A 57064-nucleotide genomic window follows, 5' to 3' on the forward strand; every position below is an offset into this window, starting at 1 on the left:
GTTACGCATGCACCTCATTCCGTTCTTCGGCGACTTGCCGCTCAACAAGGTGACGCCCGGCAAGGTCCAGGAATATCGCGTTCACCGGATGACCTCATATAATCTGCCGAACCCGTTATCGAAAAGTCAGCATAAGCCAAGAACCAAGCCGCCGGCACGCAGCACGCTACACGACGAGGTCGTAACGCTGCGCATGGTGCTCAAGACCGCCATTCGGCATGGCTGGCTGGAGCACCTGCCAAACCTATCGCCGCCCTATAAATCGCAAGGCAAAATTGTTCATAGGCCCTGGTTCAGCCCGGAAGAATATAAGCAGCTTTACGAGGCCGCGCGTGAATACGCGAAGGAGCCGTTCAACTCGCACTTTAAATGGAATGCCGAACAGGTTTATGACTTCGTGTTGTTTATGGCGAACACTGGCCTGCGACCGGACGAAGCCTTCAATCTTCAGCACCGTGATGTGACGATTGCCCGTGACGATGGCTCCCGCGAAGAAATCCTGGAAATCGAAGTCCGTGGCAAACGTGGCGTCGGCCATTGCAAAAGTATGCCGGGGGCCGTGCGCGTCTATAAGCGTTTGCTTGAACGCGCCAAGCCGGTTCATGGCGAGTCCCGCCGCGAACGGCAGCTTCGCCGCAAGGCAGGCGGCGAGGTGCCGCCACCGCCGGTGAAGGCATATCCGCAACTGACTGACCATGTGTTCCCAGGCAGTCACATCAAGCTGTTCAATAGTCTCTTGGCGCGGACGAACTTGAAATTCGACCGCGACGGTAAACCTAGAACGGCCTACAGCCTGCGCCATACCTACATCTGTATCCGCCCCATCTTTCGGCGACCTTGCCGACTACGAAACAGCACTGATTCTATCGAAAAAGATCGTCGGCAAGGAGGACGTTGATATAGCGGCCCTCATCCGGCGAATTGGAAACAGCGATTGAGGATTATGCGGGTCCAGCGCCGATTTTGCGCCGGCCTCGATTTTTACCGCCGGGCGAATATACGCATCCCCACCTGATAGGGCCGGATACTGGACCAACAGGCTCTGACCGTCTGTGTCGCCGTCATCCAGCGTCACGAGAAGTTGGCCTCCGGCAATCGGCAAACCGGCTGCCAGTTCTTCAAACTGTGTTTTGAGCGGCCCGCTGATGAAAGCCTGACACGCTGATCGAATATCGTTAAGCCGCCTCTCGCGCTGAGTGCGGCTTAATTTTTCCAGGTCTTCGAGGGAGGCTTCGGCGTCAATGTCCGCACGAAAGACCGTAATATCAATATCCTCGGAGAAGCGTTCGATCAGCCCATAGCCTTTGGACAGGGAGGTGCCTCCCTTGAATAGCAGGCGCGGTCCTCCTGGTTGCAGCCCGTTGAACAGCGCATCCGGCGTCCAGCAAACCCAGAAATCCTTCTCTATATTCTGTACCGTTGTTCCAAGCCGTGTAGCCGTGGCGAGGAAGAGGCCAAGGCGATCCTCGGCCGAAAAGGCGAGCAAGCGATTGAAGTCCTGGTTCATGCATTCACCTCGTGGCTTTTTGGCTTACGCTGCCGCGTGCGAGGGGGCACGACGGTAGCATTGTTGTCGTCTGCAAGCAGTCGCCGCAGCACGTCCTGCATCCATGCAGGTAAGGTTGGCAGCCCTGTTGCCAGATCAGCCGCGATAGCGTGCCCCTGATCTTTGTCGGTAAGAATGGCACGCAGCCGCCGCAGGATTCGCCGGTAGTCATCTGGGTCGGTCAGAGCATCCCGCAGCCAGTGCAGTGCCTGAAGTCGGTCGGAAGACGATGACCTGTTTCCCGAGCTTGATGGGGCGCAGGCGGGCATCCGTATGCACCACGATCTGGCCTGGCACAGCGTCGCTAAGGCCAAGATCGTTTGCGGCCGTCATGCCATCGACCAGCATCCGGGTTTGATCGCGCCGCGCTATGGCTTGGATCACGCGCCGATAATCAGGGACAGACATCTGCCCCGTGAGCTGGCTAGGGCGCGGCTTGTCGTAGAGACCGCGATCGAGGCGCCGGATTTGCGCAGCAAGCGCGAGGCGTTGCAGCGCTTTATCGACGGCTTCGCGTGAGCCAAGGTCAAGAAAATCAACCGGCGTCCAAACATCGTCCGGTGCGGACTGGATGCGGCCGGAAATTTGCATTTTGAGATCAGAGGTATGGTCGCTCATAGGGCGCTCCTGTCCGATAAATGTACACAAAGTTCGGACAATGTCGGAAAAATGTCTGTAAATTTCGGACGAGAAAGTAGCTGAAAACGGCGTTTTTCCGCGGTCGGGAGCCCGCGGCATACTCATTGCAGGATGGCTTGGCCCACACAGAGGAAAGGGGGGAGGGTAGGCTTCTTATAAAGTCGTTGCTGCCACCTGCGTCACAACTTTACATAGAATCGATTTGGTAATCTATTCCATCTGTGGTTATTAATCACAATATGAGGGCAACGTGATCTTCTCCAGAGATAACGCCTCGCCTCCATTGGCTTCACCAAATGTCAAATGGCATTTCGATCAGTAGGGGTGTGCGCGTGAGAAATCTTCCGATCATTGGAAAAGTTCTATCGGTCTTGGCCGTATTTGGAATTTTTGCGCTTGGGGCGGCCTTCTACTCTGCGGGGCAGATGCGATTTATCGATAAGAATTATAATGGCCTGATAAGCGACAAGGTCAGGACCGCTCTTATGCTGACGCGAGCCAACCGAGCCCTTGAGGGGGCAAGGGGAGACCTCGCTCTGCTCGTTTTCACTCCTACGAGTGCCAGCCGCCCGCAAATGCTATCCCGCCTTTCCTATGATCAGACGGCTTTTGCGACGGCCATTGACGCCGCCGCTGCCGCGGACGACGCGAGCGCGGCGGATATAGATATTCTCAAATCCAGGGGACTGGAGGTTATTCACGATGGCGGCAGCGACGTGAGCGTGACTGGCGCCGCCACCGCGCCCGCCGCCGTGCTCCAGGCACAAAGCGATTTCACCAATACCGTGTCGCCGAAACTCGACGGTGTGACCCAGGATATCCTTGCCGAATCCCATCACTTTGATGCGGATGCCAGCTCCAGTCAAAAATCTCTGACGGCGACGACGAATTCCACGATTCTGATGTCGTTTCTTCTGATGCTTGGCGGCCTCGTGTTGGTCATGCTGGGCGGCTTCTTCGCGATCCGTACCTGGATCGTGGCGCCGGTGCAGGCCTTGCAGGGGGTGATGGGTCGGCTGTCGAGTGGTGATCTGAAAGCCCAGGTCACTGGCACGGAGCGCAAGGACGAGATCGGCGGCATGGCGCGCGCGGTGCAGGTATTCAAGGATGCCGGCATTGAGAAGCAGCACCTGGAGGCCGAAGCCGCGGCACAGCGAGCGGCCGCGGAGCAGGAGCGTCAGCGCGTGGAAGCCGAGCGCGAAGTAGCGGCGAAGCAGCAGGAGTTCGTTGTGCATTCGGTTGCCACGGGGCTGGAAAAACTCTCTTCCGGCGATCTGCTCTTCCGTCTGACCACCGCCTTCGGCGGTGATTACGAAAAACTGCGCGGCGATTTCAACGCGGCGATGGAGAAGCTGCAGGTAACGATGCAGTCGATCGCGACCAACACGCAGGGTGTGCGCGGCGGCGCGGAGGAGATCACCCAGGCGTCGGATGATTTATCCCGCCGGACCGAGCAGCAGGCGGCGAGCCTGGAAGAGACGGCAGCGGCGCTGGATCAGATCACCGCGACGGTGCGGCGCACCGCGGAAGTGGCGAACGAGGCGCGGGACCTGGTCTCGACCTCGAAGACCGATGCCGAGCGTTCGGGTGCGGTGGTTCGCGACACGGTGCAGGCGATGAGCGGGATCGAATCCTCGTCCAAGCAGATCGGCAACATCATCGGCGTGATCGACGAGATCGCCTTCCAGACCAATCTTCTGGCGCTGAATGCCGGGGTGGAAGCGGCGCGCGCCGGTGATGCCGGGCGCGGTTTCGCGGTGGTGGCGACCGAGGTGCGGGCGCTGGCGCAGCGCTCGGCCGATGCGGCGAAGGAAATCAAGGCGCTGATCTCCGCGTCCGGCACGCAGGTCGCGGCCGGGGTGAAACTGGTGAGCGAAACCGGCCAAGCGCTGGGCCGGATCGTCACCCAGGTGGCGCAGTTGAACGGGTTGGTGGTGGAGCTGGCGGCTTCGGCGAAGGAGCAGGCGACCGGGCTCGGCGAGGTCAATTCCGCGGTCAACCAGATGGACCAGGTGACGCAGCAAAACGCGGCGATGGTCGAGGAAGCGACAGCGGCGAGCCACAGCCTGGCCAGTGAGGCCGAGGAGCTGGCGCGTCTGGTCGGACAGTTCCGCATCGGCCAGGAGCTGAGCGGGCCGACGGCGTCTGCAAAGGTGGCGTCTGCAAAGGTCAGGGCGCTGCCGCGCCCGACCGCTGCGCGGGTTGCTGTGGGCGCGGGAGCTGCTGCCCAAGACAGCTGGGATGAGTTTTGACGGCCGATGATGCGATAGCGCCATGATTTGTATTTCGCGTTTGCGGCAGACATCATAATAGCGTTTCACCGAAACCGCCGATCTGAGTGAGGGCATCGATGCCGACTATTCTTATTATTGATGATTCTGCGACCATGGTGATGAGCCTGGGGCAGATTCTACAGACGGCGAACTACGAAATTGCGACCGCCAATAACGGCAAGGAAGGTCTGGATAAGCTTGCCGGTGGACTCAAACCCACCGTTATCCTGACCGATCTGAACATGCCGGAAATGGATGGGATCGACTTCATCAAGGCGGCCCGCAAATTGCCCGAGACGAAATTCACCCCGATCATCGTGTTGAGCGGTGAGGCTGATGGGCGGAAACGAGACGAGGCGAAAGCCGTCGGGGCTTCCGGCTGGCTGACCAAACCCCCCAAACCGCCTCAGCTTCTCTATGTGGTGAAGCAATTGCTGCCCATGGGTTGAACGCGTAAGCGTTCGTTATCACGATGAACAGGTGTGCAAATGTTTGATGCAACGCAGGATGTGGAAGCGCTGGATCTGTTGGAGGCGGCTCGCACGCCCCAGGCGCGTTCGCAGCTGATGGAAAGCCTCTGCGAGCTCATCATGCGCAAGGTGAGCTTTCTGATGTTCCAGAAAGTACGCTGCAAGACGACGATTTTGAGCTGCGTGAACGCGGTGGTGAGCCATGATGCCGCCTTGTCGTCCTTTCCCGACATCATGCTGGCGGGCATTGTCGATCTCAAACCGCTGCACGGGCGCGCTATCGTCGCCGTGGAGGGGGATCTGATCGGCGCGGTGGTCGATGAGCTTTGCGGCGCCACCAGCACCGACATGTATGTGCGCGAAGAGCTCTCGGTGCTGGAGACGCGTTTCGGCAAGCAGATGATCGACATCACGATCGCCGCGATCTCCGAGGTGTTCGCCAATCTGGTCAAGCTGGACGGCACCGTCGCCCAATACGAGACGTCGCGCGGCATGCTGTCGATCGACGAAGCGCAAGCCTGGATGATTTCCGCGACCGGCATTTTTGAATCGACGCTCGGTTTCGGCTCGATCAAGCTGATCATTCCCTATGCCACTTTCGAGACGCTCGAAACGAGGATCAACTCGCGCGGCGCGCTGATTGCCGCGAGCGAGGTCGACCACAAATGGACGAACACCCTCGATCATCTGGTCGATGAAACGCCGCTTGAGGTGCAGGTGGAAATCGCCCGGGCGCGGGTCTCGATCGGTGTGCTCGATTCGCTCAAGGAAGGAGACAAGCTGCCATTCGCCTTGTTTCCGGAGGCGATCGGCGTGCTCGGCGGGATCGATATGTTTGTTGCCGAATATGGGCAGAGTGACGGATTTGTCTGCTGCAAGCTGAAATCCTCGCGCGGCGAGGACGGCGACGCCGGGGCCACGCCGGCGCTGGAAAATCGCGGGCGAGTGCAGACGCTGACGCGCCAGAAAAGCATCATGCAGCGCATTACCGTGGCGCTGACGGTGGAACTGGGACGCGTGCAGTTGACCTTGGCAAATCTGCGTCAGCTGCGCGAGGGGCAGGTGCTCGTCCTTGATCAGCCGGTCGATGAGCCGCTCAGCATTTACGCCAATGGCCGCCGCTTCGCCTATGGGGAGGTTGCCGCCATCGGTAACGAGCAATACGGCATCAGGTTCCTGTCTCTGGCGGAAGATTTCAATCCCGTGGAGGCGATGGCGGCGTGATGCGAACTGACCTTCTGGAGCGAGGTGGCTTGAAATCGAATCGCGCCGCAGTTCGGATCGTCTCAAGTAAAGTTGTTTAATCTAACGTCTTCATTACGAAAGCCATGCTTCATGGACGCTAACGACATCGCGGATGTATTCGTATTGCCCGCCAGCCTGGATCTGGCGGCGGCGGCGCCGCTCAAAGAGACGTTGCTGACCCGGCGCGGACAGAAAATCTGCGTTGACGGCACGAACGTCGCGCGCGCGGGCGTGCCGTGTCTGCAGGTGCTATTGGCAGCACGCCAGACATGGGTTGATGATCAAATCGAGTGGGTGAGCCGGAGTTTCTCCGTTGAACTTGTCACAGCGCTGCAAGAGCTGGGCATTGGCCTGGGAAGACTCGGTCTGGATAAGGAATCAGCCAAATGACGACGACGGTGTTAACGGTCGATGATTCACGCTCCATGCGCGACATGCTGAGGCATTCGCTCAGCGAGGCGGGATACCGCGTGGTGCAGGCGGAAGATGGGGTTCACGGGCTGGAAGTGCTCGAAAACGAAACCCCTGACGTCATCGTGACGGATATCAATATGCCGCGCCTGGATGGCTTCGGGTTCATCGAGGCGGTCCGGCGGGATGCGAAACGCCGCGGAACGCCGGTGCTGGTTTTGACCACCGAGGTTGATGCGGAAAAGAAACTGCGCGCGAAAGACGCGGGTGCGACCGGATGGATTGTGAAACCATTTGATCCGGTGAAGCTTGTGGCGGCGATCCGCCGCGTAACGGCCTGAACACAGGAGCGACGACCTTGGACCCTATGGCCGCCATTCGGCAGACTTTCTTTCAGGAATGCGAGGAGCAGCTTGCGGAGCTGGAATCCGGCCTCACGAATATGGATGGCGGTGCGGCTGATGCCGAGACCGTCAACGCGGTATTCAGGGCGGTCCATTCGATCAAGGGAAGTGCGGGCATCTTTGCGCTCGATGAGCTGGTCAAGTTCGCCCATGTGTTTGAGACCACGCTCGATGCGGTGCGCAGCGGACGTTTGCCGGCCACCCCGGATGTCATAAAAATCCTCCTGCAGGCGTCTGACACCCTGAGCGATGTGGTGCGGGCGGCGCGGGGTGACGGTGCGGCCGACGATGAAAAGACACAGAAGGTTGTCGCCGCGCTGAAGAAACTGATCGCCCCGGCATCGGAACAGAGCGCGCCGGCAGCTTCGTCTGCCAAGCCGGCCGAGGCGCCGCTCGAAGCCCTGCCTCCGGCGGAAAAAATCTGGGTCATATCGTTCAAGCCGCGGCCTGAATTATATGCCAACGCCAATGAAGCGTTGCCGTTGCTGCGTGAGCTCGGAAGGCTCGGCCAGACCGAGGTCGTGCTCGATGACACCACCTTGCCGGCGCTGCCGGATCTCGACCCTGAGGGCGCCTATCTCACCTGGACGGTGACGCTGCATTCCGCCTGCGAGGAAACGGCGATCCGCGAAGTCTTCGAATTTGTCGAGGATGATTGCCTGCTCGAGATCGCCGCCCAGGGCAGCGCCGAAGCGGTGGACGAAGGGTTCGATCTGGGCGAAGGCTTTGAATTCGAGATTTTTGCGCCGGGCGGGGAAGGCGTTGATTTTGAGATCTATGCGCCGGACGCGGACGAGCCGGCGGTCATTGTGGAACCGGTGCATGCCGAACAGGCCGCGGTCGGTCCGGTCGAGGCGATGGCGGCGAAGGCGGAGGCCGGCGCCCCGGTGGGTGCGACGATTCGCGTCGATCTGGATCGCGTCGACCGCCTGATCAATCTCGTGGGCGAGTTGGTCATCAATGAGGCGATGCTGAGCCAGCGCGTTCTGGAAGCGGGCATCACGCGCGCCTCCGCCGTGGCGATGGCGCTGGAAGAGCTGGAACATCTCACGCGCGAAATTCAGGACAGCGTGATGGCGATCCGCGCGCAGCCTGTGCGTTCCGTTTTCATGCGCATGCCGCGGCTGGTGCGGGAAGTGGCCTCGCAGACCGGCAAGCAGGTGCGTCTGCTCACCGAGGGTGAGGGCACCGAGGTCGACAAGACCGTGATCGAGCGCATCGCCGATCCGCTCACGCATATGATCCGTAACGCCATCGACCACGGGCTGGAATCGGCCGAAGGCCGGGCCGCGGCCGGCAAGCCGCTCGAAGGGACCGTCAAGCTGATCGCGGTGCATCGCTCCGGCCGCATCGTTCTGGAAGTGTCGGATGACGGCGGCGGCATCAACCGCCCGCGCGTGAAGCAGAAGGCGATCGAGAACGGCCTGATCGCTCCCGACGCGCAGCTCACGGATAACGAGATCGACAATCTCATCTTCCTGCCGGGATTTTCGACCGCGCAGACGATTTCCAACATTTCCGGTCGCGGCGTCGGAATGGATGTGGTGCGGCAATCGGTGCAGGCGTTGGGCGGCCGCATTTCCATCACCTCGGTGCCGGGCGTCGGCTCGACCTTCACCTTGAGTCTGCCGCTGACCCTGGCGGTGCTGGACGGCATGGTGGTGCGGGTTGGCAGTCACACGATGATCGTGCCGCTCGGCACTGTGATCGAGACCTTGAAGCCCAAACCTGAGAACGTGCATGCGCTGGACGCGCAGCATCGTGTGCTGTCGCTGCGCGGCGGCTATACTCCGCTGATCGATGTTGCCGAAATCCTGGGTTACAGCGACACGCCGATCGATTTGGCGAAGGCCGTGGCGCTGCTGGTGGAGGGCGAAGGCGGACGCCGGGCGGTGCTCCTGGTGGATGCCATCGACGGCCAGCGCCAGGTGGTGATCAAGAGCCTCGAAGCCAATTATCGGGCGGTGCCCGGCATCGCGGCGGCGACCGTGATGGGCGATGGCCGTGTGGCGCTGATTCTCGACATCGATGCCGTCGTCTCCGTGACGCGCACCGAGGCGGGACGGCGGGCGGATAGTAAGGCTGTGGAAATCTCTTTCAAGAGCGAGATGAGTCATGTTTGATTCCCTGACAGGACATCAGGATGCGCGCGAGCTGATCGCGTTTCGCGTGGGCGTGCTGGAGTGTTGCATCGACATCATGATGGTGCGGGAAATCCGCGGCTGGACGCTGACCACGGCGCTGCCGAAATCCCCGCCCTACGTGCGCGGTGTGATCAACCTGCGCGGTTCGGTGCTGCCGGTTGTCGATTTCGCGGTGCGTCTTGGCCTGCCGGAAACCGAACCGACCGAGCGCAATGTCATCATCGTCGTGCAATGCGGTTCGCAGCAGATCGGTCTGCTCGTCGATGCCGTGTCGGATATTCTGACGGTGACCGAGGCGGACATTCACCCCACCCCGGACGTGTCCTCGCCGATGCTGAAACTGTTCGTCCGCGGCCTGCTTTCCGTCGATAGCCGGATGATCAGCCTGATCTCTCTGGAGAACGTGCTGCCGGCCCTCGAACCCGAAGCCGCATGACCACCGACCAGACGGATTTCGCGTCGCCTGCCGTTGCGGCTGGCCTTGATACTGGTGAATTCCGGATCACGGCGCGTGATTTCGAATGCATCGCGGCGATCGTGCACGCCGAGGCCGGGATCTTGTTGCAGAACAACAAGATGAACCTGGTTTATTCGCGCCTCGCCAAGCGCCTGAGGATGCTCGGGCTGAGCACTTTCAAGGAATATTGCGCGCTGGTCGCCGACCAGGACGAGCAAGCTGAACGCGGCGCGATGATTCGCGCCCTGACCACCAATGTCACGCGCTTTTTCCGCGAGCCGCATCATTTCGATCATCTGAAGACGACCTTGGTTCCGGCCTTGCGCGCCACCGCCATGCAAGGCGGGCGTGTGCGTCTGTGGTCGGCCGGGTGTTCGAGCGGTCAGGAGCCCTATTCGATGGCACTGACGCTGCTTTCGGTATTTCCCGATGCCGCCTCGTACGATGTAAAAATTCTTGCCACCGATATCGATGAGAACATGGTCGAGAAGGGCCAGGCCGGAATTTTCGATCGCAGCGTCATCGCGGACGTGCCGGCGGATCTGCGGCAACGCTGGTTCACGTCATTGGAAGGGCGCACCGGTGCGATGCAGGCGGGCGAGGAACTGCGGACGCTGGTGACGTTCAAGAAGCTCAACCTGATCGGCGCGTGGCCGATGAAGACCAGGTTCGACGCCATTTTCTGCCGCAACGTCGTGATCTACTTCGATGCCGAGACACAGATCAAATTATGGTCGCGGATCGTGCCGCTGCTGAGCCCGAGTGCTGCCCTGTACATCGGTCATTCCGAACGCGTCTCCGGGCCGGCGGAAAAATTGCTCGTCAGTGATGGCATCACGACCTACCGGCCGCTGGGTGGGAGGCCGCATTGAGCAGGCCTGTCCGGGTGCTCATCGTCGACGATTCGGAGACGATGTGCCGTTTCATCGCGAGCGTGTTGCAGACCGATCCGGAAATCGAAGTGGCCGGTTTCGCCGGCGACCCGACTGAGGCGCGCGAAGCGATCAAGCGGCTCAACCCCGATGTGATCACGCTCGACATCGAGATGCCGCGCATGAACGGCCTTGAATTCCTCGAGAAGATCATGCGCCTGCGCCCGACGCCGGTGATCATGGTGTCGTCGCTGACGCAGGAAGGGGCCGAGGTTTCGTTGCGGGCGCTGGAGATCGGCGCGGTCGATTGCGTGGCCAAGCCCAGCATGGCCAACACGCACAGCCTGGATGTGCTCACCGATCTGGTGAAAGCGGCGGCGAAATCGCGGAACGTGATCCGCCGCAACACCCTGGCGGATGGTCAGGAGCCGGAGGAGTATGCCCCTGATGGCCGCATCATCGGCATCGGTGCCTCGACCGGCGGTGTCGAGGCGCTGATCAGGATCATTTCCGAATTCCCGAAGAACTGCCCGCCCACGGTGATCAGCCAGCATATGCCGGCAACCTTTACCAAGAGCTTCGCACAGCGTCTGAACAAGCTCTCGGCGGCGGAAGTGGCGGAGGCCGTTGATGGGGCGCCGCTGCTCACCGGGCACGTCTATCTCGCACCGGGCAATCTGCATCTCGAAGTCACGAAATCGGCAGTGCCACGCTGCCGCTTAAGCGATGCGGAACGTGTGAATGGTCACCGCCCTTCGGTGGATGTGATGTTCAAGTCGCTGGCACACCATGCCGGCGAGCGCACGATCGGCGTGATTCTCACCGGCATGGGCCGCGACGGGGCCGAGGGGCTGCTAGGCCTGCGGCGTGCCGGCGCGATGACGCTGGGGCAGGATGAAAGCAGTTCGGTCGTTTATGGCATGCCCAAAGTGGCGCACGAAATCGGCGCGGTGACGCGGCAATATCCGCTGGATCGGATCGCGGCACACCTGCTGCAGATATCCAACGCCAAGCGCAAGGAGCATGTCTGATGACAGGCGCGCAGCGGCAGGCCCGACGCCAGCCATGGCAGAGCGGCTGTTAGAAAAACGTCATGGCACCTTTGGATAAGGAATTGCACGAATATCGCCGCATCAACATCGTGCAGGGCGAGCAGCATGTCGACAGCAACCCGGATGTGGTGCTGACGACGCTGCTTGGCTCCTGCGTGGCGGCCTGCCTCTGGGATGCCGAGGCGGGCGTTGGCGGCATGAACCATTTTCTCTTGCCGGGCGGTGAGCCGGAGGCGCGGGAAACGTCCGGCGCGTCGATGCGCTACGGCGTGTATGCGATGGAGCTGCTGGTCAACGGGTTGCTGCGCAAGGGCGCGCAACGCAGCCGGTTGCAGGCGAAACTCTTCGGTGGCGCCTGCATGATGCAGGGGCTGACCGATATCGGAGAGCTCAACGCGACGTTCGCCGAGCGCTTCCTGCGCGCGGAAAACATTGCGCTGGTCGGCGGCAGCCTGCGCGGCTCGCACGGCAGGCGTATCCAGTTCTGGCCGAGCTCGGGCCGGGTGCGGCAGGCGTTCTTAAAGAGCGAGCCGAAAGCAATTTTCCAGGAAGAGCGCAACGCCGCGCTGCCGAAATCCTTGGGCGATGCCGGTGTGGTCGAGTTGTTTTGACGGCGCAGATGAAAGTGGAAGCGATGGATCAAACCGGCATTCAAACTGGCCAGGGGGGCGTTAGCCTCCAACACGTGTTCGCACGTCTCGGCGCGGAATGCGCGGAACTCGGAGGGCTGGCCGAACAGTTGCAATCGGTGCTGGCGCCGGCTCTGTTGCGCCTCGCCGATGACGGGGAATGCCATCGCAATGTGCAGAGTCTCGACCTGTTCGCGCAACGCCTCGCCGGTGTGGCGACGATCCTGAACACGCTGCAAGAACAGGTTCCCCCCGCCTGGCACACGGATGTCGAAGCGGCATTGCGCGACGTGACGCTGTCCGAACTGGTGAAGCGCCTGCGCGGTGAACCGGCCATGACAGCCCCCGACGACGCCGGCGCGTTAGAACTGTTTTAAGGCAAGGGAAGGCTACTTTTTGTGAACAAAAAGTAGCAAAAAACTTTATTATGCTGGGCCATGGGCGTTGTCGGAGACAACGCCCATGGCCCAGCATAATAAAAGTTTTTGCGCCGCTTTTTTCAAAAAGCGGCTGCTTCCTACGGCCGCCCGGCGCGGTGATACGGATGCCCGGCGAGAATCATCTGCGCGCGGTAGATTTGTTCGGCGAGCATCGGGCGGACCAGCATGTGTGGCCAGGTGAGGCGGCCCAGCGATAGTTTGGCGTTCGCCCGGGCGATCACCGTGGCGTCGAACCCTTCGGCGCCGCCGATTAAAAACGCCAGTTTTTTCCCGGTTTCGGTCCAGCGTGCCAGCAGCCGGGCCAATTCCTCGCTATCGGGCGTCTGCCCGCCGGCATCGAGCGCGATGACGAAATCCTGCGGGCTGAGGGCGCCGAGCAGGGCGTCGGCTTCGCGCCGTTTGATTTCCGCCACGCTGCCCTGGCCGGGGGAAAACTCGGCCAGGGTCAGGGTTGGTCTGATGCGTGCGGCGTAGCGGGAAAACAGCTCGGCTTCGGGGCCGTTCCCGGCCTTGCCGATGGCGAGCAGCCTCACTTACTCCTCCGGTTCAACCTCGTCGGGGGCGTCGGCTGTCACATCGTCCAGTTCGGCGCTCCACATTTTTTCCAACGCATACAGCGTGCGGGCTTCCGGCTTGAACAGGTGAACGATGATGTCGCCGGCATCGATCAGCACCCAATCGGTGCCGTTCGCGCCCTCCATGAGGACTTTCCTGAAGCCGGCCTCGACCAGCTTCTCGTTCAGATGGGTGGCCATCGCGGAAATCTGCCGGTCGGCGAGGCCGGTGGCCACCACCATGCGGTCGGCGAAGCTGGCGCGGCCGGCGAGGTCGATGGCGACGATGTCTTCTGCCTTGTCGTCCTCGAGGCTGGCGCAGATGACCTGCTGCATGCGGTCCAGCTCGGGCAGGGTCAGTTTCGGCGCAGCCTTTTTACGGCGTGGGCCGGCAATCGTGGCTTTCTTGCGCGGCGTGCCGGGCATCGCGGGCAGCGCCTCGGCAGGGGCGGCCTTGGCCACGCGTTTGCGCGGGGCAGCGGTGCCGCGCGGTGCCGGCGGCTTACGGGTCGGTGGACGGGTTATGACGACACTCCTTCAATCTTCCGGCGCAAAGCGGTGGCGGAGGCCGGATTCTCCTTGACCGGGAGCAGAATCCAGCACGGCGCCGCCGCCATGGGCAGACATAGCCCAGAGCGCGCGGGAAGGCGATGCTTTCTGAAGCGCGATGCAACCTGGCCGGCCAGAGCCGGGCGCGTGGCCCCGGGGCGCGGCAGCACCAGCATCGGCATGGCGCGCATGATCCGCAGCCAGTTGCCCCAGCGCGGCAGCTGCGACAGGTTGTCCGCCCCCATCAGCCAGACGAATTGTTGCGCCGGAAAACGCCGCGTCAGCGCGCGCATCGTGTCTTTGGTATAGCGGGTGCCGAGGCGCTGCTCGATATCGGTGGCGATGATGCGGCGCCCGTCGGCGATTTTTTCCGCCGAGGCCAGGCGCTCGGCGAAGGGCGCCATGCCGTTGGTGGGTTTCAGGGGGTTGCCGGGCGAGACCATCAGCCAGAGCTGGTCGAGGCGCAGACGCGTCATCGCCTGGCGGGCGACATGCAGATGCCCCTCATGCGCCGGGTTGAACGAGCCGCCGAGCAGGCCGACGCGTAAGGCGTGCCGGTGACCGTAGCGCGGAATCGAATAACTCATGGGAACAGGAATCAGGGCCGGACCTGGCCTGTGCCACGGACGATGTAGCGGAACGTGGTCAGTTGCTCCGGCCCGACCGGGCCGCGCGCATGGATGCGGCCGGTGGCGATGCCGATCTCGGCGCCGAAGCCGAACTCGCCGCCATCGCAGAATTGCGTGGACGCGTTCCATATCCCGACCGCGCTGCTGAGGCGGCGCAGGAAATCGTTCGCCACCGTCTCATCCTCGGTGATGATGGCCTCGGTATGCTCGCTGCCATGCGCGGCGATATGGGCGAGGGCTTCGTCCAACCCGTCGACGATGGCGACGTTCAGCACCGCGTCCAGCCATTCGGTGTCGAAATCATTCGGGCCGGCCGCTTGGAGGGAGGGGAGGATTGCCCGGGCCCGCTCATCGGCGCGGAAGGCGCAGCCCAAGGCCGCGAGGTCGGAGACCAGGTCCGGCAGCAACCGGCCGGCGATGGCCGAATCCAGCAGCAGCGTCTCGGTGGCGCCGCAAATGCCGGTGCGGCGCATTTTCGCGTTGGCGAGGACGCTGCGCGCCATGGCGAAATCGGCGGCTTCATGGATATAAGTGTGGTTCCGCCCTTCGGCATGAGAGAGCACCGGCACGCGCGCCTCGCGCTGCACGCGGTCCACCAGGGATTTGCCGCCGCGCGGAATGATCAGGTCGATCAGCCCGCTTGCCGCCAGCATGGCGGCGACGAAATCGCGATCGGTGCTGGGCGCGACCTGCACCACGTCCTCCGGCAGCCCCACTTCGCGCAGCCCCGCGATCATCGCCTGATGAATCGCGGCGGCGGAGTGGAAACTTTCCGAGCCGCCGCGCAGCAGAATGGCGTTGCCCGATTTGATGGCGATGGCGGCGGCGTCGGCGCCGACATTGGGCCGGCTCTCATAGATCATGCCCAGCACGCCGAGCGGTTGGGGAACGCGGCGGATCACCAGCCCGTTCGGCCGGGTCCATTCCGCGAGGGAACGCGCCAGCGGGTCGGGCAGGGCCGCAACCTCTTCCAGGCCGCGGGCCATGGCTTCCACCCGTGTTGCGTCGAGCATCAGCCGGTCGGCGAAAGCGGGGCCACCGGAAAATTTTTCCACATCCCGGGCATTTTCTTCGAGGATCTTTGGCGTCGCGGCGCGCAAGGCGGCGGCGGCGGCGGTCAAGGCCGCGTTGCGCGTGTCGGCGCTGGCCTGGGCCAGCACGGCGGCGGCGGCGCGGGCCTTGGCTCCGGCTTCGGCCATGCGTTGCGTGTAAAAATCGGGTTCGGCGTTCATGGCGGATATGGTTGCCGAGTCCTGGCGGGAAGATCAACTGCGCGCTATCTCTGGGGCGCATGCCAGACCATTTCGATTCGCTTGCGCAGGACCGGGCGGCGCCGGCCGGACCCCTGTTGCACACCACGCGATTGCTGCTGCGTCCCCTCGAGCCGGGAGACGCGGCGGCCTTTCACCGCTTGATCAATGACTGGGATATCTGCCGCAAGCTGCCGGAGGCGCCGTTCCCCTATCCGGCGGAGCTGGCGGCGCAGTGGATCGCCGCCGCCAGCGCCGACCGCGCCGGCGGGGTCGCCGAGCAGTTCGCGGTGGTGGATCGTGAAAGCGGCGCGTTGCTGGGATCGGCCGGGCTGCGCCTGTCGCGCGACCGCCAGTCCGCCGATCTCGGCTATTGGCTGGGCCGTGCCTTCTGGGGGCGGGGGTTTGGGGTGGAGGCGGCGCGGCGGCTGACCGAATGGGCCTTCGCGGCGCTGCCGATCGCGCGCATCACGGCGACGGTGGCGGCGGATAATGACGCCTCGGCCGCTTTGTTGCAGCGCCTGGGTTTCGCGCTCACCTCCAAGGGCGCGCAGGTCTTCCAGTGCCGGCCGGGGCAGAAGCTGCCGGTGCATCATTATGCGATCGCGCGCGATGTGCCGATGGCGCCTCAGGCCGCGCCGCCCTCCGCGGTGCTCCTGGTGGTGGCGGTGGCGCTGATCGACGCGGCCGGAAAAATCCTGCTGGCGCGCCGCCCCGAGGGCAAGAAAATGGCCGGCATGTGGGAGTTTCCCGGCGGCAAGGTGGATGCCGGGGAGACCCCGGAAGCGGCCCTGGTGCGGGAGTTGCGCGAGGAGCTGGGCATCGAGGTGGCCGCCAATGACTTGGCGCCGTTCGTTTTCGCGTCCCATCCTTATGACAGTTTCCATCTGCTGATGCCGGTATTCCTGTGCCGGCGCTGGCAGGGGCAGCCGGCGCCCAAGGAGGGGCAGGCCCTGGCCTGGGTGGCGCCGGACCGGCTGGTGGAATATCCAATGCCGCCGGCCGACCGGCCGCTGATACCGATGTTGAGGGATTTTTTATGACCAAGAACCCGACCGCCGCGATTCTGATCATCGGCAACGAGATCCTCTCCGGCCGCACCCAGGACATCAACGTGCAGTTCATCGCCAGGCGTCTGGCCGAACGAGGGATTCTGCTTACCGAGGTGCGGGTGATCCCGGACGTGGCGGCGCGGATCGTCGGCGCGGTGAATGAATTGCGGGCCGCCTATGACATGCTGTTCACCACCGGCGGCATCGGCCCGACCCACGACGACATCACCAGCGAATGCATCGCCGCCGCGTTCGGCGTCCCTTGGGAGGTCCATGAGGAGACCGACCGGATCATGCATGCGGCGATGGGGGAACGCTACAACGCGGCGCGGCAGCGCATGGCGACGATGCCGCGTGGCGCCGTGCCGATCACCTGCGAGGCGTCGCTGGCGCCGGGCTTTTCGGTCGGCAACGTGCATGTGATGGCCGGGGTGCCGCGCATCATGCAGGCGCAGTTTGCGTCGCTTGAACCGTCGCTGCCGCAGGGCACGCCGATCGCGATGCGCGCGGTGCACGGCATGGGGCTGCTGGAGGGCGGCATCGCCGCCGGCCTGGGGGAAATCCAGGACCGCTTCGCGGGTACCGATCTCGGCAGCTATCCGTTCCGTCGCGGCGAGGTTGGCGGGGTCGCCATCGTCGCCAAGGGCACCGACGTGCCGGCGTTGGAGGCGGCGATCATGCAAGCGACGGCCCTGATCGCCGCGCAAGGGGTGACGCCGGTGCAGGGCGAGCCGCCGCCGGCTGCTTAAGCAAGGAAGGCTACTTTTTGTGAACAAAAAGTAGCAAAAAAACTTTGTTATGCTGGGCCATGGGCTTTGTCGGCGACAACGCCCATGGCCCAGCATAGCCAAAAGTTTTTGCGCCGCTTTTTTAAAAAGCGGCTGCTTCCCTTTTTATCGCCGCAAAACGCGCCTATTTTACAGCCAGGGTGAACGGGGTTGCCAAAAGGCCCGCGCTGCCGCAAAAGCCGGGCCACGCGCGCTGCTCATGAGTGGCGGCGACCCTTTTGTATTTCTAGTCGCCCGTGGAGGCTCTTATGGCTGATTTCGACCTAGGCAAGATCCGCAATATCGGGATCACCGCACATATCGACGCGGGCAAGACCACCACGACCGAGCGGATTCTGTATTACACCGGCGTGTCGCACAGGATCGGTGAGGTGCATGACGGCAACACGACGACCGACTACATGGAGCAGGAGCGTGAGCGCGGCATCACCATCACCTCCGCGGCCGTGACCTGCGAGTGGAAAGAAAACCGCATCAACATCATCGACACGCCCGGCCACATCGATTTCAACATCGAAGTGAACCGGTCGCTGCGCGTGCTGGACGGCGCGATCTTCATCATCGAGGGCGTGGCCGGCGTGCAGCCGCAGTCCGAGACCAACTGGCGCCTGGCCGACCGCTACAACGTGCCGCGCATCATCTTCATCAACAAGCTGGACCGCACCGGCGCTGACTTCTTCCGCGCCTTCGCGACGCTGAAGGAAAAGCTGGACATCATTGCGCTGCCGCTGCAGCTGCCGATCGGCATCGAAGACGGCTTCCTGGGCGTGGTCGACCTGATCGAGATGAAGGCGATCGTCTGGGAAGGCGGCGAGCTGGGCGCGAAGTTCCATGACGAGCCGATCCCCGAGAACCTCAAGGAGCAGGCCGCCGAATACCGCCAGCTGCTGCTCGACACCGCGCTCGCGGTCGACGATGCCGGCATGGAAGAGTATTTCGAGAAGGGCGACGTTTCGGTCGAGACACTGAAGCGCGCGATCAAGACCGGCACCATCACCGGCGCCTTCCGCCCGGTGCTGTGCGGCACCGCCTTCAAGAACAAGGGCGTGCAGCCGCTGCTCGACGCCGTGCTCGATTACCTGCCGTCGCCCATCGACGTGCCCGGCATCAAGGTCGCCCCGCCGGAAGGCGAGGAAGAGGACCCGAACGCCCGCCGCATCAAGGCTGACGCGAGCGCGCCGTTCTCCGGCCTGGCGTTCAAGATCATCAACGACAAGTACGGCACGCTGACCTTCGTGCGCGTTTACTCCGGCACGCTGAAATCCGGCGATTCCGTGCTGAACACCACCAAGGGCCACAAGGAACGCATCGGTCGCATGTTCCAGATGCACGCCGACAAGCGTGCGGAAATCAAGGAAGTGCATGCCGGCGACATCGCCGCGTTCGTGGGCCTGAAGGATTCCGGCACGGGTGACACGCTGGCCGCCGCGGAAGACCCGGTGGTGCTGGAGCGCATGGCGTTCCCGGTCCCCGTGATCGACATCTCCGTCGAGCCGAAGACCAAGGAAGGCATCGAGAAGATGACCCTCGGCCTGCAGAAGCTGGCGGGTGAAGATCCCAGCCTGCGTCTGAAGACAGACCAGGAGACCGGCCAGACCATCCTCTCCGGCATGGGCGAGCTGCATCTGGAAATCATCATCGACCGTCTGCGCCGCGAATATGGCGTGGACGCCAATATCGGCGCGCCGCAGGTGGCGTATCGCGAGACGATCTCCAAGACGCATACCGAAACCTACACCCACAAGAAGCAGTCGGGCGGTTCGGGTCAGTACGCCGAAGTGAAGATCATCTTCGAACCGCTGGAGCGGAACGAAGGCATTCACTTCGAGAACAAAGTCGTCGGCGGCGCGGTGCCGAAGGAATACATCCCGGCCGTGGAAAAGGGCATTCGCAACCAGGCCGATACCGGCGTGCTGGCGGGCTTCCCGACGGTGGACTTCCGCTACTCGCTGGTCGACGGCAAGTACCACGACGTCGACTCGAGCGCGCTGGCGTTCGAAATCGCCGCCAAGGCCTGCTTCCGCGAAGGCATGAAGAAGGCCAGCCCGATCATCCTCGAGCCGATCATGGACGTGGAAGTCACCACCCCGCAGGACCATGTGGGCGACGTGGTGGGCGACTTGAACCGTCGCCGCGGCATGATCCAGAACCAGGAAAGCTCGGGTTCGACCGTGATCGTGCGCGCGCATGTGCCGCTGAAGGAAATGTTCGGCTACATCTCGCAGCTGCGCTCGATGACCAAGGGCCGCGCCTCCTTCACCATGCAGTTCCACCACTACGATCCGGTGCCGCGCAACATCGCCGACGAGATTATGGCGAAGTCTGCTTAAGGATAAGTAAGAAGGCCAGGGGCTTTGCCCCTGGACCCCACTGGGGCCGAAAGGCCCCAGGCCCCAAAAATAAAAACGGCGCCTCTTGGGCGCCGTTTTTATTTGCCCATGGCCGCCTTGCCGAGGTTCGCGGCTTTCCACAGATAGAGCGACGCGGTGGAACGGTAGGGGGCGAAAGCCTGGCCGATCGCTGCGAAGGCTTTGGGTTTCGGCTGTGCTTCCAGACCGTGCAGGAGACGATACCCCTCGCGCACGCCGAAATCGTCCACCGGAAACACATCCGGGCGACGCAGCGTGAAAATGAGCAGCATTTCCACCGTCCATTGGCCGACGCCGCGGATGGTGACCAGGCGGCGGATGAGTTCATCATCGCTCAGGCGCAGGGCGCGGGCGCGGCTGGGGATCAGCCCTTCCGCGGCCTTGGCGGCGACGTCGCGCATCGCGGCGACTTTCGCACCGGAAAAGCCGCAGCCGCGCAAGGCTTCGTCCGACAGAGCGAGCAGGGCGGCGGGGGCCGGAAGGGCATCGCCGCAGAGTGCCGTGAGGCGTCCGAGCATCGCCAGCGCGGCGCGCGCGTGCAGTTGCTGATGCGCCACGGCGGAAAGCAGAGCCGGATAGGGCTCGGCAAATTCCGGTTTGCCGCGCTTGAGCGGTCCAGCCTTGGCGATGAAGGCGCCGAGCACGGGGTCGGCGGTGGTGATATGGGTGGCGGCGTTCATTCTGGCGCGAGCATGATTCCTTTAGGTCGATCATGCCCCGGGCCGGCTAACTCAGATAGAGGAAAGCAGCCACTTTTTGAAAAAAGCGGCGCAAAAACTTTTGTTATGCTGGGCCATGGGCTGTGTCGGCGACAACGCCCATGGCTCAAATTAATAAAGTTTTTTTGCTACTTTTTGTTCACAAAAAGTAGCCTTCCCTTTCGCTTCAAGGATGATGCTGGTCGTCGCGGGTATCCTGGTGCGGCTGAGGGCGCGGTGCGGCATGGGGTTGCGGTGCCGGCTGATGGAATTGCGGGGCCGGCGGGCGATAGGCCGGCATAGGCGGATGGTAGGCCTGCGCCGGCGGGCGGTAGGTCTGCATCGGCGGATGGTAGGTCTGGACCTGGGGCCGTGGGGGCGCCTCGTGAGGCTGGTAGACGTGCGGCATCGGTTGATGGAAGGTTTCGGCTGACGGCCGGGGCGGTGCCGCGTGCGGCTCGACGACAGGCGCCGCCGGGGGGTGGGAGCCAAAATTTTGCGGCCGGGTTTCTGGGCCGGGATGGAATTCTCCCCCGTTTGGCGCTGGTCGGGCCATGGTGGGATGGATCGCCGGGGCGGCGCCGTGCGTGATCATGGGCGGCGTCGAATGCTGTGTCGCGAACGCGCTCGGATGCGGGGCGGCGGCCGGCTGGTGCGTGATTTGCGGGTGCAGCGCCTGGTTGAAGCCACCGAGCGCATGCGCGTGGCCGAACAATGCCGGTGTCATCGGACGGCCGAAATACGCCACCGAAGAGCCGCGCGCCATGGCGTCGGCTGGGATATAGGTGGCGGCCCGGCGGTTGGCGAAATCGCCCGGGGCGACCTCCCGGTGCGCCGCGGGATCAAAATTGCGCACATCGCCCCGGTTGATCCGCCGCAGATAGGCCGGGTCGGCGTGGTAGGCCGGATAAAACGGTTCGCCGGGCGCCAGCGGCACCCAGCCGACCGACTGCGAGGCGAGCAGCGACGCGGTCAACGCCGCACCGGCCGCGAGGCCGAAGAAGCCAACCACGGCCGGCGTGTAGACCGGCTGGTCGTCCGGTCCGTAAGCATAGCCCGGACTATACGCCGCACCCGGCACCCAGCCCCAGCGCCCGTCGCTGTCGATCCAGCGGCCGTAATGGAAGGGCGCAAATCCCCAGGGCTCCCCGTCCACCCAGGTCCAGCCCCAGGGGGCGATATAAGCCCAGTGGCCTTCCCGGAACGGTGCCCAGCCCGGGGTGACATAAGGATACCAGATCGCCCCGTAATCCGGGCTCTGGCTCCAGCTTCCATAGGTGGAGAGTTCGTCCACCCCCGTCATTTGCTGCACCGGAGCTGCAGCATAAGGGGGCGGCGGGGGCATCATTTCCGCCATCACATGGTCTTCAAATGCGTCGCGCTGCAGAGGTGCGAGCTGTGCGGTGGTTTGGTCGGTGCCGGAGAGCACACCTTCCTGGCCGGCCGGGATCTGCAGTTGTCCGACGCTGGCCGCACCTTCCAGCACCGCGACGGTGGTGGGGGTCTGCGCGTCCCCGGCCGTGATGTCGTAGGCGCCGGCCTGGGAGATCGTCACCGTGCCGCGTGGCGTCTCGAGTGTGAAGATCTGTCCAGCTTGTAAGTCCGATAGGGAGAGAAAAACTTCGCCCTGGCTTTCCGTGGCGGAGAAATGCGTGTCGTCGAGCGCGGTGATCTGCACTTCGGTGTTGGCGCCGAGGGTGAGGCGGCTGGCGTTCAGGATGATCGCCGCCTCCGCGCCGGCCTGCGTGAACAGCGAATCGCCATTCGTGACCGGATAGTTGGGAGTGGCCGCGACCCACTGTCCGCCGGAGCCGGCGCCGTTATATGACACGCTGCCCGAGAGTGAGGCGATCTGGCCGACCCGGGTGGGGATCGCGGCATTTTGCGCCTGCGCGGTAACGGGAAGAAGGAGGCCAAGGCAGCTGGTTGCCAGGAGACAACGGCGCAGCAGCGGACGTGAAGCAAACACAGGAAGACTCCATTTAGACGGCATCGTCAGGCCAACGTTGAGCATTGTCGACAGCGTGTAAATGGCGAGTATGGCGAAATCATAGTGGCGGTTGGGCATTGTCAGGGCGTTGCATTGTTTTACAATGCCGCCGCTTTGAGGTCGCAAACTTGCCGCAAACGCCAAGTAGATTCGCAATCTGCCGAGGCGTTCGGCGAAGACTTAAGGAGTATAAGATGACTGTCCGCGGTATGAAACGTTGCAAACGCGCGCTCGGCTTGGTTGCCGTGCTTGGCCTCGCCGGGCTGTCTTTGGCGGGCTGCGTGTATTACCCGTCCGGTTATGGCTACGCGCCTGGCTACTATGCGCCGGGCTATGTGGCGCCCGCGCCGGTCTATGGTGGTGTGTGGTTCGGCGGTTGGGGCGGTCACGGTCATTGGCATTGATTTAAGGAAAGTGGCCGCTTTTTGAAAAAAGCGGCGCAAAAACTTTTGGCTATGCTGGGCCATGGTCGTTGTCGCCGACACAGCCCATGGCCCAGCATAAAAAAGTTTTTTTGCTACTTTTTGTTCACAAAAAGTAGTCTTCTCCTTTTCTAAACCCGGCGTAAAATTTCCGTGACCAAGGCGTCGATATCCGCCTCGTCGGTGCGGTGATTGACGATGGCGGCGCGGATCGCGCGGCGGCCGTCGATGGTCGTGGTCGAGGGAGCGAACAGCCCTTCCTCTTGCAGGTCGGCGACCAGTTCGTCGGTCTGCTCATTGCTGAAACCGGCGACGCCAAAGCACACGATGTTGAGTTTGACCGGCGCCAGCAGTTCGAGCTGGTTGCTGGCTCTGACTTTGGCCGCGAGGCGCTGGGCCAGGGCGCAGGTGGTCTCCACCACGCCGCCGAGCTGCGCGCTGCCATAGGCGGAGAGCGTCATCCAGATTTTGAGTGCGCGGAACCCGCGCGAGAGGTCGGGGCCAAGATCGCAGGGCCAGGGCTGGCCGCCGGCGAGGCCCCGCGTGGCGGCGGCGAGGTAGTTCGTGGCCTGCGAGAAGGTCGCGAATTCGAGGTCACGGTCGCGCACCAGGAGGCAGCCGGCATCATAAGTGACCTGCGCCCATTTGTGGAAATCGAAGGCCACCGAATCCGCGCGCTCGATGCCGGCGAGATTCGGCGAATGCCGGGGCGAGAGTGCGGCGAGCGCGCCGAAGGCGGCGTCGACGTGGAGCCAGAGTTTCTGGTCCGCCGCAATGTCTGCCAGTGCTACGAGATCGTCGAACGCGCCGACATCCACGCTGCCCGCCGTGCCGACGAGGAGGAAGGGGGTAAAACCTGCGGCTTTATCGGCTTCGATGGCGATCCGAAGGGCTGCAATATCCATGCGGAATTCGGCGTCGAGGGGGATTTTGCGGAGGGCCGCAGCACCCAGCCCAGCCATGTCCAGCGCGCCGGTCACACAGCGATGCACGCCGGCGCTGGCATAGGCGGTGAGTTTCTTGCCACCGATGCCGTCGGTGCGGCCGGCTTCACCCAGCGCCTTGTAGCGCGCGCAGAGCACGGCGCAGAAATTCGCCATCGAGGAGCCGGTGAGCAGCACGCCGCCGGTGCTGGCCGGCATGCCAAGCATTTCCGCCGCCCAGGCGATGACCTGCCGCTCGACCGCGATGCCGACATGATCGCGGCCGCCACAATTGGCGTTCATCGCGCCGGCGAGAAGTTCGGCCAGCATCGACACCGGATTGCCGCCGCCATGCACCCAGCCCATGAAGCGCGGATGCGTGTTGCCGGTGACGTAAGGCTGGATGTTGGCGCCAAAACTTTCGTACAGCGCCTCGGGCGCGGTCGGCGCGGCGGGCAGAGGCGCCTGGAAGCCGGCGCGCACTGCCTCGGGCGTTTTCCGCCAGACCGGCCCGGCGGCAATGTTGGCGAGGTGGTCGATCATGTCGTCCATCATCCGGTGGCCGAGGGCGCGGAGGTCGGACCAGTCTTTCGGGTCTAGCGTGCTCATGCGGGGGTTATAGAGGGGCCGTGAGGAGAGAGGAAAGCGGCCGCTTTTTAAAAAAAGCGGCGCAAAAATTTTTGGTCCGCTGGGCCATGGGCATTGTCACCGACAACGCCCATGGCCCAAATTACCAAAGTTTTTTTGCTACTTTTTGTTCACAAAAAGTAGCCTTCCTTTTTTTCTCTAGTGCATCGCAAAGACGCTGTAATTGCCGTCATGCCATTTCCAGATGGCATAGGCGGCATTGATCACGTCGCCCTTGGCATCGAAGCTCAGCGGGCCGAGCACGGTGTTCCACGGGCCATCTGCCTTCAGGGTTTTGGCGACCACCGCGGGGGAGGTGCTGTGCGCGCGCTCCGCGGCCTCGGCCCAGACCTGGATTGCCGCGTAGGAATACAGCACGTAGCCGGTCGGGTCCTCATGCAGCGCGTTCAGCTCGGCAACCGCTTTCGCGGCGGCCGGGTCTTTTTCCGCCGGCGGGGAGAAGGTCATCAGCATTCCTTCAGCCGCGGGGCCGGCGATCTGCCAGAGCGCAGAGGTCACTGCTGCGTCTTCCGAGAAATATTGCGGCGTAAAACCCTGGGCGGCACCTTCGCGCATGATCAGGCCTGAATCGGCATAATAGCCGCCGATATAGACCAGCGTGATGCCGTCCTGCTTCATGCGGCTGATCAGCGCCGAATAGTCCTTGTCGCCGGCGGTGTAGGAGGTGTTGTAGGCGATCGGCACGTTAAGTTTGCCGAGATAGGCGCGCACCTGATCGGCGATGCCCTTGCCGTAGGTGGAGTTGTCATCCAGCACCGCGATCTTCGCGTTCTTGAAATGCGCGGCGATGTAGTCGGCCGCCACCTTGCCCTGCTCGTCGTCACGGCCGCAGGTGCGGAAGATGAAGGGGGAGCCGTCATCGGTGTATTTCGGGTTGGTCGAGCCGGGGGAAATTTCGATGATGCCGTTATCGGAATAGACCTTGCTGGCCGGGATCGAAGAGGCGGAGCAGAAATGTCCGTCCACCATCACCACGCCATCCGAGACCAGCGTGTTGGCGGCGCTGACCGCGGTTTTCGGGTCGCAGGCGTCATCGACGGCGATTTCCTGCAGTTTTTGGCCGTTGACGCCGCCGGCGGCGTTGATGTCAGCAATCGCCAGATCGGCGCCGCTCTTCTGCTGCTCGCCGAAAGCGGCGTTCGAGCCGGTGAGTGGGCCGGCGACGCCGATCTTGATCTGCGCCTGGGCGGGCACGGCGGCGGCCGCGAAACCGAGCGCCATGACGGCGACGGTAGCGAGAAGGATGGTGCGCAATGAGGACTCCTGTTGGTTAGGTTTTTATTTCGAAAGACGTTTGTTATGTATGCGCCTAATTTATGTGCGATTTCAATGGCCACCTTCGAGATAGGCGGCGCGGATCTCCGGTCTGGCTAAAAGTTCGGCACCGGTGCCGGCCATGGTGATGGCGCCGTTCACCAGCACGTAGCCGCGATGGGCGAGGCGCAGCGCCTGGTTGGCATTCTGCTCGACCAGCAGCACGGTAAGCCCGGTCTCCTGGTTCAGCTGCTTGATGGCGGCGAAAATCTGCTTGATGACCAGCGGCGCCAAGCCCAGCGACGGCTCGTCGAGCAGCAGCAGCTTCGGCTTGCTCATCAGCGCGCGGGCGATGGCCAGCATCTGTTGCTCGCCGCCCGAGAGCGTGCCGCCGCGCTGGGAGAAGCGCTCTTTCAAGCGCGGGAACAGCTCGAATATCAGCGCGAGCTGGCGATCGTAATCGGCGAATTTCACCACCTGCGCGCCCATGAGAAGGTTTTCCTCGACGCTCATGCGCGGGAAAATCCGCCGCCCTTCCGGGGACTGCGCGATGGCGCGGCGCGCGATCTGGTGCGTCGGCAGTTTGGTGATGTCCTCGCCGCGATAGGTGACGCGGCCGGATTTTGCGCTGGGGCTGCCGCAGATCGTCATCATCAGCGTCGACTTGCCGGCGCCGTTGGCACCGATCAGGGTGACGATCTCTCCCTCGTTGACGTCGATGCTGACGTCGCGCAGCGCCTGGATCGGGCCGTAGAAGGTGTTGACGTCCTTAAGCGAAAGAAGCGGCTGGCTCACGAGGCGGCCTCCGCTTCGGTGGCGATCGGGGCGTCGGGGTCGTCCTCGTCGCCTTCGCCGAGATAGGCGCTGATCACGGCGGGGTCGTTGCGGATCTCCTGGGGCGTGCCGTCGGCGATTTTCTTGCCGTGGTCGAGCACGACGATATGGTCGGAGATTTTCATGACCACGCCCATATCGTGCTCGATCAGCAGCAGGGAGCATCCTTCGGCGCGGATTTTCAGCAGCAGCTCGTTCAGCGCCAGCGATTCGCGCGGGTTCAGGCCGGCCGCGGGCTCGTCGAGGCAGAGCAGCACGGGGTCCGTGCACATGGCGCGCGCGATCTCCAGCCGGCGTTGCGCGCCATAAGGCAGGGAGCCGGCGGCGTCATCGGCGCGTTCGAGCAGATGCGTCGCGTCCAGCCAGTATTTGGCGCGCTCGATCGCGTCTGCTTCCGTCGCGCGATAGCGGCCGAGGCCGAGCACGCCAAGGACGCCGAAGCCGGTGGCGGCCTGCAGCCGGTTATGCTGCGCCACCAGCAGGTTTTCCAGAACGGACATGCCGTTGAACAGGCGGATGTTCTGGAAGGTGCGGGCGACACGGCCTTTTTTCGCGATCGAATGGCCGGGCAGCTTGTCCAGCCGCAGCGCGTGGCCCGGCGCATGCGCGATGGTGACGCTGCCGGAGGTCGGCTTGTAGAAGCCGGTGATGCAGTTGAACACCGTGGTTTTGCCGGCGCCGTTGGGGCCGATCACCGCGGTGATGTTGCCGCGTTTGGCGGTGAAGCTGAGCCCGTTGACCGCGGTGAGGCCGCCGAAACGCATGGTCAGCCCGGTGACCGAGAGAAGAGAGTCTGTCATGCGTCAGCTACGTCCTTCCGAGACCATTTCCGCGCTGATGATTTTCGCGCGCCCGAGCGAGACGGTCGGCCGGCGCGTGGCAATGAAGCCGCGCGGCCGCACCACCATGATGGTGACGAGCGCCAGGCCAAAAATGAGCATGCGGTAGATCTGCAGCGATTGCAGCAGTTCCGGCACGCCGATCATCACGCAGGCGGCCAGCACCACGCCGAGCTGGCTGCCGGCGCCGCCGAGAACGACGATGGCGAGCACGGTGGCGGATTCGATGAAGGTGAAGCTGTCCGGGCTGATGAAGGCCTGGCGGGTGGCGAAGAAGCAGCCGGCGAAGCCGCCGAACATGGCGCCGATGGCGAAGGCGGTGAGCTTGGTGTTGCGCAGGTTGATGCCCAGCGAGCGGCAGGCGATCTCGTCCTCGCGCAGCGCTTCCCAGGCGCGGCCCAGAGGCTGCTGGCGCAGGCGCAGCGTGACCCAGTTGGTGAGCAGCGCCAACGCCAGGATGATATAATAAAGATAAGTGGTGCGCTGCTTCGGGTCCGGGTCGACATGGAAAAAGCCGGCGAAGGTGCCGGGACCGCCCGCCATGCTGAAGGTGAGGCCGAACAAAGTGGGGTGCGGGATGTCGGTGATGCCGTTCGGGCCGCCGGTGAGCGAGACCCAGTTGGTGATGACCAGGCGGATGATCTCGCCGAAGGCCAGGGTGACGATGGCCAGATAGTCGCCACGCAGGCGCAGCACCGGAAAGCCGAGGCAGACACCCCAAAGGGCGGCGAAGAGCCCGGAGAGCGGCAGGCATTCCCAGAAGCCGAGGCCGAAATTCTCCGCCAGCAGCGCGAAGGAATAGGCGCCGACCGCGTAGAAGGCGACGTAGCCGAGATCCAGCAGCCCGGCGAGGCCGACAACGATGTTCAACCCCCAGCCGAGCATGACATAGGTCATGATCAGCACGCCGAGGTCGATATAGGCATTTTCGACGCCGGGGATCAGCGGCATCGCCACCGCCGCGACCAGGAGCGCCGGGACGACATATTTGCCGGTGCGCGAAGCCCCTTGCGACAGTTTCAGGGAACGGGTGCGTTGCGGCCGATGTTCGTGCCAGAGGAGCATCAAAAAACGCGCGGCGAAGGTGAGCGCCACGGCGAGGATGAGCAGCCCCGGCCGGGTGGAGAGGGTGAGGTTGCCGGCCTCGTTGTCGCCCAGCTTGAGCCCGAGGAAGGGGCCGAACAGGAGCAGCGCGACAAAGGCGACGGAGGCGGAATCCTTGAGATTGGGGACCAGGTTTCTCATACTTTTTCCACCTCGTTGCGGCTGAGCAGGCCGGTCGGCATGAACATCAGCACGATCGCGAGGATGGAATAGACCGCCGCATCCTTATAGGCGACTGTGGCATAGCCCGACCAGAACGCCTCGATCAGGCCGATCAGCAGCCCGCCCAGCACCGCGCCGGGCAGTGAGCCGATGCCGCCCAGCACGGCGGCGGTGAAAGCTTTGATGCCGGCTTCGAAGCCGATGTAGAAATCGATGACGCCATAATAAAGGAGGAACATCACACCGGCGACGGCGGCGAGGGCGGAGCCGATGATGAAGGTGTAGCTGATCGTCCGGTTGGTATCGATGCCGAGCAGTGCTGCCATTTTCGCATCCTGCTCGACCGCGCGCATGGAACGGCCGAGCGGGGTTTTGGTCACGATATAGGTGAACACGGCGAGGACCACGAGCGTGACGACGACGATGGCCATTTGCATCCAGGTGAGCTGAACCACGAAGCCATTCTGCTCCATCAGCGTGATGCCGCCCGGAATGAGGTTCGGGATCGCCCGTTCCAGTGCCCCCTGGCTGGTCTGCACATAGTTCTCCAGCACGATCGACATACCGATGGCGGAGATCAGCGGCGCCAGGCGGAAGGACCCGCGCAGAGGCCGGTAGGCCACGCGCTCGATGGAAAACCCGTATAGGCCGCACAGTGCCGCGGAGAGGATCAGGGCGGCCAGCAGGCCCAGCGGCACCGAGGTGATGCCGGAGAGCGCGGTGAGGACGATGATGCCGATGAACGCGCCGACCATGAACACATCGCCATGGGCGAAATTGATCATGCCGATGATGCCATAGACCATCGTATAGCCGACCGCGATCAGCCCGTAGATCATGCCGAGCGTGATGCCGTTGATGAGCTGCTGTAGAGCGTAAGCCATGCGTTTCCTTGCGGAGAAGAGACTGTTCTCGAGATGATACGAGCTCAGCCGTCCGGTCAATGCCGGATTTTTGTGTCCTGGGGGCTTTTCTTCTTCGCGCGGTCTTGCTACAGGGCTCCCACGATGGGTGCATAGCTCAGTTGGTAGAGCAGCTGACTCTTAATCAGCTTGTCGTAGGTTCGATCCCTACTGCACCCACCATCATTTTCAATGAAAATCGGCCGCTTTAAGCGGGTGCGGGCATGTTTTTCCGAGAATCGTTGTGTCCGCAGGGAAAGTCTTCTTTTTGTGAACAAAAAGAAGCAAAAAAACTTTATTTAAGCTGGGCCATGGGCGTTATCGCCGACCATGCCCATGGCCCAGCATGAATAAAGTTTTTGCGCCGCTTTTTTCAAAAAGCGGCCGCTTTCCTTATCCTTATTGTGCGATCTGCGCGGGGAATGGCCCGCTCATGAAGGTACTGGCCCCCGTTTCGTCGACGATGATGTGGAATGGTCCGTTCCTCTGAGGTCGAACGGGCCGTCCGGTGTCCCTAAACGCGATCACCGACAGAGTGAGAAAGATCGCCGTCAGCACGAGTGCGGTATAGTTGTCGCCTCCCATATCAACCCTCCCCGGTTTTGTGCGGGATTTTGAGTTAGACACGCGCCTGTCCTCCTTCTTTGCTTGCCGGTCAGGTCTGCGGCGTGGGGCCCCGATGATGATCGGGGCCCTGAATGGTTCGTTCTAACTAGCGCAAGGTCTTGGCTGCGTAGGCTCGTTCGTGGCCGGCCGCCAGCAGGCCGAAACCGACGATCATCAGGGCCAAGATGGGCCCCGTCAGAGAAAGATCCTGGCTATGCAGTAACGCTCCGAGCGCGAGACAGGCCATCAGCACCAAAATTGCCGCCTCGATGGTGATCGCCAACCAAAAGCAGATACGATCTTGTGGACGCAGTGACATCGAACATGTCCTTCTACCAGTTCATTGAAAATCCTACTCGCTCGGGGACGCCCGCCAAGAAGCTGCAGCACAATGCAGGTATACCCAATATGCCAATGCATATCAGGAAGTATTTTGCGCCTTTTGTGAAGGCCGCGCCCGAGCTCCTTTCGGATCGGGAGGTCCCGCCAGTCGCAGTGCCCGCCCCGATGCCGCCGGTTCTGGGTGATGCAGGGTCTCGACGAGTTCCCACAGCTTCGCCGATGTGAATTTGGCTGGGCTCCCTGTTATTTGGTCAGTCTTTTTTCGTTATGAAATCGAAGCCGATCTGGTTTCCGGAGGCCCAACGCTTTTGTAATGGGCCGATGATTTCATCCTGGATTTTCAGGAATGCCGTCTCAGGGGTGTTGATCATCACGGCGGTCTCGATGTGCACGCCGGAGTCGGACAAATCAAGGATCAGGCAGTCGATCGAAGTCTTATGAAAACCGCCGAATAACAATTTCCCAGCCTTTAGCGTTCGCGCGCGCGGCATGCGGCGGCGATTTTCAGGGAGAGGGTCCTTGGAGGAAGTGGCATCGTTCATGAATTGGCTTTATCTGGTCGGAGAGTCCTCGTTTAGCCGAAATTCATTGAGCGATCGATATAGAAGTTCGTCATTGCGGAGTCGTGTCTAAATCATTATCTTTTGTCTAGATATCCGTATCAAAGACGAATTTTAGCCGGCATCGCCTGAACGGATCCATTGCCGTCGATTGGGGCATGACGCCGACATGATGGTTGGCCGGGCTGCGTCCGATTCGTGTTCTTCTTGAAGGGGAAAGCGGCCGCTTTTCGAGTCAGGCGGCGCAAACGCTTTTATTCGGCTGGGCCTACGGCGTTGAAAACAGCACGGCCCGAATGAGCGAAGGTTTTTTGCTTCCTTTTGTCGACCAAAAGAAGCCTTCCTCTTCGCTTCACGGAGCGATCTAACGCCTGTTTTGTCGAAGTGGATTGCTTAAGGGAATTGATGCAAATGTTCTGATACAAAAATTATAGAGTGCGCGGCAGCACCGTTGATATACACGTTAGAAAAATTTGGTTGATTCAACAAACAGGAGTCGAATTCTTATGCACGTATCAAAAGCTGCTTTGGCCGCTGAAGTGAGCCATTTTGACGTCCCCCTCAGAGATGATCCCCGGGCCGAGATGGCCCGGCGTTTGCCAAAATTCGTCCAACCCTTCCTTACCTGGCTGACTGCCAAGCCGGCACCAGGTGAGGAGCCGATGCCGAAAAAGCCGATTCTCTATGTGATCGAGGCGCTGGGTCTGGTGCTGGGCGGGGTGGCCCTGTCGATGGCAGCACAGCTATGTCTTGGCGCGCATGAACCATTGTTCTGGGCGGTGCTGGCGCTGGGGCTGCTCGCGACGACGTCCGGACTGGGCGTGTTTCAAGTGGTGATCTTCCACCATTGCTCGCATGGCACGGTGTTCAGCTCCCGCGCGCGCAACCGCACCGCCGGCCGGCTGATTTCCGCGCTGCTGCTGTTCAAGCATTTCGACGCCTATCAGCGCGAGCATATGCTGCACCATAATATCAACAAGCTGTTTACCGATGATGACGAGTTCACCGATTTCGTCGTCGGCATTTGTGACCTGACCACCAGGCTCGACCGTCGTGGGCTGTGGCTGCGTCTTGTCACGCTGCTCATCTCACCGGTTTGGCATGCGCGTTTCCTGTGGAAGCGCCTGCGCGGCAGCCTGCGCTCTCAGGAGCGCCTGCATAATCTGGTCGGTGGCGGCTTTCTGCTTGCGTTGTTGGCCATCGGCCTGTTGACGCATACGCTCGGGCCGATCGCGGTGGCCTGGCTGCTGCCGCTGACCGTGCTGCTGCAGGTCGCCACCGTGTTCCGCATCCTCTGCGAACATCGTCTGCCGCCCCCCGAGATGATTGCCGCGCGCGGACCTGCTTTGGTGTGCCTGGCGACCGCCGGCGTGTTTGCGGGATCGGTGCCGCCGTCAGAAAATCTGCCAAAGCCGCGGGCGCTGCTGGCCTGGGCCGGCTGGTGGGCTAACATGCTGACCTGGCAGGTCTTCGTGCGTCTGTTCGTGCTGGTGGGCGATGCCCCCTGCCACGATTTTCACCATCGCCGCCCCGGCAAACGCTGGACCGACTATACCCATAACCGGCAGTTGGATCTCGAAGCCGGGAGCCCGGGCTTTCCGCTGAATTATACGGACACTTGGGGGCTGATGCGCGCCATCGACGAGAATTTCGCGGCGATGGAACGTGCGCCTGCCGAGCTGTTGAGCTGACCGATTTAGGCAAGTGAACAAAAAGTAGCAAAAAAACTTTATTAATGCTGGGTCATGGGCGTTGTCGCTGACACTGCCCAAGACCCAGTGGAGCAAAAATTTTTGCGCGGCTTTTTTTAAAAAGCGGCCGCTTCCTTCTATCCGAGAAGCCGGCCACTGCCCGCCGGCAGGGCGATGGTGACGATTGTGCCCCGGCCCAGCGCGCTCTCGATCGTCAAGTTGCCGCCATGGGCTTCGACCAGTTGCTTGACGATCGGCAGGCCCAGACCGGCGCCATGGGCGCTCTGATGAACGTCGTTTTCCAGCTGCACGAAGGGTTCGAGAATCCGCTTGATGTCATCGGCGGGAATGCCGACGCCGGTATCCGCCACCGTGATCTGCAATGCGTTGCCATCGGTCAGTTCGACGAACAGCGTGATCTGGCCGTCGGTCGGGGTGAATTTCAGCGCATTGCCGATCAGGTTCGCCAGAATCTGGCGAAACCGGTCATAGTCGATCAGCGCCTGCAATTCCGGCGCGGGTGCCTGCAAGAACAGCTCCGGCCGCTGCGCCGCGGTCTGCGCGCCAAACGCGCGCACGGCATTGCGCAGCAGCTGGCCGACCGGCACCCAATCGCGCCGCAATTGCGGCGGGGCGTTGCTGAGGCTGGAAAAATCCAGAATATCCCGCGTGAGCGAGAGCAGCCGGCGTCCCGCATCGAGGATCTGGCCGGCGAACTCCTGACGCTGTGGGTCACGCGGCGCGCGCACTCCGGTCTGCAGCAGCAGTTCGGAAAAGCCGATGATCGAGTTCAGCGGGGTGCCAAGTTCGTGGCTGAGATTGGCCAGAAACCGCGCCCTGGCATTGCTGGCCGCCTCGGCGGCCTGTTTCGCTTCCTGCAACGTGGTTTCCGCGATGCGCCGCAGCAGCACGTCGGCGTAGACGGCGAGCGCGACCTCGAGGAGCTCCCGGTCGCCGGGCTCGAAGGGACGGTGAATATTCCCTTCGCTGCGCTTGCCCAGCAGCAAGGCGCGCCTTGTCTCGGGCGCATAGGCCCACAGAACATAAGGCACGCCGATGGTTTTCGTCATGGCGGCGGCGGCATGGTTGAGCGCCTGGCCTCCGGCGCTGTATAAAAAATCGGGCGGGTCGCTCAGCACGAGGATGGCGCTGCTCTCCACGCCCGCCGCATGTTCGATGTGAAAATGCCCCTTCTGTGCCTGATCTTCCGTCAGCAGTGCGGCACGGTCGCAGAACGACGCGTCGATGACGGCGGCGAGCAGATGGTCGCCGATGGCTTCGGCTGGGATGTCGCGCTCGACGAGCTGATAGGCCGCGCGCACCAGCCGCGCGACGATCTTGCTGCGCCTTGCCTCGCGGGCGACGCGGCTCTGCTCTTCCTGCAGGCGCAGCAGCCGGGCCCCGATATCGTTGTATTCGGTCTTGTAATATTGCAACTCACGTTCGAGTTGCTCGCGGCTGGCTGGCGTGCCAGCGGTCATGCGTCGTGTTGCAGGATCATCAACACGCCGGTCCAGTCGAGAGGGCGGCTATAGTGGCCGGCGAAGGGCGCGATCTCGACCCCCGAATAGAAGCCCATGAAGGGAAAGTCCGGCGCCAGCGTGCGCAGGACCGTTTCGGCCTCCTCGGTTTCGGCGCCGCTCATGATGCTGGCCCGACCGGCGCAGTCGATATACAGAGCCAACGCGCAGCGCGCCGCCCCGATTTCGCCTTTCAGCTTGGCGACGCCGCGTTCCGCCGACTCCAGCATCAGTGCGTTGTCGCGGCTCATGATCTGCACCCGCGTGCCGACCGCGAAGTCCGGTTCGAACAGCGTGATCGAGCCGCGCTCCGGGGTGGCCTGCAGGATTAGCCGGTTGACGTAAAGATTCTCGTCATAGGGGGCGAACGGGTCGCCTTGTTTCTGCCCGAGCGTCGCCACCAGGGAGAGCTGTTGCCCGCTGGTGGTGCCAAGCTCCAGGCCGAGCAGGCGCTCGACGACGGTGAGGGCGGGTTCATGGTCGAGTTCCAGAACTTCCGCCCCGTCGATCCGGGTGATCTCCATGAACGTGCTGACCGGCCGGCAGCCATGCAGGATGGCGGTCGAGGCGCGCAGGCCGGGCGGGAAGATGAGGGCGGCCACGGAATGCTTGCGCACTTCACCCTTGCAGAACAGCCAGCCATCCGACAGGTTGATATCGGTCAGCAGGCCGCCGCCGATGACATGCAGCTGTCGGTCACCGAGCCCGTCCTGAAACCCTTCCATGATCTGGCTGGCCGGATGCAGCCGCAACGGTACGCTGCTGGCCACGCTGTCGAACAGCAGCATCACCGCGGCACCTTCGCTGGCGCGTTGGCGCACCGCCAGGCCCAGCGCCCGTCCGGCCGCGACTTCACTCTCGGCGAGACCGTCGGTGGTGAGCACGCAAGGTGTCACGTCCGCACCTTTGAAGGCCATCAGGCCGATCTCGAAACCGCTATAGCCGAAGCCGGCGGTGCTGATCGCCCCGGCCGCGGAACCGCCGGTCAGTTGCACGTTGCCAAAGCTCGCTTGCAATGCGGCGAGCACCAAAGCCGGAACATGCTGGCCACCGACGAACGCCAGGATCAGGTCCGGCGCCTCCAGCCCCAGCTGCTCCCGGCAGAGCCTGATCGCGGTCTCGGGCTGGGCATGGCTGGCATAGGCCGTGCGGATCAGCCCGGTCACGGCTCCACCTCGGGGCAGAGCGGCATCTCGTAGTCCTTGGAATCTGCGTAAAGTGACACGGTGTTACGCCCCTGGCGCTTGGCCTGATAAAGTGCACGGTCGGCATGGTCGATCAGAGGCAGGGCGGTGTTGCTGCCGGACAAGGTGACGCCGATGCTCACCGTGACGCTCAACTGGGGCTCGATGCGCATCTGCTCGATGACGCTGCGCAGCGTCTCCGCCAGGTCCAGGGCCTGCTGGTTATGGGTAAGACCGTGGGCGACAACCAGGAATTCCTCGCCGCCATAGCGGCAGGTCATATCCGTGTCGCGTAAATGCCGCCGCAACGCATCGGCCACGGCGCACAGCACCTTGTCGCCGGTGCCGTGGCCGTAGCAATCGTTGATCGCCTTGAAATAATCGACATCGAGCATGAGCACCGCAAAGGGTTCATGGGCGGGATCGGCGCAGAGCCGCTCGAGATGGCTGGTCATGTAGCGGCGGTTGTACAGCTGGGTCAGCGGGTCGATCACCGCCAACTCCAAAGCCGTGCTGACCTCGCTGCGCAGCCGGTCCTGATGGAGCTTCCGCTGGATATGGTTGTTAACACGCAGAAAAAACTCGCCTTCGTCCAACGGCAGCATCAGGCAATCGCTGGCGCCGAGATCGAGCCCGCTGATCAGCGCGTCGCGCTGGTCGGGGGCAGCGATCAGGAGCAGCGGCGTGTCGCGGGTCGCCGCGGCGGCGCGCAGCCGGGCGACCAGGCGCAGAGGATCGCTCGACAGCAGTGACAGGCTGAGGACGATGAGATCGAACGCGCCGCTTTGGAGGGCCGGGAGGACCGCGTTATCATGCTGGACGAGCACCGTGCCGATGTTCCTCTGCGCGAGGATGTTGCGCATGCGCAGCGCGCGGGTCGGCAGATCGTCGATGATCAGGACGCTGCTGCTCTCCAGCGCGGCCGGATGAAAAACGTGCGGCATGAGCCCGAGCGAGGCGGCAGCACTCCCGCGTGCGCGCCATTCGTCCAGCAATTGTTTCAGACGGATGATGCCGCGCAGCCGCGCCAGCAGAATCTCGTGTTCGATCGGCTTGCTCAGGAACTCGTCGGCCCCGACGCGCAAACCTTGTTGGCGGTCCGGCTGCTCCTTGAGGGCGGTGACCATGACGACAGGAATATGTGCGGTCGCGTTCTGTGATTTCAGCCGGCGGCAAACTTCGTAACCGTCGATGTCCGGCATCAGGACGTCCAGCAAAATGGCGTCGGGCTGCCATTCTTTGGCGATCTCTTGCACGTCGCGTGCGGTGTTGACTGTCCTCACATCGTAATATTCCGCGTTCAGCCTGGCTTCTAACAGCCGGCCGTTCGCGGGAACATCATCGACGACCAGGAGGCGTGCGGTCACCGCGCGCTCCGTGGGGCGGCCGCTTGCCTCAGCTTCCGCAAGTGCTGCGGTGAACAAAGGCTGGCGTTAGTTCTGGGCAGGGTAACAAACAAAACGGACCTCCGTGCGCCATCTTTGCGCCCTGGGGCGAGTTACCTTTGGGTAACCGCTACTTTAGATAGCACAATATACGCGTAATGTGCAGGTCAGCAAGGCGGCCGTGGCGAAGGGAAAATTTCGTTTCATCTTGCAACATTTCGGGCGGTCCAGAGGTGCGTCCGGCCCGTGCTCCGGGAGCTTGCGGGCAGCCCGGCCGGAAATTCCGTGAGCATCATTCCTCCTGCCTCTGCGGGTGCATGTTATCTGTGGATCTTGTTGTAATTCTACCGATAAGTTAGTGAAATTGTTCATTATTGCGCGCGCCCGAGAAGCGAAATCGCGCTGCCGGGAAAGCGTGCTGTTAGATGAAAGCCCTGGAGCATGGTTGCTTTGCACCGATCATGCTCAAGACCGGTTTTCCGGATCCAGGAAAGCGGCCGCTTTTTGAAAGGCGGCGCAAAAACTTCTGTTATGCTGGGTCATGGGCGTTGTTGCCGACAACGCCCATGGCCTAGATTCGAAGAGTTTTTTTGCTTCTTTTTGTTCACAAAAAGAAGCCTTCCCCTACGTTAACGGACCGTGCCGGGGGTGGGGCGGAATGGGGATCACTTTCAAGAGAGAGCGGCCCGGCCGAGGCGAAGCCGCCCCCGTCGGCCGGGCCGGGCTTGAGTCTGGCGGCGCGCTCGGCCACAACCCCGGCATGGCCTCTCCTCCGCTGCTGCTGCTCACCGATATTCGTGTAACCCTTGGCTCCGTGCCGCTGCTCGACGGCGCCGGGCTTGGCGTGGGGGCGGGGGAGCGCATCTGCCTGGTCGGACGCAATGGCTCGGGCAAGTCGACGCTGCTGAAAATCGCCTCCGGTGAGATCGCCTTCGATGGCGGCACGCGCTTCCTGCAGCCCGGCACGACCATGCGCTACCTGCCGCAAGAGCCGGATCTCTCGGCGTTCGCCAACACCATGGACTATGTCGTCGCCGGCCTGGGGCCGAATGACGAGGAATACCGCGCCCGCTACCTGCTCGAGCAACTGGGCCTCACTGGTGCGGAAAAGCCGGAAAACCTGTCCGGCGGCGAGGCGCGGCGGGCCGCCCTGGCGCGCACTTTGGCGCCGGACCCGGACCTGCTGCTGCTCGACGAACCGACCAACCATCTCGACCTGCCAGCCATCGAATGGCTGGAATCGGAGCTGAAATCCCTGTCCGCCGGCATCGTGTTGATCAGCCACGACCGGCGGCTGTTGGAAAAACTCTCGCGCAGTATCGTCTGGCTGGACCGCGGCCAAACCAGGCGGATCGATCGCGGCTTCGCGCATTTCGAGACCTGGCGGGACGAGGTGCTGGAACAGGAAGAGAAGGAATTTCACAAGCTCGGCCGGCAGATCGCCCGCGAGGAGGACTGGCTGCGCTATGGCGTGACCGCGCGGCGCAAGCGCAATGTGCGCCGCGTCGCCGGGCTCGCGTCGCTGCGCCAGGCCAAGCGCGAGCATAACCATCAGGCCGAGGCCTCCAAAATGGTCGCCGCCGATGCCAATGTCTCGGGCAAGCTGGTGGTCGTGGCCGAAAGCGTGTCAAAATCCTACGACGACCGGCCGATCGTGAAGAAACTCGATCTGCGGGTGCTGCGCGGCGACCGGCTGGGCATCGTCGGCCCGAACGGCGCCGGCAAATCGACCTTGCTGAAACTGTTCACGGGGCTGGAGACGCCGGATGTCGGCAACATCAAGCTCGGCACCAACCTCAACGTCATCACGCTGGACCAGCAGCGGGCCGCGCTCAACCCCGCGGTGAGCCTGGCCGACACCCTGACCGGCGGCAAGAGCGACATGGTGCAGGTTGGCGAGCAGTCGCGCCATGTGATCGGCTATATGAAGGACTTCCTGTTCAAGCCCGAACAGGCGCGCACCCCGGTCGGCACATTGTCGGGCGGCGAGCGGGGACGGCTGTTGCTGGCAGTGGCGCTCGCCAAACCCTCCAACCTGCTGATCCTCGATGAGCCGACCAACGATCTGGACCTGGAGACGCTGGATTTGTTGCAGGAAATGCTGGGCGACTATCCCGGCACGGTGCTGCTGGTCAGCCATGACCGCGATTTTCTCGACCGCGTGGCGTCTTCCACCCTGGCCTCGGAAGGCGAGGGACGCTGGGTGGAATATGCCGGCGGCTACAGTGACATGCTGGTGCAACGCGGCGAGGTGGTGGAAGCGGCAAAAGCGAAACCAGCCCGCGGCCTCGCGCCAGTCGCGGTCAAGCCCGTCGCCACAGCTGGAAAACTGTCTTTCAAGCAACAGCACGAGTTGAAAACGCTCAACGCCGAGATCGAGCGCCTGCATGCCGAGATCAAGCAACACGAGGCGGTGCTGGCGCAACCGAACCTGTACAGCCGGGATATCAAAACCTTCAACAGCGCCTCGCAGACGCTGGCGGTAGCACAGGCGCGGCTGGGCACGGCTGAAGAACGCTGGCTCGAGCTGGAAATGCTGGGCGCGGGGTAGAAGAAAGCAGCCGCTTTTTAAAAAAAGCGGCGCAAAAATTTTTTGCTCCACTGGGCCATGGGCGTTGTCCCTGACAACGCCCATGGCCCAGATTAATAAAGTTTTTTTGCTACTTTTTGTTCACAAAAAGTAGCCTTCCCTTTCTTACTTGCTGGCTACGGTCGGGTCGGTCTTCGGCCGCGGGTTGAAGTCTGCGGGGATGTGGTTGACGATTCCCAGCGCGTAATCCGTCGGCACGATGCCGATCACGCGGCAGCCCTGGTTGTCGTCGGGCGGCATCGCATTGACATCCGGGGTGATCGCGTAGGCAGCCGGCAGGGGTTTGGCCTTGCCTTCCAGCCGGGCCGGATCGAACGCCGAGAGCAGGTTGCCGACACCAGGCGTCAGATCGTCAGCCGGGCCGAGATTGGCCTGATGGAACATCTTTTCGCCGGCTTGGCGCGCCTGCAACTCGTCCGGCAGATCCGCCAGCGGCGGCAGGCCATAGAGCAGGTCGAGGAACTTGATCACGCTGGCATGGTCGCCGCTCTCGTGGCTCACCACATGCGCGCGGGCATAGGGCGAGATGATGATCAGCGGAATGCGCGGTCCGCGGGAGAGCGGCAGGCCTTGCGGATCGTATTCCGTGAAGGCCGGCGGCACATTGTCGTAATCGCCCTCGGACTCATCGTAGGTGATGATGATCGCCGCATTCTTCCAGTATTTGCTCTGCGCGATGGCGTTCACCTCGCGCGCCACCAACGCTTCCGAGATTGCCGCGTCGGAGTAGCCCGGGTGATCGTCGTCGCCCACGAAATGATGCTGCACGGCCGGGTCCTGATCCGCCGGTGTCAGGTTCTCGATATTTTTGAAGCCCCCGCGGATGTAATAGATGCCGCCGGTCGCGGAGAGCTTGTCTGCGGAGATGTCGGAGAAGAAGTCGCCGAGACCATGCAGATGCGCCGTCATCGACGGGTTGTTCGCGACATAGCCGAAATATTGCGGCGCGTTATGGTGGCCGATATAGCCGGTATGCAGCACGTCGCCCTTGTCGTTGGGCTCGCGGTCATAGCCTTCCTCGTACCAGCCCCAGGCCACTGGTTTCGCACCTTTGGCGGCGATCGCCGGGATGTCCTGCTTCACGTCGGCGAGGTCCGTGGAGGGGGCACGATCCGCCGCCGTCACGGTCTTCGCAGCGGTGCCGGTAAAGGTCAGAGGCAGCGAGGCGTAGGTCTGGTTCAGCGCGTAAGGTCCATGATCCGCTGGATTCTGCGGCATGCCGCTGGTATCGCCGCCGGTGCGAGATCCCCAGAGCGGGTCGGTGTCGGCCATCACGGGTTCGCCGACGTTTTTCGGCAGGCCCTTGGAACCGACGGCCTCATCCGGGTGCTTTACCCATTGCGTCTCGCCGGTCTGGCCGGCGATCATGTCGAGTGCCGTCGGCGTCGAGGGGCCGATCATGCGCTGGAAGAAATTATCGAACAGCACGAAGCGGCTGGCAAAATTCCAGAGATAGGGGACGGTATTGCAATCCTCATAGGCCATCTCGAGTTCGCCGTACTGCTTGGCCATCAGCGAGGGTTTGGACAGCCCCTTCATGTGTTCCTTTTCCTCGACCAGCGCGAAATGGTCCATTTTCGCCTGCCCATCGACCACGTCCATCTTCTCGCCCATGCCGACATGCGAGTGGTCGACGTCGTCGGTATCGGCAGAGTATTGCGCCGGGCCGATGCGGAAGGGCGAGATCATCGTCATCGTGCCGTCGGTGTTCTCGATCGGCTGGGAGAAGCCCGCCGTTTGCGCGGCCGGCTGGCTGAACAGCCCGTTGGCGCCGGGGAAGGTGGCGAAATAGGAATCGAAGGAGCGATTTTCCTGGAAGATGACGAACACGTATTTGACGTGGCGGCGCAGCAGGACGATTTCCTGGGCCGTGCTGATCGTCGGCTCATGCGCGACCATCATGGCGCGCACCGCTTTGGGCCCGCCCGGCTGCGGCGTGACCACAGGGGCCGCGAAAGCGAGCGGCGCCTGGAACATGGAAACCGCGGCGGCGAGGGCGGTGCCGCGACGAAATAACGCTTTCAGATGCATGGCTTATTTCCTGATGGTTTGAGCAAGCAGCGCAGCCCCGATGGGCCGGCTTCCGTCCCGTGCCATGTGTCACTAACGTCATGATAGGCGACGCCCGGTGCGATCGTGCCGCTGTGGATCAGCGTTTTGGCCGCGGTGGGCACGCCGATGACGAGAAACAGGCAGGTGACGTATTTCAACATGCCTGTTTTGTAGCTGGTGTGTAACGTTTTCGCGAGGGGAAGATGGATGACTTTTTTATGTCATCTGTTTCGACAAAGGAAAGCGGCCGCTTTTTAAAAAAAGCGGCGCAAAAATTTTTTTATGCTGGTCCATGGGCGTTGTCGCCGACACAGCCCATGACCCAGCGTTAGCAAAGTTTTTTTGCTACTTTTTGTTCACAAAAAGTAGTCTTCTAATCAATTCTTATCCACGTACGGGTTGTCCGTGCCGCGCAGCATGATGCGGATGGGCACGCCGGGCATCTCGAAAGCCTCGCGCAGGGAATTGACGAGGTAGCGCTGATAGGTCTCCGGCACCTGCTCGGCGCGGGTGCCGAACAGCGCAAAGGTCGGCGGACGGGCTTTCACCTGGGTGATGTAGCGCAGTTTCAGCCGGCGGCCTTCCACCAGCGGCGGCGGAAACCGTTCCAACGCCGCTTCGAACCAACGGTTCAGCGCGCTGGTCGGGATGCGCAGGTTCCATTTCTCATAGGTCGCGCGGATCGCCGGGAACAGCTTGTTGATCCCTTCGCCGGTCTCGCCGGAGAGCGGCACCACGGTGATGCCTTTCATCTGGCTGAGTGAGATCGAAATGCGGTCCAGCGCCGCCTGGCGCGCGCCGCCCCGGTCGTCCACCGCGTCCCATTTGGTCAGCGCGATCACGCAGGCACGGCCCTCGCGCTCGACCAGCCGGGCGATGTGCAAATCCTGCTCCTGCACGCCGATCGCCGCGTCGATCGCCAGCACCACCATCTCCGCGCGCTTCAGCGCCTCGATCGAGGAGGAGGTGGACATCCGTTCAAGGCCCTCATCCACCTTGGCGCGCTTGCGCAGGCCGGCAGTGTCGACGAGCCGATAGAGCTGGCCGTCCGGCCCGGTCAGGTCCACCGAAACCGCATCGCGCGTCAGCCCGGGTTCGGGCCCGGTGATCATCCGCTGCTCGCCGAGCAGATAGTTCATCAGCGTCGACTTTCCGGCATTCGGCCGGCCGACGATGACGAAATGCAGCGGCAGGTTTTGTCCGGCCGCGTCATCGGCCGCCGGCGGCGCCGGCAGGCGCTCGGCGATCTCCTGCATCAGGCCGTACACGCCCTCATTATGCTCGGCGGAAATCGCCAGCGGCTCGCCCAGGCCCAGCTCATAGGCTTCCATCGCTGCCGCGGCACCGCCGCGTCCCTCGGCCTTATTGGCGATCACCAGCACCGGCTTGCCGGTGCGGCGCAGCCAGGTGGCGAAGTGCCGGTCCTCCGGCAGCAGGCCGCTGCGCGCGTCGAACACGAACAGCACCAGATCGGCCTGCTCCACCGCCGCCCCGGTCGAGGCGCGCATGCGCCCGGGCAGGGTGTCGGGGGCCGCTTCTTCGAGTCCCGCCGTGTCCACCAGCAGCACTTTCGTGCCGGCCAGCACGGCTTCCGCTTCCTTGCGGTCGCGGGTCACGCCGGGCGTATCGGCCACCAGCGCGAGACGGCTGCCCACGAGCCGGTTGAATAATGTGGATTTGCCGACATTCGGACGGCCGGCGATGACGACATGCGGGATCATGATATTTTCAGCTATAGGCAGTGAGTTTGCCGTCGCGGGTGAGCTGCAGCAGCAGCCCGCCGGCGGCGATCGGCGGCAGGTCGGCCGCCGGTGAGGCCAGTTTCGCGGTGGTCTTGATCGCGCCCTGGACGGCGTCGACAAAGGCGATCTCGCCAAGGCTGCTGGTCAGCACCAGCATGCCGTTGACCAGCACCGGCCCGGCCCATTGCACCGGCCCGGTCTTCTTTTTCATGTTGTGGAACGGGGGCATCTGCAGCACCCAGCTCACCAGCCCGTCATCGGCATGGACCGCGTATAAGGTCTGGTTATGGTCGAGCACGAAGGCGAAGTCGCCGGAGAGGCAGAAGGGCTGCGTGCCGGAGGCGGTATGCGTCCAGACCTTGGCGCCGGAATGCAGGTCCACCGCCATCACCGTGTCGCCCAGGCTGATGGCATAGACCACGCCGCCCGCGATGACCGGGGCGCCGACGATGTCGGAGAAATCGAGCGAGCTGGCCTGGCCGAAGGCGGAGGCATAGCTCTGCTCCCAGACCGGGGTGCCGGAATTGGCGTCGAGTGCGGCCAGCGTGCCGGAGGCGAAACCGGCGACGAGAATGCCGTCCGAGAAGGCCGGAGCGCCGGTCACCGCGACCGCGGTGCTGCCCGGCGTGCCGATTGCGCCGGTGAAGCGCCATCCCGGTGTGCCGCTTTCTGCGTCGAAGGTCAGCAGCAAATCGTTCTGGACGATCAGCGCGACCAGGGAGTCCGCGACCATCGGCGCGGTGCGGGCCGGGAAATCCAGCGTCTGGCGCCACAGCACTTTGCCGTTGCCGGCCGCCATGGCGATCAGCTCGCCATAGCCGGTGCTGACGAACAGCTTTCCGTTGTCATAGGCGATGCCGCCGCCGATATTCTGCTCGCTGGCGTGTTTCGGCCGCGTCGAGGTGTGCCAGATGCGGTGGCCATCGGCGGCGGAGAAGGCGGAGACCGCCGCATTGGCATCCAGGGCGAAAACCATGCCCTGGGCCAGGAGCGGGCTGGCCAGCAGCGGCTGGCGGTACCCGCCGCCCATGCCGACCGAGGCGGTCCAATGCACGGAAAGTCCGGTCGGCCCGGCCACGTTGCCCGGCGCATGCGCGGCATTGGCCAAAGGCTGCGGCCAGCTCGCCAGCGCCAGGGCCGGCGGCAGGCTGACGCTGGGGGCGTCCACGGCCACCTTCAGGGCGCCCGTGTCCGGCAGGACGGGGACTTGCAACCCGATGATTTTGGCCTTGGGCGTACTGCAGGAGGCGAGGAGCCCGAGCGAAAGAGTCGTCAGGGCCGTGCGACGTCGCATCATAAATTTTGTCATCCGTTCAACTGCGCGAGCATCCCGTCGGCGCGGTTGCGCACGCCTTCAGGTGTCGCCGGGTCCGAGGCAATTTGCGAGAACAAGGCTTTCGCCAGATCAGTCTTGCCTTCATGCAAATACAGCAGCGCCTGGGTTTCCTGCGCCAGGCCATGATAAGGGTTGCTGATCGCCGCCAGCGGCTTGAGCCGCGCCAGAACATCGGCGTCCGGCGCGGTGCCGAGTGCGTGCTGCGCCCAGAGCAGGTTGGCGAGGTCGCGCAGCAGAGGGTCGGTGCTGCCGTCACGGCCGATGGCGGTCCACAGCGCCTCGGCCTGGGCCGGTTGGCCGGCATCGTTGTACAAGGTGGCGGCGCGGAAATCGGCCAGGGTCTTGTACCCTTCGGGGGCATTCGCCGCGAAATCGGTGAGGGAGCGCGCATAATTCAGGCGCTGCGCGTTGCTGAGGTTCGGCTCGGCCTGGTCGATCTGCGCGGTTAAAGCCAGGAAGGACGTCGCGGCCTTGTCGTTCTGCTTGCCCTGATACCAGTGATAGGCCTGCTTTCCGCCGACGCCGAGCAGCACCAGCACGAGCAGGATGATCAGCAGCCCGCCATAACGGCGTGCGAGCGCGATCGCCCGTTCGGTGCGCAGGTCGTCCGAAACCTCGTCAAAAATATCAACCACGTGCCCTGACCCTTAGTTTAACCCGGATGGTCTTAGCCGGGCCCGCCTCGCTATACAACGAAGGCCCGTAGCCGCGCCATGACCCGGTCAGGGCCGATCAGCGGCAATAAAGCTGCCATTTCCGGGCCCTGTTCCTCGCCGGTCAGCGCCAGGCGCAGCGGATGGTACAGCGCCCGTCCCTTGGCGCCGGTGGCGGCGGCGATCGCGCCGGTCCAGCCCTTCCAGGTTTCTGCGCCCCAGGGCGCGGGCGGCAGGGTTTCAAGGGCGGATTGCAGAATCGCGGTTTCGCCCGACAGGTCGGGGGGCGGGACATCGGCGGCGACTACCTGCCACCAGCGCCGCGCCTCGTTCAGCAGGTCAAGATTGCCGCGGATCGCCCGCCAGAATTCCTCGGTCGCCCCATCCGGCAGGCGGTCCTGCACGGCGGAGAATTCCAGCTGGTGCAGGAACTTGCGGTTGAGGGCGAGCAGCTGCTTGGCGTCGAAGCGCGGGGGCGAACGACCGAAATCGGCGAGGTTGAAGGCCTCGATCAAGCCCTCCAGCGGCAGCGGCGCCGGATCCTTGTTGGAGCCCAGCCGCGCCAGATAGGCGGTGATGGCGCCCGGCTCGATCCCGTCCTTGCGCAGCGATTTGAGCGAGATGCTGCCGATCCGCTTGGAGAGTTTTTCGCCTTCGCCGCCGCTGATCAGCGGCAGATGCGCGAAGCGCGGCACCGGTGTGGCGGCCTGTTCGGTGAAGGGGGCGATCGCCTGGAACAGGTCGATCTGCACCGCGGTGTTGGACACATGATCCTCGCCGCGGATGATATGGGTGATGCCCATATCGAGGTCGTCGACCACCGAGGTGAAGGTATAGAGCGGCGTGCCGTCGGCGCGGATCAGCACCGGGTCGGAGACCGTGCCGAATTTGATGCTGCGGCCGCCGAGCACCAGATCCTGCCAGGCGCCGATGCCCTCCGAGAGCTTGAACCGCCAATAGGGGCGCTTGCCGTTGGCCTCCGCCGCGGCGCGCTGCGCCTCAGTCATGTTCAGGGCCGCGCGGTCATAGACCGGCGGCAATTTGCGCTTGATCAGTGCCGCGCGCTTGGCCGCCAGCTCGTCCTCATTCTCGAAGCAGGGATAGAGCCGGCCCGCCGCCTTCAATTTTTCGGCGATGGCTTCGTAACGCGCGGAACGGTCGGATTGCCTGGCCGTCTCATCCCATTCGATCCCCAGCCAGCGCAGGTCGTCATAGATCCCCTGCTCATATTCCGGGCGGCCGCGCTCGGTGTCGGTGTCGTCCAGGCGCAGGAGCAGGCGTCCGCCTTGGTTGCGGGCGAACAGAAAATTCACCAGCGCCGCGCGGGCGTTGCCGACATGGAGGTAGCCGGTCGGGCTGGGGGCGAAGCGGACTTTGATCATCCGCGCGGGTTAGACCATATTTTTGTCTTGGGAAAGTAACCGTTTGTGCAAGCAGAAGGAAGAAAGCAGCCGCTTTTTGAAAAAAGCGGCGCAAAAACTTTTATTATGCTGGGCCATGGGCTGTGTCGGGGACAACGCCCATGACCCAAATTAATAAAGTTTTTTTGCTACTTTTTGTTCACAAAAAGTAGCCTTTTCCTTCGCTTTAGCCTGTTTCCCCATTTTTCTTATACGGGCTTTCGGCCGCCAGGGCCGTCATGGTTTCTGCCATGTCCTGACGTTCCGTGCGCAAAAACGCCGCGACCGCGCGGCGCAAGCCGGGATGCTTGATCCAGTGCGCGGAGTAGGTTGGCTGCGGCAGATAGCCGCGCTGGATCTTGTGCTCACCCTGCGCTCCGGCCTCGACCCGCTTGAGGCCGTGCGCGATCGCGTAATCGATGGCCTTGTAATAGCAGAGCTCGAAATGCAGGAAGGGCACGTCCTCGGTGCTGCCCCAGTTGCGGCCGTACAGCACGTCGCGGCTGCGCAGGTTCAGGGCGCCGGCGATGGGTTTTCCGTTCCGCTCGGCGATCATCAGCACGATCTGGTTCCCCAGCCGCTCGCCGAGGAGGGGAAAGAATTCCGGGGTGAGGTAGGCGCCGCCCCATTTGCGGTCCACGGTCGAGGTATAGAAGGTATAGAAAGTCTCCCAGACGTCGCGCGTCAGATCCGTGCCGGAGAGCGCCTTGAAGGACAGTCCTTCCTGCGCGTCGCGGCGTTCGCGCTTGATGACTTTACGTTTGCGTGAGGAGAGCGCGCCGAGGAAATCGTCGAAAGTCTTGTAATTGTCATTTTCCCAATGGAATTGCGTGCCGAGCCGTTGCAGCCAGCCGGCGTCGCCGAGCGCCTGCCATTCCGCTTCAGCACAAAAGGTCGCGTGGACCGAGGAGCAGTCGAGCTCTTCGGCCAGTTGTACGAGGGCGGCGGCCATCGCCCCGGCGGGAAGACCGGGGCGGCACAGGAGGCGCGGCCCCGGCACGGGCGAGAACGGCACCGCGATCTGGAGTTTTGGATAATACGCGCCGCCGGCCTGCTCATAGGCCTGGGCCCAGCCGTGATCGAACACGTATTCGCCGTAGGAATTCGTCTTCGCGTAAGCGGGGGCGATGGCCACGATGGCGCCGCCGGTATCGCGCAGGACGGCGTAGCGCGGATGCCAGCCGGTGCGCTTGCCGACCGAGCCGCTATCCTCCAGCGCCGATAAAAACGCGTAGGAGATGAAAGGATTGTCACAGTCCGCGCAGCCATCCCAGGCGGCTTGCCCGATGTCGGCAATCTTGGGATAAACTTCGAGAGAGAGATGAGGTGTTCCATCCGCCATGCCACCCCATATGCGGCGGGACGGGCGTTTCGCCAATATTGATGAAGGGGACGATGATGGCTGACGGACAAAATTCTTCCTCCCGGAAGCCGATCCGCCTCGCGGATTATGCCAAGCCGGCTTTTGCGGTTGACGAGGTGGCGCTGGATTTCGACCTCGACCCCGCTGCGACGATCGTGCGCGCGACGCTGAAACTGCGCCGCCAGGCGCCGGGGCCGCTGGTCCTCGACGGCAAGCATCTCGAGCTGCGCGCCGTTAGGCTGAATGACGAGACGCTCGGCGACAACCGCTATGAGGTCGGGGAAAAAACGCTGACCGTGCATGAGGTGCCGGACGCTTTTGTGCTCCAGACCGAAGTGAAAATCAGCCCGGCGAAAAACACCGAGCTCTCCGGCCTGTATATGTCCGGCACCGGCTTCTTCACCCAATGCGAGCCGGAAGGGTTTCGCAAGATCACCTATTTCCCGGATCGGCCGGACGTGATGGCGCGCTACAAGGTGACGATGCGCGCCGACAAGGCGAAATATCCGGTGCTGCTTTCCAACGGCAACAAGACCGGCGCGGGCGAGGAAGACGGAAAGGTGTGGGCCTCGTGGGAGGATCCGCATCCGAAACCCTCTTATCTCTTTGCGCTGGTCGCGGCCGATCTGGTTGCGGTGAAGGATACCTTCACCACCGCGTCGGGCCGGCAGGTCGATCTCGGCATCTGGGTCGCCTCCGGCGATGAGACACGCTGTGGCCATGCGATGTACGCGCTGAAGAACGCCATGAAATGGGACGAACAGGTTTTCGGCCTGGAATATGACCTCGACATCTTCAACATCGCCGCGGTCAGCGACTTCAATGCCGGGGCGATGGAGAACAAGGGCCTCAATATCTTTAACACCGCCTATGTCCTGGCCAGCGCCGACACCGCGACCGATGCTGATTTCCAGAATGTCGAGCGCGTTATCGCCCATGAATATTTCCACAACTGGACCGGCGACCGCGTCACCTGCCGCGACTGGTTCCAGCTCTCGCTGAAGGAAGGCCTTACCGTGTTCCGTGACCAGGAATACATGGCCGACCAGTTTTCCGCCGCGGTGAAGCGCATCGCCGATGTCCGCCTGCTGCGCGCCACGCAGTTCCGTGACGATGCCGGCCCGCTGGCGCATGCCGTGCGCCCGGCCAGCTATCTTGAGATCAACAATTTCTACACGACGACGATCTACGAGAAGGGCGCCGAGGTCGTGCGCATGTACCGCACGTTGATCGGCGGGGCGGCGTTCCGTAAGGGGATGGACACCTACATCGCCCGCAATGACAATTCGGCCGCGACCGTCGAGGATTTCTTCGACGCGATGCAGGCGGCGAGCCCGGTCGAATTGCGGCAGATCATGCGCTGGTACGAACAGGCGGGCACGCCAGAGGTCACCTTCACGGAAGCCTATGACGCGGCGGCGCAGCGTTTCACGCTGACGCTGCGGCAGACTACCAGGCCGACACCAGGGCAGGACGCGAAGGCCCCGTTCCTGATCCCGGTGGCGATGGCGCTGCTGGACGATGCGGGGCGGGAGATGCATCGCGAGACGTTGTCGTTCACCAAGCCCGAGCAGGTATTCATCTTCGAGACCATCGCCGCACGGCCGGTACCCTCGCTGTTCCGCAATTTCTCGGCACCGGTGAAGCTGAAGGGGCAGGGGCGCGAGCGTCTGGCCTTCCTGGCGGCGAAGGATACGGATCTGTTCAACCGCTGGGATGCGTTGCAGCAATATGCGACGATCGTGCTGCTCGAGGCGGTGCAGCGGCAGCAGTTGGGGCAGGCTTTCACGCTGGATGAGGGGCTGCGCGAGGCCGTCGCCGCGACCTTGCGTGATGCCGCGCGCGACCCGGCTTTCGCCGCCGAGGCGCTGCTGCTGCCGGGTGAGAGCCTGCTCGCCGACGAGATGGATGTGGTCGATCCCGATGCCATCCGCTGCGTGCGCGAGTTGACCCGCAAGGCGCTCGGCCTCGCGCTCCAGGCGGAGTTTGGCGCCGCCTATGCGGCCTTCGGCGACGCGGATGCGGCGGATGTTTCGGGTGCGGCGATCGCGCGCCGGGCGATGAAGAACACCGCCCTTGGCTATCTCTGCGCTGCCGGCGATACCGCGCGCGCGGCAACGCAGTTCAAGACCAGCGCCAACATGACCGACCGTCTGGCCGCCCTCGGCAACCTAGGCGAAGTGGCGGATGATAACCGTGATGAGGCTTTCGCCGCCTTCTATGCGGCGTGGAAACACAATGCGCTGGTGCTGGACAAATGGTTCGCCGTGCAGGCCCGTGGCGGCGCGCCGGACACGCTCGGCCGCGTGCAGGCACTGATCCGGCATGCCGATTTCGACCTGCGCAACCCCAACCGGGTGCGCGCGCTGGTCGGCGCCTTCACTGGCAACCCGGCGAAATTCCACGCGCTTTCCGGCGAGGGCTACAAGCTGCTGGCCGATACGATCATCGCGCTGGATGCCATCAACCCACAGATCGCAGCGCGCCTCGTCACCGCCATGGGCAGCTGGCGCCGGTACGACGTGACGCGCCAGGGGCTGATGCGCGCCGAATTGGAGCGCATTCTCGCCCGCGAGGCGCTGAGTCACAACACTTACGAGATGGTCTCTAAAGCCATCGCTTGAAGGAGCAACGCCGATGATTGAACTTTCGTACTGGACCACGCCGAACGGCCATAAAGTCACGATTTTCCTGGAAGAGGCCGGGCTGCCCTACAACATCACCCCGATCAACATTTCCAAGGGCGAGCAATTCGCGCCGGAATTCCTGGCGATCGCCCCGAATAACCGTATCCCGGCGATCGTCGACACCACGCCCGCCGATGGCGGCGCGCCGATCAGCGTGTTCGAATCCGGTGCGATCCTGCAATATCTCGCCGAGAAGGAGCAGAAATTCCTGCCCCTCGACCTGCGCGGCCGTTACGACGCGCTGCAATGGCTGTATTGGCAGATGGGCGGCCTCGGGCCGATGGCCGGGCAGAACCACCATTTCGTGCAATACGCGCCGGAGCGCATCCCCTACGCGATGGAGCGCTATATAAAAGAGACGAACCGTCTCTATGGCGTGCTGAACAAGCGCCTCGCCGACCGGGAGTTCATCGCCGGCACCTATTCCATCGCCGACATGGCCAGCTATCCCTGGATCGTGCCGCATGAGCGGCAGCAGCAGGACATCAACGAGTTCCCGCATCTGAAGCGCTGGTTCGAGAGCATCAAAGCAAGGCCCGCTGTGGAACGCGCCTATGAGATCGCCAAAAAGGTGAACGAGGCCCCGACGGTGACAAAGGAATCGCAGGCTTTGCTGTTCGGGCAGGTGGCACGGTGAAACAGCGTCTCCTCTACGACCTGGCGGGCAACGACGAGAGCGTCCGGTTCAGTCCTTATTGCTGGCGCACGAAACTGGCGCTGGCGCATAAGAACCTCAGCTTCGAGACCACCCCCTGGCATTTCACGGACAAGGACGCCATCGCCTTCTCCAAACAGGGCAAGGTGCCGGTTATGGTGGACGGCGAGACCACCATCTCCGACAGCCACGAGATCGCCGAGTACCTGGAAACCACCTATCCCAATGAAGCTTCGCTGTTCGGCGATGCCTCGTCGCGGGCGCTGATCGGTTTCGTCAAGGCCTGGACCGAGGACGTGCTGCAGCCCGCCATCGCGCCGCTCGTGGTCGGTGATATCTGGGCCATGCTCGACCCGAAGGACAAAGACTATTTCCGCGAGACGCGGGAGCGCTTCCTGGGGCGGAAGCTGGAGGAGTTCGCGCTTGCCCGGGAAACCTATCTCGGCGCCTTCAAAAAAACCCTGGCGCCGCTCCGCCGGACGCTGAAGGCGCAGCCGTTTCTCGCGGGCTCCGCGCCTAACTACGCGGACCACATCGTCTTCGGCGCGCTGCAATGGGCGCAGATCACCTCGAAGACGCCGCTGCTCGACGATGAGCCGGAGATCAGCGCCTGGATGACGGCGGTGCTGGGGACTTACGGGCTCAGATAAGAGAAGAAAGACTACTTTTTGTGAACAAAAAGTAGCAAAAAAACTTTGCTATGCTGGGCCATGGGCGTTGCAGCTGACAACGCCCATGGCCCAGCATAAATAAAAGTTTTTGCGCCGCTTTTTTCAAAAAGCGGCCGCTTTCTAACTCTGCTGGTACATCACCCTGAGCACGGCCAACCAGTTCTCCCGGTCGTCGCGCAATTCGCCTTCATCGTTGGTGTGCAGGTGTTCCAGCGTTACCGCATCCTCGACATTGCCGCCGATGAGGCTGAGCGTGTCCGGCCCCCCTGCGGTGACGATGCCGCAATGCGCGGGAAAGATGTAGCGGGTCGGCAGGTCTGCAAAAGTGAGGTCGCGCGCCGGGCCGCGCCCGAAGCACACCAGATCGCCCAGGCGCGGCGCGTAGGTCGCGGGGTTTTCCGCGATCAGCAGCGGATCGCGGATCTCGCCTTGGGCGGCGCGCGCCGCGTAATTGATATAGGTGGCGTGGTTCGGTGAGTAGGGAAACGCAACCCCTGCGCCGGCGACGCGCATGACATAGGAAATAAACGCCGCCGACCAGGCATAGTCGCCGTTGGCCGAGAGCGGGAACACGCGGCCCTTTTCGTCGTGCTTGCCGGTCCAGCCCGCCTCCGGCACGCCTGTATTCATGCCTTCCCACCAATACTCGCCGACACGCTCCCACAGGCCGGGCTGGTGTTCCCCCATGGTCGCCTCGGTCGGCACATAGCCGGCATCGTTATTGTCATCCACGCGCATGCCCCAGAGGCGCCATTCATCGGTGGCGATGGCGATGGCGGCGTTGCGCGAGAACGGTTCATAGGGCACGCGGGCGAAAGGCGGGGCGTGCGCATCTGGCGCTGCGCAACCGCCCAGCGCCAGCAGAGCCAACAGGCTTTTACGCCAGGTCGTGGAACATCTCGCGCAACGCGGTCTCGTTCGCGGCGCACAATCCCCGCTCGGTGATCAGGCCGGATACAAGCCGTGCCGGTGTCACATCGAAGGCCGGGTTCGCCGCCGGGCTGTCCTTCGGCACCACGCGGATCGTGGCGATCGACCCATCCAGCGCGCGGCCGGTCATGGTGGTCACCTCGGTCGCGGCACGTTCCTCGATGGGAATGTCCGAAAGCCCGTCAGCGATCGTCCAGTCGATGGTGGAAGAGGGCAGGGCGACCCAGAACGGCACGCCGTTATCGCGCGCCGCCAGCGCTTTCAGATAGGTGCCGATCTTGTTGGCGACGTCGCCGTTACGGGTCACGCGATCAGTGCCGACGATCACCAGGTCGACATCGCCGCGCTGCATCATATGGCCGCCGGCATTGTCGGAGATCACCGTGTGTTTCACGCCATGTTTGCCGAGTTCCCAGGCCGTCAGCGAGGCGCCCTGGTTGCGTGGCCGCGTTTCCTCAACCCAGACATGAATGTCGATGCCGGCATCATGGGCCATATAGATCGGCGCGAGTGCGGTGCCCCAGTCGACGGTGGCGATCCAGCCGGCATTGCAATGCGTCAGCACGTTCACCGTTTTCGTCGCGGCGCGGGCTTCGATCAACGGCAGGCCATGCCGGCCGATCGCCTGGTTGGTGGCGACATCTTCATCGCAGATCAGTGCGGCTTCCACATAGGCGGCGGCGGCGCGCGCGCTGCCGCCGAGCGGCTGCAGCTTGGCTGCCATACGTGCGAGCGCCCAGCGCAGGTTGATCGCGGTGGGCCGCGTCGCGCCGAGCACGGTGACCGCCTGGGCCAGTGCGGCATCGGAACTGTCGGCGCGCATCGCCAGCGCCACACCATAGGCCGCCGAAGCGCCGATCAGCGGTGCGCCGCGCACCAGCATCGCCTTGATCGCGTGCGCCACGGACTCCATCGTCGTCAGCCGCACGATGTCGATCGCCCAGGGCAGCTTGGTCTGGTCGATGATGCGGACCGACCAATGATCTGTTTCATCCACCCAGATCGAGCGGTAGGGGGTGCCGTCAATTTTCATCGCAAACAATCCTATAGTTTCTGGTGTAGCGCACAGACCAAAGTGAATAAGCGCCGTGCGGTGGCAAAATCAATCACCACCTTGCCTTCCAGCCGCGCGATCATCAGCTCCGCGCCCTCGTTGTGCAGGCCGCGTCGCCCCATATCGATCGCCTGGATCTTCGCTTCGCGCCCTTCCGCCACCGCGCCGGCATAGGATTCCAGAAGCATCTGGTAGTCCTTGATCAACATCTTGAAGGGGCCCAGCGCCAGCATCACGGCGATCACCGGCGTGTCCTCGGCGTCGCGGATATCAAAGACCAGCCTTCCTTCATGCAGGGAGAGATGCAGGATGCTTTGCAGGTCCTGCCGGCTCGTGGGAAAGAACTGGTTCTCCGCTTGCAGGTCCATCACCGCCTGCGCGCGGTCCGCCGCTTGCGTCGGGGAAATGCGGTGCAGTGGTTCACCTTCGAGTACAATGCGCGTCAGTCGCCCGGTCGTTTCATCCATTGGGAACCTCTCGCTTCAGGCCAAGCTTGAGCAGGATGCCGATGATCGCGCCCTTGGCCAGGCGCAAGGCGATCATGCAGGCGGCGGCTAATGCCAGCAGCAGAACCCCAGCCGTGAGGAGGCCCGGCTGATAATATCCTTTGAAGAAAAGCACGACAAACAGAGCCACAAAATGCAGCACCACCAGCATGGCGACATAAGGCGGCGCGTCGTCCGCCGGCATGTCGCCCAAAGGTGCTGCGCAGTGAAGGCAGGTTTTATGAACCTTGAGATAGCCATCGAAAATCGGCGCCGCACCGCACTGCGGACAGCGCCCGCACAAGCCACGCCAGATCGTGACCGGCCAGTCGGGCATGAGCCGTTCCGGCTGAGGGGCGGCCTGGGGAGGCGGCCAGCGTTCGAACTCCGGGTCCTCTGCGGGCGGTTGGTTCATGGTGATATTAGTCACCGCAATCCCGCCCAGTTCAACTTATTTTCTGCCGGCCGACGAAAGCCGTTGTGACGCAGGGCGTCGGTGCAAAGTTTTGCGTGTCGCGGTTGTCGATTTCATTGCACGTCAGAAACACGATTTTGCCGTCCGTTATGCGCTTTCGACCGCGGGAGAATCGTTTCGACGTGATTTTTTCGCATATGACGAAAAAAAAATGATAGAATTGACGTGTTTGATGATGCTTTTTGTTGACAGCGCACAAAGAGGAGCGGAATAGCGAATCTTGCGTGCGTTGCGCGATTCGCGCCGCAACCGAGTCGACATTGTATCGGTCAAGAGGCCCCGCACGCGAACGAGAAGGACGGTCCAGTGACCGTGCGAACAACGTCCCGCGTCGGATGCCAATGAACCGATTTCCAACACCTCTAGCGAAGGAGCAAACCCTCGTGACCGCAGACGACACCACCAAAACAACCGCGCAGCCTCTGGCTATGCGGGCGACGGCGAAGAAGACCGCCGTGAAGAAACCGGCAGCCAAGAAGGCCGCTGTGAAGAAGCCGGCCGTTAAGAAAGCTGCTGTGAAGAAAGCTGCCGTGAAGACCACGGCCGCGAAGAAAGCCGCGCCGAAGAAGGCGGCCGTCGCGAAGAAGACCGCGACCGTGAAGAAGACCGCTGCGGCGAAGAAGCCCGTTGCGAAGAAGGCCGCCGCCGTGAAGAAGCCGGTGGCCAAGAAGACCGCCGCGGCGAAGAAGCCGGTTGCGAAGAAGACCGCGACCGCCAAGAAGGTCGCCGCCGTGAAGAAGCCGGTGGCCAAGAAGACCGCTGCCGTCGCGAAGAAGACCGCGACCGTGAAGAAGACGGCGACCGTCAAGAAGACCGCCGTGGCGAAGAAGCCGGTTGCGAAGAAGACCGCCGTGGCGAAGAAGCCGGTTGCGAAGAAGACCGCGACCGCCAGGAAGGTCGCCGCCGTGAAGAAGCCGGTGGCCAAGAAGACCGCTGCCGCCGCGAAGAGGACCACGACCGTGAAGAAGACGGCCGTGGCGAAGAAGCCGGTCGCCAAAAAAGTGGCAGCGCCGAAGAAGGCCGTTGCCGCCAGGAAGCAAGCTGCCAAGCCGGCGGTGAAGAAGGCCGTGACGCGGAAGCCGCGCGCGGTGAAGATGCCGGAGCCGATCGCCCCGGCCATGGAAGCCACCGAATCGACGGCGATGACCACCGCCGCTGAGCCGACCATCAACTAAGGCGACGACGACCTCGTGCCGAAAAAAATGCAGGGGCTTGCCCCTGCATTTTTTGTTTCGGGGCCACTATCCCAGTAAAGGAAGTAGCCGCTTTTTGAAAAAAGCGGCGCAAAAACTTTTGTTATGCTGGGGTATGGGCGTTGTCGGCGACATCGCCTCAGGCCCAGATTAACAAAGTTTTTTTGCTACTTTTTGTTCACAAAAAGTAGTCTTTCCTTGTGCTTTCGGGATCAGCGCGGCGCGGTTTGCGCCATCCAGTCTTCGATCAGCCGCCGGGCGATGGAATCATGCCGCGGCAGGTTGAAGCCGAGGTCGCGATGGTTCTCGAGCTCCTCGCGCGTGTACCAGCGTGCATCCCGCATCTCATCGGTTTCGAGCACGATCTCCTCGGTCAGCGCCTCGGCGTGGTAGCCGAGCATCAACGAAGCGGGGAATGGCCAGGGCTGGCTGGAGTGATACGACACCGCACCAACCCGCACGCCCACTTCCTCGAAGACCTCGCGCCGCACGGAATCCTCCAGGCTTTCGCCCGGTTCCACGAAGCCGGCGAGGGTCGAATACATGTTCCGCTCGATCGGGAATTTATGCGACTGGCCGAGCAGCACGCGCTTGCCTTTGGTCACCAGCATGATCACCGCCGGATCGCTGCGCGGAAAATGCTCGGTGCCTTGGGCGGTGCATTTCAGCACATAGCCGCCGCGTACGGGCACGGTCGGTGCGCCGCAATGGGCGCAGAATTTTGTCTGCGCGCGCCAATGCAGCATGGCGCGCGCCGTCGCCAGAATCGTCGCGTCGTCGGTCGGCAGCAGGGCGGTCAGGCTGCGCATGTCGGTGAAGGCGAAGCTGGTCCCATACAGGATATGAGGATCATCAAGCGCTGACAGATCCGCGGCAAAAACCGGATTCTGGTCCTGCAAGCCGAGGAACACCCAGGGGGCGTCGAGCTCAGGACGGGAAAC

The 57064-nt window shown here is 62.9% G+C and carries 54 protein-coding genes and 1 tRNA gene (1 of these 55 cut by a window edge); 24 read left to right on the forward strand and 31 right to left on the reverse strand.

The annotated features are described in order from the left end of the window. On the forward strand, positions 1-898 hold an 898-nt coding region (locus VGG47_RS02100), incomplete at its 5' end, for a site-specific integrase (RefSeq protein ID WP_331535211.1). Here the strand turns inward: VGG47_RS02100 and VGG47_RS02105 are convergent. Then, positions 845-1507 (reverse strand): nucleotidyl transferase AbiEii/AbiGii toxin family protein, encoded by a 663-nt coding sequence (locus VGG47_RS02105; protein ID WP_331535212.1) that lies wholly within the window; start codon positions 1505-1507, stop codon positions 845-847. The two genes, VGG47_RS02100 and VGG47_RS02105, sit on opposite strands and share 54 nt — an antisense overlap. A gap of 207 nt (positions 1508-1714) precedes the next feature. Beyond that, the gene (locus VGG47_RS02110) at positions 1715-2164 is read right to left on the reverse strand and encodes a DUF6088 family protein (protein WP_331535213.1); all 450 of its coding nucleotides are present in this window, start codon (positions 2162-2164) and stop codon (positions 1715-1717) included. Between the two features lie 596 nt (positions 2165-2760). Here VGG47_RS02110 and VGG47_RS02115 point away from each other — a divergent pair. From VGG47_RS02115 to VGG47_RS02165, 11 genes are all read left to right on the forward strand, one after another. Further along, positions 2761-4437, forward strand: coding sequence for a methyl-accepting chemotaxis protein (locus tag VGG47_RS02115; RefSeq protein WP_331535214.1), 1677 nt, complete (start codon positions 2761-2763; stop codon positions 4435-4437). 98 nt (positions 4438-4535) lie between these two features. Next, positions 4536-4907, forward strand: coding sequence for a response regulator (locus VGG47_RS02120; RefSeq protein WP_331535215.1), 372 nt, complete (start codon positions 4536-4538; stop codon positions 4905-4907). A 39-nt stretch (positions 4908-4946) separates the two neighbouring features. Beyond that, entirely contained in the window at positions 4947-6152 is a 1206-nt protein-coding gene (locus VGG47_RS02125) for a FliM/FliN family flagellar motor switch protein (RefSeq protein ID WP_331535216.1), read from the forward strand. A 111-nt stretch (positions 6153-6263) separates the two neighbouring features. Beyond that, the gene (locus VGG47_RS02130; protein WP_331535217.1) at positions 6264-6563 is read left to right on the forward strand and encodes an STAS domain-containing protein; all 300 of its coding nucleotides are present in this window, start codon (positions 6264-6266) and stop codon (positions 6561-6563) included. After that, positions 6560-6925, forward strand: coding sequence for a response regulator (locus VGG47_RS02135; protein WP_331535218.1), 366 nt, complete (start codon positions 6560-6562; stop codon positions 6923-6925). Before VGG47_RS02130 ends, VGG47_RS02135 begins: the two co-directional genes overlap by 4 nt. A 26-nt stretch (positions 6926-6951) precedes the next feature. After that, positions 6952-9111 (forward strand): chemotaxis protein CheA, encoded by a 2160-nt coding sequence (locus VGG47_RS02140; RefSeq protein WP_331535273.1) that lies wholly within the window; start codon positions 6952-6954, stop codon positions 9109-9111. Next, a complete protein-coding gene (locus VGG47_RS02145) occupies positions 9104-9568 on the forward strand; it encodes a chemotaxis protein CheW (protein WP_331535219.1) in 465 nt (154 codons plus the stop codon). Before VGG47_RS02140 ends, VGG47_RS02145 begins: the two co-directional genes overlap by 8 nt. After that, entirely contained in the window at positions 9565-10461 is an 897-nt protein-coding gene (locus tag VGG47_RS02150; RefSeq protein ID WP_331535220.1) for a CheR family methyltransferase, read from the forward strand. Before VGG47_RS02145 ends, VGG47_RS02150 begins: the two co-directional genes overlap by 4 nt. Next, positions 10458-11492: a protein-glutamate methylesterase/protein-glutamine glutaminase gene (locus VGG47_RS02155; RefSeq protein WP_331535221.1), complete on the forward strand. Its 1035-nt coding sequence runs from the start codon at positions 10458-10460 to the stop codon at positions 11490-11492. The genes VGG47_RS02150 and VGG47_RS02155 overlap by 4 nt, the downstream gene beginning before the upstream one ends. A 62-nt stretch (positions 11493-11554) precedes the next feature. Further along, positions 11555-12124, forward strand: coding sequence for a chemotaxis protein CheD (locus tag VGG47_RS02160; RefSeq protein WP_331535222.1), 570 nt, complete (start codon positions 11555-11557; stop codon positions 12122-12124). Positions 12125-12198: 74 nt separating this feature from the next. After that, a complete protein-coding gene (locus tag VGG47_RS02165; protein ID WP_331535223.1) occupies positions 12199-12519 on the forward strand; it encodes a hypothetical protein in 321 nt (106 codons plus the stop codon). A gap of 140 nt (positions 12520-12659) precedes the next feature. On the opposite strand, the gene VGG47_RS02170 is transcribed toward VGG47_RS02165, so the two are convergent. The 4 genes from VGG47_RS02170 to VGG47_RS02185 form a co-directional block, all read right to left on the reverse strand. Beyond that, the gene (locus VGG47_RS02170) at positions 12660-13115 is read right to left on the reverse strand and encodes a 23S rRNA (pseudouridine(1915)-N(3))-methyltransferase RlmH (protein ID WP_331535224.1); all 456 of its coding nucleotides are present in this window, start codon (positions 13113-13115) and stop codon (positions 12660-12662) included. After that, on the reverse strand, positions 13116-13562 hold the full coding sequence (gene rsfS, locus VGG47_RS02175) for a ribosome silencing factor (protein WP_331535274.1): 447 nt from the start codon (positions 13560-13562) through the stop codon (positions 13116-13118). A gap of 95 nt (positions 13563-13657) precedes the next feature. Continuing rightward, positions 13658-14272, reverse strand: coding sequence for a nicotinate-nucleotide adenylyltransferase (locus VGG47_RS02180; RefSeq protein ID WP_331535225.1), 615 nt, complete (start codon positions 14270-14272; stop codon positions 13658-13660). 11 nt (positions 14273-14283) lie between these two features. After that, entirely contained in the window at positions 14284-15546 is a 1263-nt protein-coding gene (locus VGG47_RS02185; RefSeq protein ID WP_331535226.1) for a glutamate-5-semialdehyde dehydrogenase, read from the reverse strand. Positions 15547-15605: 59 nt separating this feature from the next. Between VGG47_RS02185 and mutT the strand changes: the two genes are divergently transcribed. The 3 genes from mutT (at position 15606) to fusA (ending at position 19734) form a co-directional block, all read left to right on the forward strand. Continuing rightward, entirely contained in the window at positions 15606-16607 is a 1002-nt protein-coding gene (gene mutT / locus VGG47_RS02190; protein ID WP_331535227.1) for an 8-oxo-dGTP diphosphatase MutT, read from the forward strand. Next, entirely contained in the window at positions 16604-17365 is a 762-nt protein-coding gene (locus VGG47_RS02195; protein ID WP_331535228.1) for a competence/damage-inducible protein A, read from the forward strand. The genes mutT and VGG47_RS02195 overlap by 4 nt, the downstream gene beginning before the upstream one ends. A gap of 287 nt (positions 17366-17652) precedes the next feature. Continuing rightward, the gene (fusA, locus tag VGG47_RS02200) at positions 17653-19734 is read left to right on the forward strand and encodes an elongation factor G (protein ID WP_331535229.1); all 2082 of its coding nucleotides are present in this window, start codon (positions 17653-17655) and stop codon (positions 19732-19734) included. Positions 19735-19832: 98 nt separating this feature from the next. Here fusA and VGG47_RS02205 read toward each other — a convergent pair whose 3' ends face one another. Beyond that, positions 19833-20453, reverse strand: a complete 621-nt coding sequence (locus VGG47_RS02205) for a DNA-3-methyladenine glycosylase family protein (protein WP_331535230.1) — start codon at positions 20451-20453, stop codon at positions 19833-19835. 205 nt (positions 20454-20658) lie between these two features. Next, complete coding sequence (locus VGG47_RS02210) at positions 20659-22440, reverse strand: DUF6600 domain-containing protein (protein WP_331535231.1); 1782 nt, start codon at positions 22438-22440, stop codon at positions 20659-20661. A gap of 215 nt (positions 22441-22655) precedes the next feature. Here VGG47_RS02210 and VGG47_RS02215 point away from each other — a divergent pair, with 215 nt between their 5' ends. Further along, on the forward strand, positions 22656-22865 hold the full coding sequence (locus VGG47_RS02215) for a hypothetical protein (RefSeq protein ID WP_331535232.1): 210 nt from the start codon (positions 22656-22658) through the stop codon (positions 22863-22865). Between the two features lie 149 nt (positions 22866-23014). Here the strand turns inward: VGG47_RS02215 and VGG47_RS02220 are convergent, their stop codons facing one another. From VGG47_RS02220 to VGG47_RS02245, 6 genes are all read right to left on the reverse strand, one after another. Further along, complete coding sequence (locus VGG47_RS02220; protein ID WP_331535233.1) at positions 23015-24415, reverse strand: pyridoxal phosphate-dependent decarboxylase family protein; 1401 nt, start codon at positions 24413-24415, stop codon at positions 23015-23017. Between the two features lie 177 nt (positions 24416-24592). Next, positions 24593-25708: a branched-chain amino acid ABC transporter substrate-binding protein gene (locus VGG47_RS02225; RefSeq protein ID WP_331535234.1), complete on the reverse strand. Its 1116-nt coding sequence runs from the start codon at positions 25706-25708 to the stop codon at positions 24593-24595. Positions 25709-25780: 72 nt separating this feature from the next. Beyond that, entirely contained in the window at positions 25781-26503 is a 723-nt protein-coding gene (locus tag VGG47_RS02230) for an ABC transporter ATP-binding protein (RefSeq protein ID WP_331535235.1), read from the reverse strand. Further along, a complete protein-coding gene (locus VGG47_RS02235; protein WP_331535236.1) occupies positions 26500-27342 on the reverse strand; it encodes an ABC transporter ATP-binding protein in 843 nt (280 codons plus the stop codon). Before VGG47_RS02235 ends, VGG47_RS02230 begins: the two co-directional genes overlap by 4 nt. 3 nt (positions 27343-27345) lie before the next feature. Further along, the gene (gene livM / locus VGG47_RS02240) at positions 27346-28626 is read right to left on the reverse strand and encodes a high-affinity branched-chain amino acid ABC transporter permease LivM (RefSeq protein ID WP_331535237.1); all 1281 of its coding nucleotides are present in this window, start codon (positions 28624-28626) and stop codon (positions 27346-27348) included. Beyond that, entirely contained in the window at positions 28623-29531 is a 909-nt protein-coding gene (locus VGG47_RS02245) for an ABC transporter permease subunit (protein WP_331535238.1), read from the reverse strand. Before VGG47_RS02245 ends, livM begins: the two co-directional genes overlap by 4 nt. Before the next feature lie 125 nt (positions 29532-29656). On the opposite strand from VGG47_RS02245, the gene VGG47_RS02250 reads away from it, so the two are divergent. Continuing rightward, positions 29657-29732, forward strand: a tRNA-Lys gene (locus tag VGG47_RS02250). 529 nt (positions 29733-30261) lie between these two features. Here VGG47_RS02250 and VGG47_RS02255 read toward each other — a convergent pair. Both VGG47_RS02255 and VGG47_RS02260 read right to left on the reverse strand, forming a co-directional pair. Continuing rightward, the gene (locus VGG47_RS02255; protein ID WP_331535239.1) at positions 30262-30474 is read right to left on the reverse strand and encodes a hypothetical protein; all 213 of its coding nucleotides are present in this window, start codon (positions 30472-30474) and stop codon (positions 30262-30264) included. Positions 30475-30748: 274 nt separating this feature from the next. Next, positions 30749-31039, reverse strand: coding sequence for a hypothetical protein (locus VGG47_RS02260; RefSeq protein ID WP_331535240.1), 291 nt, complete (start codon positions 31037-31039; stop codon positions 30749-30751). A 194-nt stretch (positions 31040-31233) separates the two neighbouring features. On the opposite strand from VGG47_RS02260, the gene VGG47_RS02265 reads away from it, so the two are divergent. Together VGG47_RS02265 and VGG47_RS02270 are read left to right on the forward strand one after the other, a co-directional pair. Next, positions 31234-31425 carry a hypothetical protein gene (locus VGG47_RS02265; RefSeq protein ID WP_331535241.1) on the forward strand — a complete coding sequence of 64 codons (192 nt, stop codon included), beginning with the start codon at positions 31234-31236 and terminating at the stop codon, positions 31423-31425. A gap of 228 nt (positions 31426-31653) precedes the next feature. Beyond that, a complete protein-coding gene (locus VGG47_RS02270) occupies positions 31654-32748 on the forward strand; it encodes a fatty acid desaturase (protein WP_331535242.1) in 1095 nt (364 codons plus the stop codon). A 137-nt stretch (positions 32749-32885) separates the two neighbouring features. Here the strand turns inward: VGG47_RS02270 and VGG47_RS02275 are convergent, their stop codons facing one another. The 3 genes from VGG47_RS02275 to VGG47_RS02285 are packed head-to-tail and all read right to left on the reverse strand — an operon-like array spanning position 32886 to position 36819. Then, positions 32886-34229, reverse strand: coding sequence for a sensor histidine kinase (locus tag VGG47_RS02275; protein ID WP_331535243.1), 1344 nt, complete (start codon positions 34227-34229; stop codon positions 32886-32888). Beyond that, positions 34226-35434, reverse strand: coding sequence for an FIST signal transduction protein (locus VGG47_RS02280; protein WP_331535244.1), 1209 nt, complete (start codon positions 35432-35434; stop codon positions 34226-34228). Before VGG47_RS02280 ends, VGG47_RS02275 begins: the two co-directional genes overlap by 4 nt. Continuing rightward, on the reverse strand, positions 35431-36819 hold the full coding sequence (locus VGG47_RS02285) for a diguanylate cyclase (RefSeq protein WP_331535245.1): 1389 nt from the start codon (positions 36817-36819) through the stop codon (positions 35431-35433). The genes VGG47_RS02280 and VGG47_RS02285 overlap by 4 nt, the downstream gene beginning before the upstream one ends. A gap of 778 nt (positions 36820-37597) precedes the next feature. Here VGG47_RS02285 and VGG47_RS02290 point away from each other — a divergent pair. Further along, the gene (locus tag VGG47_RS02290) at positions 37598-39388 is read left to right on the forward strand and encodes an ATP-binding cassette domain-containing protein (protein WP_331535275.1); all 1791 of its coding nucleotides are present in this window, start codon (positions 37598-37600) and stop codon (positions 39386-39388) included. 144 nt (positions 39389-39532) lie between these two features. On the opposite strand, the gene VGG47_RS02295 is transcribed toward VGG47_RS02290, so the two are convergent. The 7 genes from VGG47_RS02295 to VGG47_RS02325 all read right to left on the reverse strand — a co-directional run bounded on the left by VGG47_RS02295 (position 39533) and on the right by VGG47_RS02325 (position 47952). Further along, positions 39533-41458 carry a phospholipase C gene (locus VGG47_RS02295; protein ID WP_331535246.1) on the reverse strand — a complete coding sequence of 642 codons (1926 nt, stop codon included), beginning with the start codon at positions 41456-41458 and terminating at the stop codon, positions 39533-39535. Then, the gene (locus VGG47_RS02300; protein ID WP_331535247.1) at positions 41449-41640 is read right to left on the reverse strand and encodes a hypothetical protein; all 192 of its coding nucleotides are present in this window, start codon (positions 41638-41640) and stop codon (positions 41449-41451) included. The genes VGG47_RS02295 and VGG47_RS02300 overlap by 10 nt, the downstream gene beginning before the upstream one ends. Positions 41641-41856: 216 nt before the next feature. After that, on the reverse strand, positions 41857-43200 hold the full coding sequence (gene der, locus VGG47_RS02305) for a ribosome biogenesis GTPase Der (RefSeq protein ID WP_331535248.1): 1344 nt from the start codon (positions 43198-43200) through the stop codon (positions 41857-41859). A 7-nt stretch (positions 43201-43207) separates the two neighbouring features. Then, the gene (locus tag VGG47_RS02310) at positions 43208-44518 is read right to left on the reverse strand and encodes a PQQ-binding-like beta-propeller repeat protein (RefSeq protein WP_331535249.1); all 1311 of its coding nucleotides are present in this window, start codon (positions 44516-44518) and stop codon (positions 43208-43210) included. Positions 44519-44526: 8 nt separating this feature from the next. Further along, complete coding sequence (locus VGG47_RS02315) at positions 44527-45192, reverse strand: tetratricopeptide repeat protein (RefSeq protein WP_331535250.1); 666 nt, start codon at positions 45190-45192, stop codon at positions 44527-44529. Positions 45193-45242: 50 nt separating this feature from the next. Then, positions 45243-46592, reverse strand: a complete 1350-nt coding sequence (gene gltX, locus VGG47_RS02320) for a glutamate--tRNA ligase (RefSeq protein ID WP_331535251.1) — start codon at positions 46590-46592, stop codon at positions 45243-45245. Positions 46593-46797: 205 nt separating this feature from the next. Further along, entirely contained in the window at positions 46798-47952 is a 1155-nt protein-coding gene (locus VGG47_RS02325; RefSeq protein WP_331535252.1) for a GNAT family N-acetyltransferase, read from the reverse strand. A 56-nt stretch (positions 47953-48008) separates the two neighbouring features. Here VGG47_RS02325 and pepN point away from each other — a divergent pair, with 56 nt between their 5' ends. From pepN to VGG47_RS02340, 3 genes are read left to right on the forward strand one after another with little or no spacing between them, the layout of a single operon-like run. Next, positions 48009-50597, forward strand: coding sequence for an aminopeptidase N (gene pepN, locus VGG47_RS02330; protein ID WP_331535253.1), 2589 nt, complete (start codon positions 48009-48011; stop codon positions 50595-50597). 13 nt (positions 50598-50610) lie between these two features. After that, entirely contained in the window at positions 50611-51297 is a 687-nt protein-coding gene (locus VGG47_RS02335) for a glutathione S-transferase N-terminal domain-containing protein (protein ID WP_331535254.1), read from the forward strand. After that, the gene (locus tag VGG47_RS02340) at positions 51294-51965 is read left to right on the forward strand and encodes a glutathione S-transferase N-terminal domain-containing protein (RefSeq protein ID WP_331535255.1); all 672 of its coding nucleotides are present in this window, start codon (positions 51294-51296) and stop codon (positions 51963-51965) included. The genes VGG47_RS02335 and VGG47_RS02340 overlap by 4 nt, the downstream gene beginning before the upstream one ends. Positions 51966-52106: 141 nt before the next feature. Here VGG47_RS02340 and VGG47_RS02345 read toward each other — a convergent pair whose 3' ends face one another. From VGG47_RS02345 to VGG47_RS02360, 4 genes are read right to left on the reverse strand one after another with little or no spacing between them, the layout of a single operon-like run. Further along, the gene (locus VGG47_RS02345) at positions 52107-52856 is read right to left on the reverse strand and encodes a DUF2272 domain-containing protein (protein ID WP_331535256.1); all 750 of its coding nucleotides are present in this window, start codon (positions 52854-52856) and stop codon (positions 52107-52109) included. 7 nt (positions 52857-52863) lie between these two features. Further along, a complete protein-coding gene (gene mtnA / locus VGG47_RS02350; RefSeq protein WP_331535257.1) occupies positions 52864-53949 on the reverse strand; it encodes an S-methyl-5-thioribose-1-phosphate isomerase in 1086 nt (361 codons plus the stop codon). Between the two features lie 11 nt (positions 53950-53960). Next, a complete protein-coding gene (locus VGG47_RS02355) occupies positions 53961-54437 on the reverse strand; it encodes a UPF0262 family protein (protein WP_331535258.1) in 477 nt (158 codons plus the stop codon). Continuing rightward, the gene (locus VGG47_RS02360) at positions 54430-54885 is read right to left on the reverse strand and encodes a DUF983 domain-containing protein (RefSeq protein ID WP_331535259.1); all 456 of its coding nucleotides are present in this window, start codon (positions 54883-54885) and stop codon (positions 54430-54432) included. The genes VGG47_RS02355 and VGG47_RS02360 overlap by 8 nt, the downstream gene beginning before the upstream one ends. A gap of 428 nt (positions 54886-55313) precedes the next feature. On the opposite strand from VGG47_RS02360, the gene VGG47_RS02365 reads away from it, so the two are divergent. Continuing rightward, complete coding sequence (locus VGG47_RS02365; protein ID WP_331535260.1) at positions 55314-56105, forward strand: hypothetical protein; 792 nt, start codon at positions 55314-55316, stop codon at positions 56103-56105. 230 nt (positions 56106-56335) lie between these two features. Here the strand turns inward: VGG47_RS02365 and nudC are convergent, their stop codons facing one another. Continuing rightward, positions 56336-57064 carry the 3' portion of an NAD(+) diphosphatase gene (gene nudC, locus VGG47_RS02370; RefSeq protein WP_331535261.1) on the reverse strand. 183 nt of this gene lie beyond the right edge of the window, so only the last 729 of its 912 coding nucleotides appear in the window; its start codon lies beyond the right edge, outside the window — the gene reads right to left on this strand; it ends in the stop codon at positions 56336-56338.

Origin of the sequence: Acidocella sp., assembly GCF_036489515.1 — a bacterium.
Taxonomy (GTDB): domain Bacteria; phylum Pseudomonadota; class Alphaproteobacteria; order Acetobacterales; family Acetobacteraceae; genus Acidocella.

Coding starts and splice junctions, on each gene's coding strand:
- VGG47_RS02105 (WP_331535212.1), bottom strand. CDS start 1,507: ATGAACCAGGACTTCAATCGCTTGCTCGCCTTTTCGGCCGAGGATCGC.
- VGG47_RS02110 (WP_331535213.1), bottom strand. CDS start 2,164: ATGAGCGACCATACCTCTGATCTCAAAATGCAAATTTCCGGCCGCATC.
- VGG47_RS02115 (WP_331535214.1), top strand. CDS start 2,761: ATGCTATCCCGCCTTTCCTATGATCAGACGGCTTTTGCGACGGCCATT.
- VGG47_RS02120 (WP_331535215.1), top strand. CDS start 4,536: ATGCCGACTATTCTTATTATTGATGATTCTGCGACCATGGTGATGAGC.
- VGG47_RS02125 (WP_331535216.1), top strand. CDS start 4,947: ATGTTTGATGCAACGCAGGATGTGGAAGCGCTGGATCTGTTGGAGGCG.
- VGG47_RS02130 (WP_331535217.1), top strand. CDS start 6,264: ATGGACGCTAACGACATCGCGGATGTATTCGTATTGCCCGCCAGCCTG.
- VGG47_RS02135 (WP_331535218.1), top strand. CDS start 6,560: ATGACGACGACGGTGTTAACGGTCGATGATTCACGCTCCATGCGCGAC.
- VGG47_RS02140 (WP_331535273.1), top strand. CDS start 6,952: ATGGCCGCCATTCGGCAGACTTTCTTTCAGGAATGCGAGGAGCAGCTT.
- VGG47_RS02145 (WP_331535219.1), top strand. CDS start 9,104: ATGTTTGATTCCCTGACAGGACATCAGGATGCGCGCGAGCTGATCGCG.
- VGG47_RS02150 (WP_331535220.1), top strand. CDS start 9,565: ATGACCACCGACCAGACGGATTTCGCGTCGCCTGCCGTTGCGGCTGGC.
- VGG47_RS02160 (WP_331535222.1), top strand. CDS start 11,555: ATGGCACCTTTGGATAAGGAATTGCACGAATATCGCCGCATCAACATC.
- rsfS (WP_331535274.1), bottom strand. CDS start 13,562: ATGCCCGGCACGCCGCGCAAGAAAGCCACGATTGCCGGCCCACGCCGT.
- VGG47_RS02180 (WP_331535225.1), bottom strand. CDS start 14,272: ATGAGTTATTCGATTCCGCGCTACGGTCACCGGCACGCCTTACGCGTC.
- VGG47_RS02185 (WP_331535226.1), bottom strand. CDS start 15,546: ATGAACGCCGAACCCGATTTTTACACGCAACGCATGGCCGAAGCCGGA.
- mutT (WP_331535227.1), top strand. CDS start 15,606: ATGCCAGACCATTTCGATTCGCTTGCGCAGGACCGGGCGGCGCCGGCC.
- VGG47_RS02195 (WP_331535228.1), top strand. CDS start 16,604: ATGACCAAGAACCCGACCGCCGCGATTCTGATCATCGGCAACGAGATC.
- fusA (WP_331535229.1), top strand. CDS start 17,653: ATGGCTGATTTCGACCTAGGCAAGATCCGCAATATCGGGATCACCGCA.
- VGG47_RS02205 (WP_331535230.1), bottom strand. CDS start 20,453: ATGAACGCCGCCACCCATATCACCACCGCCGACCCCGTGCTCGGCGCC.
- VGG47_RS02215 (WP_331535232.1), top strand. CDS start 22,656: ATGACTGTCCGCGGTATGAAACGTTGCAAACGCGCGCTCGGCTTGGTT.
- VGG47_RS02220 (WP_331535233.1), bottom strand. CDS start 24,415: ATGAGCACGCTAGACCCGAAAGACTGGTCCGACCTCCGCGCCCTCGGC.
- VGG47_RS02235 (WP_331535236.1), bottom strand. CDS start 27,342: ATGACAGACTCTCTTCTCTCGGTCACCGGGCTGACCATGCGTTTCGGC.
- livM (WP_331535237.1), bottom strand. CDS start 28,626: ATGAGAAACCTGGTCCCCAATCTCAAGGATTCCGCCTCCGTCGCCTTT.
- VGG47_RS02245 (WP_331535238.1), bottom strand. CDS start 29,531: ATGGCTTACGCTCTACAGCAGCTCATCAACGGCATCACGCTCGGCATG.
- VGG47_RS02255 (WP_331535239.1), bottom strand. CDS start 30,474: ATGTCACTGCGTCCACAAGATCGTATCTGCTTTTGGTTGGCGATCACC.
- VGG47_RS02260 (WP_331535240.1), bottom strand. CDS start 31,039: ATGAACGATGCCACTTCCTCCAAGGACCCTCTCCCTGAAAATCGCCGC.
- VGG47_RS02275 (WP_331535243.1), bottom strand. CDS start 34,229: ATGACCGCTGGCACGCCAGCCAGCCGCGAGCAACTCGAACGTGAGTTG.
- VGG47_RS02290 (WP_331535275.1), top strand. CDS start 37,598: ATGGCCTCTCCTCCGCTGCTGCTGCTCACCGATATTCGTGTAACCCTT.
- VGG47_RS02295 (WP_331535246.1), bottom strand. CDS start 41,458: ATGCATCTGAAAGCGTTATTTCGTCGCGGCACCGCCCTCGCCGCCGCG.
- VGG47_RS02300 (WP_331535247.1), bottom strand. CDS start 41,640: ATGTTGAAATACGTCACCTGCCTGTTTCTCGTCATCGGCGTGCCCACC.
- der (WP_331535248.1), bottom strand. CDS start 43,200: ATGATCCCGCATGTCGTCATCGCCGGCCGTCCGAATGTCGGCAAATCC.
- VGG47_RS02310 (WP_331535249.1), bottom strand. CDS start 44,518: ATGATGCGACGTCGCACGGCCCTGACGACTCTTTCGCTCGGGCTCCTC.
- gltX (WP_331535251.1), bottom strand. CDS start 46,592: ATGATCAAAGTCCGCTTCGCCCCCAGCCCGACCGGCTACCTCCATGTC.
- VGG47_RS02325 (WP_331535252.1), bottom strand. CDS start 47,952: ATGGCGGATGGAACACCTCATCTCTCTCTCGAAGTTTATCCCAAGATT.
- pepN (WP_331535253.1), top strand. CDS start 48,009: ATGGCTGACGGACAAAATTCTTCCTCCCGGAAGCCGATCCGCCTCGCG.
- VGG47_RS02335 (WP_331535254.1), top strand. CDS start 50,611: ATGATTGAACTTTCGTACTGGACCACGCCGAACGGCCATAAAGTCACG.
- mtnA (WP_331535257.1), bottom strand. CDS start 53,949: ATGAAAATTGACGGCACCCCCTACCGCTCGATCTGGGTGGATGAAACA.
- VGG47_RS02355 (WP_331535258.1), bottom strand. CDS start 54,437: ATGGATGAAACGACCGGGCGACTGACGCGCATTGTACTCGAAGGTGAA.